This window comes from Bacteroides sp. OM05-10AA, assembly GCF_003439055.1.
GTDB lineage: Bacteria > Bacteroidota > Bacteroidia > Bacteroidales > Bacteroidaceae > Bacteroides > Bacteroides intestinigallinarum.
In genome coordinates this window covers 128493-173241 of sequence record NZ_QSUR01000013.1, presented here as the reverse complement: position 1 = coordinate 173241, position 44749 = coordinate 128493, and the positions used below count along the sequence as shown (strand labels likewise).

At 41.6% G+C, this 44749-nt stretch carries 34 protein-coding genes and 1 pseudogene (1 of these 35 running past the window's edge); 20 read left to right on the top strand and 15 right to left on the bottom strand.

Annotated features, from left to right (window positions below):
- The first annotated feature begins 193 nt into the window (after positions 1–193).
- The 7 genes from DXB58_RS12525 to DXB58_RS12495 all read left to right on the top strand — a co-directional run bounded on the left by DXB58_RS12525 (position 194) and on the right by DXB58_RS12495 (position 6587).
- Positions 194–4132, top strand: a complete 3939-nt coding sequence (locus DXB58_RS12525) for a hypothetical protein (RefSeq protein ID WP_122136934.1) — start codon at positions 194–196, stop codon at positions 4130–4132.
- A gap of 5 nt (positions 4133–4137) precedes the next feature.
- Complete coding sequence (locus DXB58_RS12520; RefSeq protein ID WP_117611185.1) at positions 4138–4461, top strand: hypothetical protein; 324 nt, start codon at positions 4138–4140, stop codon at positions 4459–4461.
- The gene (locus DXB58_RS12515) at positions 4458–4724 is read left to right on the top strand and encodes a hypothetical protein (RefSeq protein WP_122136933.1); all 267 of its coding nucleotides are present in this window, start codon (positions 4458–4460) and stop codon (positions 4722–4724) included. The genes DXB58_RS12520 and DXB58_RS12515 overlap by 4 nt, the downstream gene beginning before the upstream one ends.
- A gap of 20 nt (positions 4725–4744) precedes the next feature.
- Positions 4745–5209, top strand: coding sequence for a phage holin family protein (locus DXB58_RS12510; protein ID WP_122136932.1), 465 nt, complete (start codon positions 4745–4747; stop codon positions 5207–5209).
- Positions 5206–5700 carry an N-acetylmuramoyl-L-alanine amidase gene (locus DXB58_RS12505; protein WP_122136931.1) on the top strand — a complete coding sequence of 165 codons (495 nt, stop codon included), beginning with the start codon at positions 5206–5208 and terminating at the stop codon, positions 5698–5700. Before DXB58_RS12510 ends, DXB58_RS12505 begins: the two co-directional genes overlap by 4 nt.
- On the top strand, positions 5697–6212 hold the full coding sequence (locus DXB58_RS12500; protein ID WP_147338727.1) for a hypothetical protein: 516 nt from the start codon (positions 5697–5699) through the stop codon (positions 6210–6212). Before DXB58_RS12505 ends, DXB58_RS12500 begins: the two co-directional genes overlap by 4 nt.
- A gap of 189 nt (positions 6213–6401) precedes the next feature.
- Complete coding sequence (locus DXB58_RS12495; RefSeq protein WP_122136929.1) at positions 6402–6587, top strand: hypothetical protein; 186 nt, start codon at positions 6402–6404, stop codon at positions 6585–6587.
- Positions 6588–6887: 300 nt separating this feature from the next.
- Here DXB58_RS12495 and DXB58_RS12490 read toward each other — a convergent pair whose 3' ends face one another.
- The 4 genes and pseudogenes from DXB58_RS12490 to DXB58_RS12475 all read right to left on the bottom strand — a co-directional run bounded on the left by DXB58_RS12490 (position 6888) and on the right by DXB58_RS12475 (position 12752).
- A complete protein-coding gene (locus tag DXB58_RS12490; RefSeq protein ID WP_122136938.1) occupies positions 6888–7745 on the bottom strand; it encodes a Bro-N domain-containing protein in 858 nt (285 codons plus the stop codon).
- Between the two features lie 502 nt (positions 7746–8247).
- Positions 8248–11103: pseudogene (locus DXB58_RS12485) on the bottom strand (bifunctional fucokinase/fucose-1-phosphate guanylyltransferase); the annotation flags it as partial.
- A gap of 119 nt (positions 11104–11222) precedes the next feature.
- Complete coding sequence (locus DXB58_RS12480; RefSeq protein ID WP_004312359.1) at positions 11223–11906, bottom strand: HAD family hydrolase; 684 nt, start codon at positions 11904–11906, stop codon at positions 11223–11225.
- Between the two features lie 36 nt (positions 11907–11942).
- On the bottom strand, positions 11943–12752 hold the full coding sequence (locus DXB58_RS12475; protein ID WP_122136928.1) for a hypothetical protein: 810 nt from the start codon (positions 12750–12752) through the stop codon (positions 11943–11945).
- Positions 12753–12942: 190 nt separating this feature from the next.
- Between DXB58_RS12475 and DXB58_RS12470 the strand changes: the two genes are divergently transcribed.
- Complete coding sequence (locus tag DXB58_RS12470) at positions 12943–13449, top strand: DUF5035 domain-containing protein (RefSeq protein ID WP_008998889.1); 507 nt, start codon at positions 12943–12945, stop codon at positions 13447–13449.
- Positions 13450–13548: 99 nt separating this feature from the next.
- Here the strand turns inward: DXB58_RS12470 and DXB58_RS12465 are convergent, their stop codons facing one another.
- From DXB58_RS12465 to lysS, 3 genes are read right to left on the bottom strand one after another with little or no spacing between them, the layout of a single operon-like run.
- On the bottom strand, positions 13549–14886 hold the full coding sequence (locus DXB58_RS12465) for a glucose-6-phosphate isomerase (protein ID WP_117934223.1): 1338 nt from the start codon (positions 14884–14886) through the stop codon (positions 13549–13551).
- Between the two features lie 18 nt (positions 14887–14904).
- Positions 14905–15900 (bottom strand): NAD(P)H-dependent glycerol-3-phosphate dehydrogenase, encoded by a 996-nt coding sequence (locus DXB58_RS12460; protein WP_004299378.1) that lies wholly within the window; start codon positions 15898–15900, stop codon positions 14905–14907.
- 26 nt (positions 15901–15926) lie between these two features.
- The gene (lysS, locus tag DXB58_RS12455) at positions 15927–17654 is read right to left on the bottom strand and encodes a lysine--tRNA ligase (RefSeq protein ID WP_004306657.1); all 1728 of its coding nucleotides are present in this window, start codon (positions 17652–17654) and stop codon (positions 15927–15929) included.
- Between the two features lie 105 nt (positions 17655–17759).
- Here lysS and DXB58_RS12450 point away from each other — a divergent pair, with 105 nt between their 5' ends.
- Complete coding sequence (locus DXB58_RS12450) at positions 17760–19112, top strand: MATE family efflux transporter (protein WP_122136927.1); 1353 nt, start codon at positions 17760–17762, stop codon at positions 19110–19112.
- Between the two features lie 171 nt (positions 19113–19283).
- On the opposite strand, the gene DXB58_RS12445 is transcribed toward DXB58_RS12450, so the two are convergent.
- Together DXB58_RS12445 and DXB58_RS12440 are read right to left on the bottom strand one after the other, a co-directional pair.
- Positions 19284–19718, bottom strand: coding sequence for a DUF6078 family protein (locus tag DXB58_RS12445; protein WP_122136926.1), 435 nt, complete (start codon positions 19716–19718; stop codon positions 19284–19286).
- Between the two features lie 150 nt (positions 19719–19868).
- The gene (locus DXB58_RS12440; RefSeq protein WP_122136925.1) at positions 19869–20822 is read right to left on the bottom strand and encodes an LD-carboxypeptidase; all 954 of its coding nucleotides are present in this window, start codon (positions 20820–20822) and stop codon (positions 19869–19871) included.
- A 437-nt stretch (positions 20823–21259) separates the two neighbouring features.
- Between DXB58_RS12440 and DXB58_RS12435 the strand changes: the two genes are divergently transcribed.
- Positions 21260–21685 carry a DUF3836 domain-containing protein gene (locus DXB58_RS12435; RefSeq protein WP_122136924.1) on the top strand — a complete coding sequence of 142 codons (426 nt, stop codon included), beginning with the start codon at positions 21260–21262 and terminating at the stop codon, positions 21683–21685.
- 398 nt (positions 21686–22083) lie between these two features.
- Positions 22084–22902: a hypothetical protein gene (locus DXB58_RS12425; RefSeq protein WP_233527286.1), complete on the top strand. Its 819-nt coding sequence runs from the start codon at positions 22084–22086 to the stop codon at positions 22900–22902.
- A 118-nt stretch (positions 22903–23020) separates the two neighbouring features.
- Here DXB58_RS12425 and DXB58_RS12420 read toward each other — a convergent pair whose 3' ends face one another.
- On the bottom strand, positions 23021–23749 hold the full coding sequence (locus tag DXB58_RS12420; RefSeq protein ID WP_008998882.1) for a GntR family transcriptional regulator: 729 nt from the start codon (positions 23747–23749) through the stop codon (positions 23021–23023).
- Between the two features lie 141 nt (positions 23750–23890).
- On the opposite strand from DXB58_RS12420, the gene DXB58_RS12415 reads away from it, so the two are divergent.
- The 9 genes from DXB58_RS12415 (at position 23891) to DXB58_RS12375 (ending at position 38695) form a co-directional block, all read left to right on the top strand.
- Positions 23891–25621: a class I mannose-6-phosphate isomerase gene (locus tag DXB58_RS12415; protein ID WP_122136923.1), complete on the top strand. Its 1731-nt coding sequence runs from the start codon at positions 23891–23893 to the stop codon at positions 25619–25621.
- 37 nt (positions 25622–25658) lie between these two features.
- Positions 25659–26759 carry an ROK family protein gene (locus tag DXB58_RS12410; protein ID WP_122136922.1) on the top strand — a complete coding sequence of 367 codons (1101 nt, stop codon included), beginning with the start codon at positions 25659–25661 and terminating at the stop codon, positions 26757–26759.
- A 41-nt stretch (positions 26760–26800) separates the two neighbouring features.
- Positions 26801–29848: a TonB-dependent receptor gene (locus DXB58_RS12405; RefSeq protein WP_122136921.1), complete on the top strand. Its 3048-nt coding sequence runs from the start codon at positions 26801–26803 to the stop codon at positions 29846–29848.
- A gap of 11 nt (positions 29849–29859) precedes the next feature.
- Positions 29860–31464, top strand: coding sequence for a RagB/SusD family nutrient uptake outer membrane protein (locus DXB58_RS12400; protein ID WP_122136920.1), 1605 nt, complete (start codon positions 29860–29862; stop codon positions 31462–31464).
- A 29-nt stretch (positions 31465–31493) separates the two neighbouring features.
- The gene (locus DXB58_RS12395) at positions 31494–32633 is read left to right on the top strand and encodes a SusE domain-containing protein (protein WP_122136919.1); all 1140 of its coding nucleotides are present in this window, start codon (positions 31494–31496) and stop codon (positions 32631–32633) included.
- A gap of 12 nt (positions 32634–32645) precedes the next feature.
- Positions 32646–33872: a glycoside hydrolase family 76 protein gene (locus DXB58_RS12390; protein ID WP_122136918.1), complete on the top strand. Its 1227-nt coding sequence runs from the start codon at positions 32646–32648 to the stop codon at positions 33870–33872.
- A 3-nt stretch (positions 33873–33875) separates the two neighbouring features.
- Positions 33876–35075, top strand: a complete 1200-nt coding sequence (locus DXB58_RS12385; protein ID WP_122136917.1) for a glycoside hydrolase family 76 protein — start codon at positions 33876–33878, stop codon at positions 35073–35075.
- Positions 35072–37447, top strand: coding sequence for a GH92 family glycosyl hydrolase (locus tag DXB58_RS12380; RefSeq protein WP_122136916.1), 2376 nt, complete (start codon positions 35072–35074; stop codon positions 37445–37447). Before DXB58_RS12385 ends, DXB58_RS12380 begins: the two co-directional genes overlap by 4 nt.
- Before the next feature lie 78 nt (positions 37448–37525).
- The gene (locus DXB58_RS12375; protein WP_122136915.1) at positions 37526–38695 is read left to right on the top strand and encodes a sugar MFS transporter; all 1170 of its coding nucleotides are present in this window, start codon (positions 37526–37528) and stop codon (positions 38693–38695) included.
- Between the two features lie 2 nt (positions 38696–38697).
- On the opposite strand, the gene DXB58_RS12370 is transcribed toward DXB58_RS12375, so the two are convergent.
- From DXB58_RS12370 to DXB58_RS12350, 5 genes are all read right to left on the bottom strand, one after another.
- Entirely contained in the window at positions 38698–39276 is a 579-nt protein-coding gene (locus DXB58_RS12370; RefSeq protein ID WP_007766934.1) for a Crp/Fnr family transcriptional regulator, read from the bottom strand.
- 13 nt (positions 39277–39289) lie between these two features.
- Entirely contained in the window at positions 39290–40645 is a 1356-nt protein-coding gene (locus tag DXB58_RS12365; RefSeq protein WP_122136914.1) for an MATE family efflux transporter, read from the bottom strand.
- Positions 40646–40773: 128 nt separating this feature from the next.
- The gene (locus tag DXB58_RS12360; protein ID WP_122136913.1) at positions 40774–42486 is read right to left on the bottom strand and encodes a PKD-like domain-containing protein; all 1713 of its coding nucleotides are present in this window, start codon (positions 42484–42486) and stop codon (positions 40774–40776) included.
- Positions 42486–44105, bottom strand: coding sequence for a PL29 family lyase N-terminal domain-containing protein (locus DXB58_RS12355; RefSeq protein ID WP_122136912.1), 1620 nt, complete (start codon positions 44103–44105; stop codon positions 42486–42488). Before DXB58_RS12355 ends, DXB58_RS12360 begins: the two co-directional genes overlap by 1 nt.
- Before the next feature lie 34 nt (positions 44106–44139).
- Positions 44140–44749, bottom strand: the 3' portion of a protein-coding gene (locus DXB58_RS12350; protein WP_004312388.1) for a DUF5074 domain-containing protein. Its footprint extends 548 nt past the window's final position; 610 of the gene's 1158 nt are visible here — the last part of the coding sequence; its start codon lies off the right edge, out of view; the stop codon is at positions 44140–44142.

Genomic DNA, 44749 nt, shown 5'->3' with positions numbered 1-44749 from the left:
CCGAGAGAACTTAGGTATAAAAACAGGCTTTGAATAGGGTGGGAGGAGGCTATTTAAACTTTATTTGGTTACTGACTTATATTGTTCTTATTCTTTATTTTCTATTTTTTTATCCTTGTATGTGTGTTTAATAAACGCTTATTTGTTATCTTTGAGCCGAACATATTTCATTGATTGATAGCTTATAATAGATATGATTACTTTATATAATGGTTCAGAAGAAATAAAGCTCGAAGTAAAAGATGAAAGCTACTCTTATGAAGCGATCATGGAGGAGTGCTCATTAACTTTATATTTCGATTATCCCGGATATCTTGAAATACCGGTTGGCTCTTGGTGTGACTTCTATGGAAAGCGTTATTCTTTGAAGAAGGATAGCAATTTCAAGAAAAACGGTGAACGTAACTTCGAATATACACTGATTCTTGAAACGGGCAAGGCTGATACGATGTTGTGGAAAGTACGCCATACCGTTGACAGAAGTATTAAATTCTCATATACAGCTAAACCCAATGAGCACCTTCGGTTATTAGTTGAGAATCTAAATCGTCGTGGTATTGGATGGAAAGTTGGTGATTGCATCGAAGGTACAGAAAAAGTTATCAATTATAGTCATACGTACATTCGTGATGCTTTGAATCAGCTTGCGGATATGTACGAAACAGAGTGGGAAATAACCGAGGAAAATAATATAAAGACCGTTCATCTTCGTAAAGTAGAATATAATAAAGATAATCCTTTAAAGCTCTCGTACGGCAAGGGATATGGGTTCAAAGTTGGGGTAGGACGACAGTTTGGGGAGATACCGCCTGAAATAATTCTGGTCGACACGACAGATCGGAATATTGACTATTCTACGTACGGAGCAAAGAATCTATTGCTGCCAAAAGCTAAGACCCTTGTTTATGAAGGTAGAACTTATAAAACAGATGTGGATGGGACTTGTGTCATGCGTGCTGACAAAGAGCTTACAACAGCAAAGGAAGATAGTCTGGATTGCACGGCTATTTATCCTTCCCGTGTCGGTACTGTCAGTGCTGTTATTGAGGTGAACAAGGAGAATAACTTCTTTGACTTTGTAGATAAAGACATCCCGGAAGAGTTGAATTTTGAGGATTGTTTGATTGCAGGAGAAACAATGACGGTTATTTTCCAGACTGGTATGCTTACAGGCAAGGAGTTCGAAGTAAAGTATATCCATGAAGCGAAAGACAAGAAAGAGGCACGTCGATTTGAAATTGTTCCGCAGGAAATTGATGGTATTACTATGCCGGAGCCGGAAGTCTGGCGACCGAAGGTTGGTGATACATACGCAGTGTTCGGAATGCAATTGCCGAAGGCTTATATCTGTAACGATAGCACACAAACGGGTGCGAGCTGGGAAGCTTTCAAGGAAGCAGCCAAGTACCTGTACGAGCATGAAGATAAGAAGTTCACATTTACCGGCACGCTCGATGGAATTTGGGCTAAAAAACGCTGGTTGGAGATAGGCGGAAAGATTGTGCTAGGTGGATATGTGAACTTCTCTGACACACAGTTTCATCCAGAAGGTTCTCTTATCCGGATGATCGGAATCAAACACTATGTTAATAATCCATATTCTCCGGAAATAGAGTTGTCTAACGAACCGATAGGTACGTCTGTTTCAAGTGATCTGAACAAGATTGAAACTAACGAGGTGACAGTTATTGAGAAGCATAAGGACGCTTTACAATTCACTAAACGTCGTTTCCGTGACGCAAAGGAAACGATGTCTATGCTTGAAGATGCACTGTTGAATTTCTCCGGCTCTGTCAATCCGATAACCGTTTCAACCATGCAACTGCTTGTAGGTGATGAAAGTTTGCAATTCCGTTTTGTCAATTCAAAAACGAATCCGGTTCAATTAGCTCATAATATCACCTATAATGCCAATACTAAAATACTGAACGCTCCGGCAGGAATCATTCAGCATTTGACACTAGGCATTAGCTCTCTTTCTTCTTCCCACAAGGCAGATGAATACAAGTACTGGGATATGGCTGAATACAATTCTCCGGTGCTTATTGATCCGGTAAAGAAATATTATCTGTATGCCAAAGTTAGCAAGGAGAATCAAACAGGGACATTCCTCTTGAGTGAAACGGCTATTAAAATGGAACAGATAACCGGATATTATCATTTACTCACTGGAGTGCTTAATAGTGAGTATGACGGTAGTAGAAGTTTTGTCGAATTATACGGATTCACAGAGATTCTCCCGGGACGTGTAACAACAGAACGGATTATTTCGCCGGACGGAAAGACGTACTTCGATTTGGTAAAAGGGGAAATAGGCGGAAATATTCAAATTAAAGCCGGTTCCTCCGGATTAGAAAATCTATCTGAATGGGAAGATGCTCATCAGGAAATAAAGGATGCAGCTAAAGCGGCCAAGGATGCTGCTGATTCAGTGGAAGGACTTCATAACTATATAGATGGAGCCTTCGCTGACGGAATTATAGACGAAGCAGAAGCAAAAGCTATTGAAAAGTATATCAATACTGTCAACAATACCAAACAGGCTATCGAAGCAACTTACAATAAACTCTACACGAATGTTTATTTATCCGGCTCTGCAAAGATTAGTTTGCTCAATGCTAAGGTTACATTGATGGGAAGTATTGAGAACCTTATAAATGCTATCAATACGGTCATCGCTGACGGACAGGCCACTGTAGAGGAAAAAAGAGAGGTAGATAATAAGTTTACTCTGTTTAATTCAGCCTTAGCGACTTTCAACACAGCTGTTGAGGAAGCTAATAAGGCAATACAGGATAAACTAAAGGAATATTCCGACGAGGCACTGAAACAAGCGATACAAGCTTTAGAGGACGCTGCGAACGCAGCCAAGGCTGCACAAGATGCAGCCGATTCAGTCGATGGCTTACATGACTACGTAGATGGAGCTTTTGCTGATGGCATTATTGACGGGGCGGAAGCGAAAGCAATAGAGAAGTATCTGAATACAGTTAAGAATACGAAATCTGCCGTTGAAGCTACATATAATAAACTATACGTGAATGCCTATCTGGAAGGCTCTGCTAAAACAGATCTACTTAATGCTAAGGTTTCTTTGTCAGGTGCAATTGATAATCTTATTGCTGCAATAAATACGGCTATTGCAGATGGACAAACGACTGTTGAGGAAAAAAAGAATGTAGATGATAAGTTCGCTTTATTCAACTCTGCTTTAGCCAGTTTCAATACAGCTGTTGAAGGAACAAACAAAGCTATTCAAGACAAATTGAAAAGCTATTCAGATGAATGTACTGCTGATCTGAAAGTGCTCAATACTCAAATCTCTGCACAAGTTACGCGCGTCGATAGTTTGACGCAGCGGATAGATACTGCTGGTTGGATTACTACTGCTGACGGCAATAAGATATACGCTTCTAAAGAGCTGGAAAACGGGGACACGCTTATATCTTATATTAACCAAGCAGCAGGAGAAACGACTATTCATTCTTCTAAAATAAATCTGCAAGGCGCGGTAACCATCACAGCACTTCACAGTGATTTGCAAACAATGATTAATGCGAAGGTTGACCGCTCCGGGCTTGGTGGACTAGCTTTTAAAGATGCTGTTGAAGCTGCTCAACTCGGTAGTACAATTATTATAGGTGGGTATTTGAATACTGATCTAATTAAAGTACGCCGTATTGATGCTAATTCCGGCTTCATTGGCGGCTTCTCTATTAATGATGGGCGTTTAGTTTGGAAAGCAGGTGATTATTTTGGGGGTATTTCTCGTACTCTAAAATTAGGTTATAGTAATATGACCAAAGAGGGGGTTGTACATGTTACTTTCAACCCTGCTACTGATGGTAATTTCGGTGTTGCTGCTATTGGAGCGGGATTTGGGGGAAGTGCTGCTATTTATGGGTCTTCTAATCTTGGCAATCCTCGTTATCCAGATAATTATATTTATGCTGGTTTCTTCGATGGCAACGTAAGGGTACTAGGAGATGTAACGGCAAATGGATTCTTTCCGAGTGATGGCAATGGGAGCTATTGGCCTGTTATTTCAGATAGCACAATTACACTTTTAGATCCTTCTACACGAGGAAAGACTTTGCATATAGTAAAAGGGTTAATCGTAGAAATAAGATAAAAATTATGAAAGTAAATTTAAACAGAAACTTACTTGACTTTAGAGGTCGGGAGTTTGTCGAATTGGTGAATGGTAAGGAAAGTAAGAAATCTCTTCGTGATTTGGTTGCAGAGGCATTATTTGCAGCAGGCTCTAATCCACAGAAGAATATGGAAACTTCCAAGAAATTACGAGCATATAAAATGCTACAACAGATTATTAACAATCGTGGAGTACTTGATATTGAAACTGAAGATGCTGCTCTATTAAAAGAAATTTGTGGAGAGTATCTTACTGCAGGTACATACGGACAAATTTATGATTTAATAGAAGGAGGAAACAAGGAATGAACATCACAACAACTAACAGTACTGCTTCAACTAAGGTTACAGACGTTATCAGAATTAAATACAGAATGTCAACCCGTGGCACCGAAGCGGTCAAAGATATTACTGCCGAGATTGTCAAAGATGAAACGACTGTCGGATTCTTCAATGCATCACGAAATGGAGTAACCGGTTTCTCGCTACATGAGGATCATGGGCTAACCTCTGGCGAAGTGAAACAAGTGTTTCAGACAGCCATTGACGATTGTAGCGAAGTCTTTAAATAAAGTATTAATATTTTAGATAAATGATTATGGAGTATTTTAAAAACTTACTTATTGGATTGGTTACCGGCATAGCTGCTTATCTTAATCCTATCTCTGGGGAAATCAAAAGTCTTATTGCTGTATTTGCCCTCAATTTCATTTGTGGACTGCTTACGGCACTCCTTATCAATCATGAGAGCTTTTCATTCAAAAAAGCTTGGAAATGTATTGTAGAAGCAACTATTTTCTTTGCCTTGGTTAGTTGCATCTACTTTATTGGTGAACACAAAGGCAATCCGGAAGGCGCGTTACAATGTGTTTCATTTATTACGTATAGCGTTTTCTATTTCTACGGGGTGAACATTCTAAGGAATATCAAAGAGATTCTCCCTAACTCTAGTAATGGTTACAAGGTAGTAGCTTTCCTGCATTATGTTCTAAGCGTTGAGTTTATAAAGAACATCCCCTATTTAACGAACTACTTACAAAAAGGAGACGTAAAATGAAAACTATTGATGCAATTATCATCCATTGCTCGGCAACAAAGGTCGGGCAGGATTTACGTGCAAAGGACATTGACCGTATGCATAAACAAAGAGGGTTTAACCAAATAGGTTATAACTTTGTCATTGACCTGAACGGAATGGTAGAGAACGGTCGCCCGCTTTCCATCGATGGGGCGCATTGCAATACGAAAGGTTTTAGCGAATCTTCGTATAACAGACATTCTATCGGCATTTGTTACATAGGTGGACTAGATGCATCCGGAAAACCTGCCGATACTCGTACTTCGGCTCAAAAGGCAGCATTATGTGAACTGGTAGCGAAGCTTTGTAAGGAATATCCTATAATTGAAGTACTCGGACACCGTGATACTTCTCCGGATCTGGACGGAAGCGGGGAAGTAGAACCTGCGGAATACATAAAGGCGTGTCCCTGCTTCGATGTAAGGAGTGAGTTTTCCAACTTCTTACGCAATACAGTTATCCGGCCATGAGTCGGTTAATCTACATTATCATATTGCTGACGTCAGCAATATGGTTCATATCCTGCGGCAGTCACCGTTCAAACATGAAGCTGAATACTTCAACAGAAGATGCGTCTAGCAGGCAACGTAAAGATACATCTTCGACAGATAAGAAGGTTCAAATAACGGAATCAGATAAAGCTACTGAAACGGCTGAATCCTATGAAGTGAATTATGATACCGACAAACCAGTTGACCCGGTCACTGGTAAGCCACCAATAAAATCGGAAAAGTGGACCGGAACTAATAAGGAGTTAGATCATAATCGGCAGGAGGATATTGAAAAGAAAGAAAATTTGGTTTCCACTGAATCAATGTTTACCAAGAAACAGGAAAACATTCATTTGGAAGGGGATAAACAAAAAGACGAGTCAACCATATTTAAACAGATCGGATGGGCCGGAGCAGGAATAGCTCTGCTTATTATATCTTGTATCATTGCCTGGTTAGTGTACAAGAGGAAAAAGAAGAAAGATAAATAACCAGACCTTCCGGGGGTGAAAGAAAAAGCCCCCAGCCGTTAGTAAATGCTCTAACCTACCTACTAACAACATGCGCCAGAACGCACAGCCGGGGGCTTAAAGTCCTCTGCTGCGTTCTGGCGCATTTGCGTTTTGTGTAGGAAGGTTAGAGACTACAAATATAGTTACTAACGGTAAACTTGCAAAATAATGAAGAGGAATAATGCCGACCAAGTATTAAATGAAAGACTTCGGGCAGGAGGAAAAGCATTAAAGTATGTACATAGTAAATTTGAAGAGACGCAGACCTTTATTGGTAACTATTTGAAGTTTCCTGAAATTCTGTCTCCTATGGATTTTATAGGTAAGACTTTAAAGAAAGATAATAATTTGTAGATTGTTGAGGTAATTTCTATCTTTGCACCAACACTGATGTCATAATCAGTGTTGCGTTAAATGAGCCGTCTGGAATGTGAATTTCGGACGGTTTTTCACTAAAGTTGCAAATGTTCTACTATTGTTCTACAAAAAGTGGTTTTTGCAAATGTTAATTGGTTGATATATAGGTTAATGATATAATTCTGTTGTCAGATTCCGGTACCTCAGATAAGGGTTCGATTCCCTTCGGGTGTACTTTAAGGCCGTACTTGCAGAGAGTATGGCTTTTTTATTATTGTATTCTACACTTTGGTGTGTTTACTTATCTTCTTTTTTGTTTTCTTCTTCAGGTTTATTATTAATCTGCAATATGTTTTTTGCGTTAAGTGGTGAGATGACAGAATGCCCGAGTTGGCTTTCTAGCTGCTCCCGTGCAACTTTTGCAACTTTTCCCCCTTCGTGTGCTACTTGTGCGTTTTCAACAAAGCCGGAAGGATTTTTCTCTTTTGACAAGTCGGTAGTGGCTGCCTCTGCGAGCATGTTGAGAATCAGTTCGGTATTTGTCATGTTATCGCGAAGATTTTCTTTTGTTAATCCCTTGAACTTCTTATATCCTTTCGTAGACTTTTCAGCCCATGTTTGGTATATGATGTCTGTTAGGGCTGCAAATTGAATACCTTCTTGCATTCCGTTTCTTTTCCATTCGTCAGTGAGCTCTTTTCGAACTTCTATGGATTTCAATCTTTGGTTTATCCAGTTGTCAGAATATCCTAGCGCTTTATACTCCATCATTGCCCTATCAATGGTTAATTCGGGATCCTGCATTTCGTCGAGGCGTTCTTTTGCAATCTGTGCCATCCACATTTTGAATGGTTCGGCTTTAGGCGATGGAATAGATTGAATGAGGCGGAATAACTGTTCTGTTGTGGCCACGTCAGTCAGACGCATTTTACCATCTGCAGCAGGCATTTTCAAAGCGTTACAATTTGTAACGGTTTGGTTTCCCTCGTCTAATAGTCTCTTTTTCAGTACACGCCAATATGTTTGAGGGTTGTTGCTTTCAGTCAACGCAGCTATGATATCTACGATAGAGAAATACCACTCTTCCTTCTTATCGTCCCATACAGCACGAATCTTTTTGTCTTCGAATATTTTTATGGCATCTTTTTTAGTCATAGCCTCCTGTGTTTTGATTCTTGCACAAATGTACAACTTTTGCATGATATAAAAGTCGTAATAGGTAAATTGTTGTGTTCCATATTATTGTGTGTAGTTGTATAATTTAGCCTAAATAGAATGAAAAAGTTGATTTAAATAAGAAAATTCTCGTGAGAAATGCTAACTTTGTAGATATGAAAAAGTAAAGAATGATATTCTGTAGTAGTATGTTCATAGCTTTCCAGATGTAGACATTTAACGATAAATTATATTAATCCCAATAAATATAAATAAGAATGGAAGAAGCTAGAAAAAAGAAATGGGCTAGTGTTGCGCTGGTTATCGGAGCTATTGGCTTTATCATTATTGTGATTTACTTTACAGTTATTTCAAGTCTCAACATGTAAAACAGATCATTATGGCATTGAAAAATTAAAGCTTGGACATTTCGTTTGAATCTGTCCAAGCTTGTTTTTTATGATTCCGGATGATTGACCGGCCTTATGGTAACACTTTCTCTTTAGCTTCTTGAAACCTGAAGTCCCTTATCAGAAAGAGTCATTTCTACAAAACGAGTACGAGGATTAGGAGCTTGTTCCGTCAGTATCCGTCGGATTTGTCCGGCTGCTTGCGGGTCTTTGGCTACCATATATAAATAACCGCCGCCACCTGCACCGGGGAGTTTGTATCCCAAGGTGTAATCCTTGATTTTCTCGATAATGGCTGCTACTGCCGGAGGATTGGTCCCGCAGTCTAATGCCTGGTTTTGTATCCAAGTTTTGCCGACTAAACGACCGAAACTTTCGAAATTACTCCGTAAAATAGCTTCACTCATATCCATTGCATGAGCTTTCATTTCGGCCAGCAAACTTAGGTGCGGACCGGAATTGAGGAACATGGAACTGACAATCTCTGCCAAAATACTTTTAGCAGTACGAGTAATTCCCGTATAATATAACAGATGACAGTCGCGGTAATCAGGATGAATAAAGAGCTGATCGGGTAACCAGCGTACTAACGGCTTCTGCTCGAAACCTGCTTCGGATTGAAGCAACTTAATACCGGAAAAGACACCGCCATATTGATCTTGCCAACCTCCTCCTGTGGTCAGGAGCTGCTCTAATACTAATGTGTAACTACATATATCATTTTTATCCCAAGCCAGTCCGCAGAAATCATTGATTGCTCCTAGCACGGTAGATGCCAGTATGGAACTGGTTCCCAAGCCAGAACCTGCAGGAATAGCAGCCAGCAGAGTAATTTCGATTCCTGAACCGAAATCTTCCAGCTGTTTAGCTAAAGAAGGATAAGATTCCGTAGAGAATGCCGGTGCAAAACCCGCCAATGTAAGGGCAGCTTTCGGGATAGAGAATGGAGAACCTACCTTTTTATAATCTTGCAGTTCCTCGTAATTCCTTATCACTTCCATTGCACCCATGTCGATAGAGCGAAGAGTGATGTGATATTCCTTGCAAGGTTTCACATATACTTGTAGCGGCGGTTGACCGTTCAGTTCGATAGCAAGATTTACAACACTTCCTCCTGAATAAAGAGAGTAGGGAGGTGTGTCCGTCCATCCTCCGGCCACATCAATACGCACAGGACTGCGTCCCCATACGATTTGATCGGAATAAACATTGAGTATGGGATGGCTCTTTCGTTCGCTCATTACCCCCAATAAACCGTCGCGAAGCAGTTGAAAGGCTGCCTGTTCCTCTTTGGCACAATCCTTGTCTTCACGTAGTTTCATGATACGTGCACGAAGCATCCGGTTGTGTATCCGTAACATGGGGGCGGCATCTTCTTTCAAGACATCAGGCATGTCCAGATTGAAACGTACAAATTCATTTGCGGCATCCAGCAAATCGAGTTGATAGAACACACTCTTCTCATAATTGGCCGCCAATCCTTTCCAGTTTTCCTTGCGGAAAGCATTGCGCTGTTCGTAAAGACGCTTGAGGTTGGCGCTTGCGGATATTTCATCTGCAGAAACTTTCTCTGCTTTCAACCAACGTTTTTTCCCTTCTTCCAGTTGTGGTTCCGAGGTCATCCAGCGTACTAATATGCCTAAATCTTCCACAGAAGCCACTTTAGGGAAGATGGATGCCGATTGTAAATCATCTGTACGCCCTTTTATATCCTCCCAGGTAATTCCTCTATCTTCCATCCAACGGGTGAAAGGAACATTGAGATAAGTAGTCGTTATTTTGTCCAACGCTCCTTTGAATACATCATCCAATCCATACGGACGCGCAACAAACTCATTCTCACCGATAGGAATAATGTCGATGCAAACCCCATCCGGCAAATTGATGCTCCACTGGTTTTCAGGAACTCCTGTAATAATCTGGCGGGAACCTAATTTCCATTCTTTTCCCACATGGCTATTCTCAATCCATAAATTGGCGTTGTCGGCAGAAAGAGACACTTGTGTGATGGAATTCTGTATAAAGATAGCCGGATTCGGCTTTACTTTCCGGTGCATGATTCTTCTTTGGTCCCGTACCTTATCCTGTATGGCTAAAGTAGAAGAAATCAGTTCGTGACTTGTGCCGTAATGATAGAATTCTCCACCCGGCAACGGCAATATAGCTACGGACAACTGATTGATTTCTTCATCTTCCGTTTTAGGATGCTCTCCCAAAGCCAAACCGTAGTCCGAGTATAAGTCATAATAAGTAATATCCTTCGTACCTTCTTTCAATGACCGTTTCATCAATACTTCTATGGCGCGGTCACTCAAAATCCAGATGCCGATATCCATCAGGAAAAGATGAGTTTTCGACAATCCTTCCAACTCTTCCAGAGAAGGTTTCTGCAACATGAAGTCGAGCACCTCCGGTTTTTTCCGGTCGGAAACAAACACACCATGATGAGTTGCCAATGACGGATTCACCCACAGTCCGTAGCATACTACATCTGCGTTCGGAATATCCTGAAGCGGTTTTTCCGAACGGATATATACATCTCCGCTAGCAATCAGCGTATTCAGACCCGCCGGAGCCTGATTCATAATCCTTTCATAGAGCGGGAGCTGCAATGATAACAGATTCTGTCTCAGCTTTTGTCCTCTTTCCCAACTGAAGATCGGGATAGGAGTTAATATTTTGCCGGAAGGGCCGTAGCTGGGTAACCGACGGCTTTGTCCGCCTGCATGGAGCAATATTCTTTTTTCATGTCCTATCCAGTTGCTGAAAGACTCTTGTGGAGCAAATGCCTGATGACAAGCTTGTAATAACCACGTAGTTCCGCCGCCGGAGCCTAGTTTGCTCCCTATGGGGTCTGATGTACAAAACCAATCGGTATGGTTAACTTCTTCCAGTTCGTGGAAGCAATGGATCAAATTGGGTGGTAAAGATAATAACTTTTGCATAGTAGAATCTGCGTTGGCTTAGATAGAATCTAAGCGAATTAAACTCCCGTAAAAATACTATTTATATTCCTGCTTTTCAATATTTTTCTCCTGTTTTGAAGAATAAATTTTCTTTTCAGCTTTTAGATGTCATTTTCAGTCATCATGTCCCAGGTGTCATTAAGCGCCTGCATGGATGGAAATAATAAATCAGCCCCGGCATCCAGCAACACTTGTCCATTCAAAGGACCCGTATTGACTGCTATGGTGAAAATACCCGCGTTGTGTCCGGCTTCCACTCCTAACGGAGCGTTTTCTACTACAACCGCTTCATCCGCTTTGATCCCTCCTTTTTTCAAAGCCATCAAATACGGCTCAGGATTGGGTTTGCCATATTTTACATCGAACGCTGTAACCATCAGTTCTTTATGAAACATTCCCGGATAGTGGTGTTCCAACCGTTCGAGCAGGGATAACTGACCGGAACCGGTGACCACCATCGGAATCAGACCGTCCTTCTTCACTTTTTGCAGCAACTCCCATGCACCGGGCATAGGCTTTGCTTCAGGATATGAATTGAACAAAACACTTTTCTCCTGATAGATACTTTCTATTTCCTCCTGTGTGGCTTCTCTACCCAATTCACGTTGAAAAACAATATTGATTGTAGAGGCTCCTGTCCGTCCTTCATGCATATATGCTTCTTCGCGACTAAGAGTGAGCCCATGAGATTTCATTACTTTATGCCAGGCTTCCGAATGATAAGGCATAGAGTCAAAAAGTACGCCGTCCATGTCAAACAGGACGGCTTTCAGTTTCTTTTTCATACTTTGTACGTTGCGGAATCTTTTTAAGATAATATTTTATTTTTCTATAATCATTTTCTTTAGATCGGACCGGGGGATAATCACATCATATTGTTTCCCGGAATCCTTGCCGATATATCTGTAGGTAATATTTTTATTGTTCTCCACGCAGGTTTTTATGAATATCTGGGTGGCAGGATCGGTCTGACTTGCCAGCGTTGACACGATACCCTCTTTCACTTCGGCTGCGTTTTCTTCAATCTGGCTGATAGGACACAACTCCTCGTCCACACTGCATATATAAACAACCGATTCACCTATGCTTTCGATCTTTTCGACAACGACTTCTTCACTGGCCTGCATTGGAAATTGCAGATTCGCCATTTTCAGTTGTGCTTCAAGCTTTGTCTGTCCGCTTTGTGCCGGGTCGGCATTTGTATTGATAACCTCTTTCAATTCTTCGGCAGTAAGTTCGCAAACCGCTTGCTCGCCCGACTTATTCCCTACAAATATCATGTGTAATCCGGAATTACACTTAGCCATCAGCTTCAGCATTTCCTTTACATCAGCAGCCGGATTTTGAAACATCATTTTGATAGATGATTTCATGCTTTCCGGATTATCTTTCAAAATCTTAATATTGGTAATTTCCTCGTTCATGTTGAGAGTGTACACTACGTTATCCCCGTCGTAGATGATGCTGGTAATCTTGCCGACTTCTCCCATGTCCAGCGGACACTGTTTGTTGGCTATCCCGATTACAGTTTTGAGTTTGGCTTCCTGACAACCGGTCATGACTATTATTAGCAATGATACGCTACATAGTAGCATGAGTCCACTGGACTTCTTTAATAAATTTCCTGCCATTCTATTTGTTTTTTAAGTTTGATTCGCTTCATCTACAACTGTATACGAGGCAAAGATAACGATAAAAAATGAGAGATAAGTTAGAAAGGGAAGATAGTTGCAAATGATGCTCCCAAGCGATTAACTACATAATTATTTGCTGTTTAGAAGAATATGTGTATTTTTGTAACGTTATAAACTCGACGATAGCATGAAAAAGAGAGTATTATTGTTGCTACCATTGTTTTTAGGCGCCTGCTCTAATAGTGGGGAAAGTCCTGTTATCAAGATAGAAAAGCTTTATGCAAAGATCGAATCGGATGGTGAAAATACCAGTTCCGGTGAAAAAGACTATGCGAATCAGAGGGAGGAATTGCCGGCCTTGAAAGTGGGAGATGAAGTGAAAGCCTTTCTGCTTTTGGATGGAAATGGGGCAGAACTGAAAACCTTTAAACTTCAGAATGACGATGAAGTGGATACTAAACTCTTTTATGAGCAAACAGAAGTATCTACAGAGGGAAATCTGACAGATGTGGAGAAAGGACAGCTTCGTTTTAAGGATGGTGTGTCAAAGGCCAGAATTATGGTTATTGCGACCATTAAACAAGTAGATAAGAACGGTGATGTAAAATTAGAGTTCTATCTTTCTTCCAAAGCCGAATGTGAAGGAGCACAGGAAGAAATCGGCTTGAAGACGAAAGCCGAAGATGATAAATAAGAGTAATAATAAATAATGAACGGTGAACAAATCCATGCATATAGCATAGTTGTTCACCGTTCATTGTTTATAGTTTACCGTTTATAAAACGTTCTTGATTTATAGTTTTGCACGGATCGCTTTGGATTCCTCTTCATAACCTGGTTTGTCCAGCAAGGCAAACATATTCTTTTTGTATGCTTCCACACCCGGTTGGTTGAATGGGTTCACGCCCAGCAAATAACCGCTGATACCACAAGCCTTTTCGAAGAAATAGAGCAGACCACCGATGTTGTATTCGCTCAATTCAGGAAGTACGATGCGCATGTTAGGTACGCCACCGTCTACGTGAGCCAGCTGTGTTCCCAGTTCGGCCATCTTGTTCACTTCGTCCACACGCTTGCCGGCTAAGAAATTCAAGCCGTCCAGATTTGCTTCGTCAGAAGGAACTTCCAGTTTGTGGTTAACTTTCTCTACTGAAATCACAGTTTCGAAGATAGAACGTTCGCCTTCCTGAATCCATTGACCCATAGAATGAAGGTCTGTAGAGAAATCTACCGATGCGGGGAAAATACCCTTATTATCTTTTCCTTCCGATTCTCCGTAAAGCTGTTTCCACCATTCGCTTACATAGTGCAGTTTCGGACAGAAGTTAACGAGGATTTCGATCTTCTTGCCATTTCTGTACAACTCATTGCGGGTAGCAGCATAAATAGCAGCCGGGTTTTCAGCAAATGCAACGTCCGATCCGCATACTTTTTCCATATCGGCAGCACCGGCAACCAGTTTGTCGATATCAAATCCGGCTACTGCGATAGGCAGCAAACCAACCGGAGTCAGTACAGAGAAACGTCCGCCTACGTTGTCAGGGATGATAAATGTTTTATATCCTTCTTTGTCAGCTGTAACACGGGCAGCACCTTTTTTAGCGTCCGTCACAGCAACGATTACTTTCTTTGCAGTTTCTTTACCGCGCTGATCTTCACATTGCTTTTTCAGCAAACGGAAAGCAAGAGCAGTTTCGGTAGTAGTTCCTGATTTAGAAATATTGATGATACCGAATTTCTTATCTTTCAGATATTCAGTCAGTTCGTACAGATAATCTTCGCTGATATTGTGTCCTGCATAGATCATGACAGGAGCCGTTTTCTTTTCCTGCAGCCAAGTGAAACTGTTAGACAAAGCTTCGATTACGGCACGGGCACCCAGATAGCTGCCACCGATACCGGCAACGATTACTACTTCACAGTTATCTCTTAATACTTTTGCTGTAGCGTTCAGGTCGGCCAAGTGTTCTTTAGTGATAGAAGAAGGCAAATGCAACCATCCTAAAAAGTCATTACCTTTGCCTGTACCTTTTTCAAGCATTTCCTGTGCGGCTTTTACTTCAGCTTCGTAAGCAAAAACCTTTTCTTTGGAGATAAATCCAAATGTCTTTTCAATGTTTAAACTAATCATATCGTTCTTGTTTAAAGATTATCTAAAAGAGTCAGTCAGCAATTTAATCTCGATCATTGGTGAGATACGTTCGTACAGGATGTTGTACACAGCGTCCAGTATCGGCATATTGACATGATGATGCTTATTGATTTCTTTGATACATTTCGTACCATAGTAACCCTCTGCAATCATTTCCATTTCAATTTGCGCACTCTTCACGGAATACCCTTTACCTATCATCGTTCCGAAAGTACGGTTACGACTAAAGTTGGAGTAGCCGGTCACCAATAAATCCCCCAGATAAACAGATTCATCCACGTTTCTGTTCAACGGATGCACCGTGTTCAGGAAACGATTCATCTCCTGAATGGCGTTAGAGATTAATACAGCCTGGAAGTTGTCGCCATATTTCAGCCCGCTACAGATACCGGCAGCAATGGCATACACGTTTTTGAGTACCGAACTGTATTCGATACCCGCCACGTCATCACTGACAGATGTTTTGATAAAGCTGCTTCCCAGACGGCGTGCGAAGATACGTGCCTTGTCTTTGTCAGGGCAGGCGATAGTCAGGTAGGAGAGTCGCTCCAAAGCTACTTCTTCTGCGTGGCAGGGACCTGCAAGGACTGCTATGTTTTCTGGTGGCACACCATATTCTTTTGTGAAGTATTCCGATACAATAACGTTGTCATCGGGTACGATTCCTTTGATAGCGGTGATGATAAACTTATCTTTTATCTTGGTTTTCAACTTTTTCAGATGCGCCTTCAGATAAGGAGAGGGAGTAACGAAGATCAGCGTATCCGATTCTTTCACAACATCGTTGATGTTGGAACTGAAAGTGATGCGTCTCGTATCAAATTTCACTCCTGTCAGATAAGCCGGATTGTGCCCTAATCGTTTAAAATCGGCAATGCGGTCGTCTCGCCGCATGTACCAATTGATAGAGTCTTCCTGGGCCAGACACATCTTTGCGATGGCTGTAGCCCAACTTCCTCCGCCCATTATCGCTATCTTGCCGGGTAATTTCATTTGTATGGATTTGGATGAAGAACTTATTAAATTTTCTGTATCCACTCAGTTACGTCGTTTACCGACGGATTGGTCAGTTCTAATTTATATTTCTTGTTAATGCCGCAGATGTCCTGGTGCAGCTTCTGCGGATTGACATCTTTCATGTCGGCAACTGTGTTGTAACCGGCTTTTTGAATCACCGGAACCCAGTCTTCTGCAATTCCCAATTCCATGTATTTGGCAGCAGCGTCTTTTTTCACTACTTTTTCCGGGCGCATTTGCGGGAAGAACAATACTTCCTGAATGGTAGTCTGTCCGGTCATTAACATCACCAGACGGTCGATACCGATACCGATACCCGATGTAGGAGGCATACCATATTGTAAAGCGCGCAGGAAGTCCTGATCGATAATCATCGCTTCGTCGTCTCCCTTGTCGGCCAAACGCATTTGTTCTTTGAAACGTTCTTCCTGATCCAGCGGATCGTTCAATTCCGAGTAGGCATTAGCCAACTCTTTACCGTTCACCATCAGTTCGAAACGTTCGGTCAGTCCCGGTTTAGAGCGGTGCATCTTGGTCAGCGGAGACATTTCAACCGGATAATCGGTGATGAAAGTCGGCTGGATATATGTACCTTCGCAGAATTCTCCGAAGATTTCATCAATCAGCTTGCCTTTACCCATCGTCTCGTCGATTTCTTCCATCTTCAGTTCTTTGCAGACTTGGCGGATTTCCTCTTCGCTCTTGCCGTTCAGGTCATATCCTGTCTTCTCTTTGATAGCGTCCAGAATAGGCAGACGGCGGTAAGGAGCTTTGAAGTTGATGGTTTTTCCGTCAACCACTGTTTCTGTGCTACCGTTTACTGCGATACAAATACGTTCCAACAACTTTTCGGTGAAATTCATCATCCAGTTGTAATCCTTATATTGTACGTAGAGTTCCATACAAGTGAACTCCGGGTTATGGGTTTTGTCCATACCCTCGTTACGGAAGTTCTTACCTATTTCATATACACCTTCAAAACCACCTACGATCAGTCGCTTCAGATAAAGTTCTGTTGCGATACGCAGGTAAAGATCCATGTCCAGTGAGTTATGGTGAGTGATGAACGGGCGTGCGCTTGCTCCACCGGCAATAGATTGCAGGATGGGAGTTTCCACTTCCGTGTAACCGGCTTCGTCCAAAGCATTGCGCAATGTTTTTACAACAGTGGCACGTTTCAGGAATGTTTCTTTGATACCGTCGTTCACTACCAGGTCTACATAGCGTTGGCGATAACGGAGTTCGGGATCTTCAAAAGAGTCATAAGCTACCCCGTCTTTGTATTTAACGATAGGCAACGGTTTGATAGACTTTGCAAGTACAGTCAGTTTCTTAGCATGGATACTGATTTCACCCATTTGTGTGCGGAACACGAAACCTTCGATACCGATAAAGTCACCTAAGTCGAGCAGGCGTTTGAATACAGAGTTGTACAGTTCCTTGTCTTCTCCCGGGCAGATATCATCGCGGGTGATGTACACCTGGATGCGACCTTTAGAGTCTTGCAATTCAACGAAAGATGCTTTACCCATCACGCGGCGGCTCATGATACGGCCGGCTACGGAAACTTGGCGTGGCTCCTCGTCGTCTTTAAATTCAGCTTTAATATCTGTAGAGAAAGCATTGGTTACATACTCTGCTGCAGGGTACGGATCAATACCCATTGCACGAAGCTCATTCAGGCTGTTGCGTCGAATGATTTCCTGTTCACTTAGTTCTAATATATTCATTTCGTTACGTATTAACTCAATTTTGGAGGCAAAAATACGAAACTTTTCTCATATATCCTGTAATCCACCTCTTTTTTGTATCTTTGCCGCCTCAAACTAATAGGTATGACAGGACAAAAGACACCCACTGCGTTGGGTACGGAAAAGATTGGGAAGCTTTTAATGCAGTATGCCATTCCGGCAATTATCGCCATGACGGCGTCTTCTCTTTATAATATGGTAGATAGTATTTTCATCGGTCACGGGGTGGGTGCGATGGCTATTTCCGGGTTGGCACTGACTTTCCCGCTAATGAATCTTGCCGCGGCTTTCGGCTCGCTGGTCGGTGTCGGTGCGGCTACATTGATTTCGGTGAAGCTGGGACAGAAAGATTATGATACCGCACAGCGGGTTTTGGGAAATGTGTTTGTATTAAATCTTATTATAGGTATCTCTTTTACGGTAATTGTTCTTCCTTTTCTCGATCCGATACTTTACTTTTTCGGGGGAAGCGATGAAACGGTGAAATATGCCCGTGAATTTATGCAGGTTATCTTGCTCGGAAATGTGGTTACCCATTTATATTTGGGGCTGAATGCAGTGCTCCGTGCTTCGGGTCATCCGCAGAAAGCGATGATGGCAACAATAACGACAGTGATAATCAATGTATTGCTTGCTCCATTGTTTATTTTTGTATTCGACTGGGGAATCCGTGGGGCAGCTACGGCTACGGTTTGTGCACAGTTGATCGCATTGGTTTGGCAGCTTCATTTGTTCTGTCGTAAAGATGAACTGATACGGTTGAAAAAGGGTATTTTCCGTTTGAAACGGAAAATCGTGCTGGATTCATTGGCTATCGGTATGTCTCCCTTCCTGATGAATATGGCTTCTTGCTTTATTGTGATTCTGATTAATCAGGGATTGAAGGAATATGGAGGTGATTTGGCAATCGGTGCATTCGGTATTGTCAATCGCATCGTCTTTGTCTTTATTATGATTGTGTTGGGATTGAACCAGGGAATGCAACCTGTTGCGGGATATAATTTTGGTGCGAAGCTCTATCCTCGTGTGACGAAAGTACTGAAAGCAACCATTTGCTGTGCTACTGTAGTGACGACGATTGGTTTCCTGATAGGTATGTTCATTCCGGAAATCGTATCTTCCATCTTTACTTCGGACGAAGAATTAATCAGCATTGCTTCTAAAGGTTTTCGTATTGTGGTATTTTTCTTCCCGATTGTTGGGTTTCAGATGGTAGCTTCCAACTTCTTCCAGAGTATCGGAATGGCAAGTAAAGCCATTTTCTTGTCGCTGACGCGGCAGATGTTATTTCTGGTTCCCTGCCTGTTGATTCTACCTCACTATTATGGACAAATGGGCGTTTGGGCCAGTATGCCTGTGGCAGATTTGGCGGCTAGTCTTATATCCGGTGCAATGTTGTGGTGGCAGTTCCGGCAATTTAAGAAAGCTGTTGCCTAAGCAGTAAACTGGTTGATGCTTTTTCTCAAACATTCTCATGCTTATGAGAAAAAATTCTCATAGGCATGAGAATAATTTCTCATAGGTATGAGAATTTTTTCTCACTACGGTGAGAATACTTCTTTGTCTGAATGGTCTGGAATGCCGCTTTATGGTTCTCCGATAGGCAATTTACCAATCGTATTTATCAATGTATTTATCGAATTCAGGTTTCGGCTTGATACCATGCTTCAAGAAGATTGCAGCAATTTGCTCTTGTTCGTCGGGATGTAGCAACCGTTCTTGATTGCGGATGCGGTAATACATGTTACGTCCCATTAAAGAATATAGCTCTTTGCGTATCGTGATGGCTAAAGAATGCGGAATATTGTCCAGCAGATGATCTATTCCGGAAGCAAAGTGTGAGGTCTGATATGGTTTGAAGTAATGGCAATTCTTTTCATTTCCGGCTATATGGAATGGATTGACGGTGGAGTAGTAGGGCACTTGGGCTGGAATACAGAGCATAGCCTGATATCGGAGGCATTTATTGTGACGAGGGCATTGCTTGTAGCTACAATACAGGAATGCTTTAGGAATATCGTCGTAATTAATCTTTTCGTCCATAGTTTTTTATTGTGTTTATGGTTTTTGTTTGTAGAATGAAATACAAAGGTACTTGTTTTGTTCTACATACGTCATGATACCGTCTTTTTTTATCAACCTATCATAAAGTAAATGATAATTGCTGTTTTCATATATGATAGGTGCTGTTTGTCATCTATTCAAATTGAACTTTAATTTCACCTCCTTTTCCCCGACGGTAAATTCCACTCTCGCTCCATTGATGAGCGGCAGGTTATGAGTCACGTGTCCTACCGGAAAATTGAAACAGACCGGATAATTATACTCTTTCGCCAGATCGGCCAGCGCAGCATATAAATCTTTGCCTAGCGAACCATCTTCTTCGTATTTGGTGAATTGTCCGACGATTAGTCCTGATAATTTTTCCAGCACTCCACCCAGTTTCAAATTATACATCATCCGTTCGATAGCTTGAGGCTCTTCGTTGACATCTTCGATGAATAATACTGTGCCCTCTGCCGCAATATCATACGGAGTGCCACGTAAACCGCAGATAACCGACATGTTTCCACCCCGCAAAACGCCTTGTGTGTGACCTTGTTTGTTCAATTCGTGTTTTTCGCAAGTATAAGTAGGAGGATTTCCCGATAGAATATCCTTTAAATACATAATACAGGGATCGTCTTCAGACTCCATTGTAAGATGATATGCCATCGGTGAATGTAGCGAAGCGTATCCATTTTTCTGGAAAAGATTATGTAGTGTCGTCACATCACTGTATCCGATCAGCCATTTCGGATGTTTACGGAAAGCTGTAAAATCGAGCTTGTCTATTAAGTGAACGGCTCCATATCCTCCTCGGCTGCAAAAGATGGCTTTTACTTCCGGATGATCCATTGCTCTTTGCAAATCTTTTAAACGATGTTTGATTGTTCCTGCATATAGTCCGGACGAATCGCAGACGTGTTTTCCGGTAATGACTTTCAGCCCCCATGATTCTAATCGTTGCTTTGCACCTTCTACAAGCTGTGTGTCTATCTTGCCGGATGGCGATACGATAGCTACTTTATCCCCTGCTTGCAGAAAAGGAGGGAATTGAAAGGTTGAATTGGAGGTGTTTTTCTGCTTACATCTTTCTTCCAGCATCAAAGATCGGTTGGATGCCGTTTGTGTCGTTTTGCAGGAAACGAGTATCCCGCAAAAGAGTAATAGAATGATGGTGAATTGATTCTTGATTATCTTCATGTTGTTTTGTTACTTGAGTGATTCTTCTGCAAAAATACACGAAAAAAATGATGCCGGATATGTTTCCTCATTAAAACTGGATTGCATAAACTTTAAAACGACTCAAATCAATGGTCGTTGGACTGATTTATACATAGAAAAAGTAACAATCGGGCTGTTATTGTCCGCTTCTGTGCGGACAGTTGTCCGATAATGAACATCGTGTAAATTTGAATATCTGTTGATTATCAGATATTTATTGTTTTGGCACGCCGATTGACTATATATAAGCGAAAGCGGTTGTGAAACAGCAACCACTATAAACGAAGAAGAATAATAACAATAAAAAAATAACGATTATGAAAACAAATTTATTCTCAAAAGCAGTTGTGATGGTAGCAGTAGTAATGGCAAGTGTAATGAACTTCTCTGCAAGTGCAATGAACCCTACAGAATTTGTAACCAATAATGAAATGACTGGTGAAGTAATAACCGCTAAGAATATTTATCGTAATGAAGACGGTCACTTGTATCGCCACCTTCGCTATACTTATACTTACGATAACGAAAATCGTGTGATAAGCAAAGAAGCCGCCAAGTGGGATAGTGTAAAGGAAGTTTGGACTCCTTACTTCAAAATGAATGTGGAATACAGTGCCAATGAAGTGACTGTGGACTATGCCCGTCGGAATGATAGAAGCAAGACGTATAACAGTAATGTAGAAAAGGCGGTTTATGCGCTGAATGACAACAATGCAACTCTGTTGCTGGCAAGCACAAAATAAAACAGAATAATAGGTAATAGTGAAAGCCGGTTATTGACACTGATTCAATAACCGGCTTTTTTAAACACAATATTCTGTCTTTGATTTTCACTAAACATTTGCGGCTCTCTTTTGTTGTTTTCCGAAAAGTATTTGTACCTTTGTCATTGGAACGTAGCATACCTTTGTGGTGTGCGATTGTGCGTTTCCTCGGTGAACAGGAAATCGTAGCGGATTTTTTTTTACTTACGCCGGGAGACGCCTGTACTTCTATGACTTCTCATAGAGTACGGGCTGTCTGCCCGTGTAAGTAAGGTAGCCGCTACTACCTCCTGTTTGCGGGATTGTGACAGCTCCGTACTCTTTTATAATAAAAGGTACGGAACTAGTTAATATTATTAATCTAGTTCCGTTTTTTTATGGCAAATTGGCTCACAACAAAACAGATATCCGAAAGACACGACATTCAAGAAGCTATTTTAAAGAATTGGGCAAATCTTGGATACATTACGAGTTCCCGAATCAACGATCAGTTGTTTTTGGATGATGAGAGTTTGGATGCTTATCTGGAAGCTCACAAAAGACTTGGTTTAGAAACAGATTACCTTTCTAAAATCGTAGAAGAAAAGAAATTGGAACGTGACTTTATCATTTCCAGATACGATGATCTACTATATGTGTTGAGAACACAGAAGACTTGTAAACCTCTATATCAAATAATCATTCGTGAACTGGCAGCATTGATTCTTCACCCTGTTGCCCGCAATGTTTTCTATTCTATTTCTACAGGAGAATCAGTAGAGAAAGTGGCTGGTAGGCATCGAATTACCTATGAAAAGACATTGCAAATTTATAACTCTATACTTAAAGGATTAAAACTGAAGAAAGATATATTGGCTACTTATCGAAAACGTGCTATCAATGCTCGTTTTTTATCTTTGGCAGATAATAATAAGAATATAAATATTGAGCAGGAGGAGTGGATACTTCAATTACCCGTTTGTAAAGTAGCTGATACTCGGCTGGCTAATGTCTTGTATAATCAAGATGTGCGAACGGTGAAAGATTTGTTGGAAATAGTATCGGGAAGAGGATGGAAAAGTATGTTGAGAATAGAAGGAGTAGGAAAAATCTCCTATTATCATTTATTGTCCAAGCTTCAGATGATAGGTGTTGTGGATGAAAGTCTGGATCGGATTCTTGCCGGATACTCTGTTGGTCGGTTTGAGAAGAGATGATAAATAATGGATAAAGCATAATGCAAAGAAATGGAATGTAAAAAGACTATTTTAAAGGAGATAAGAATTTCGGCCTTTAAAATAGTCTTTTTATATCGTGTATGTATGAACATACTCTTTATCTTTCCGCCTCTATTGTATAAGTAAAACTGTCTGCCCGGTAGTATCCGATGTTGTATTCAATCGGCACTCCGTTCACATCATAAACAAATCTTTTCCTTATTAATATAGGATCGCTGGATTTTATTTCCAGTTTTTCTGCGATAAATTCCCCTGCAAGTCTCGCTGAAATCTCCTCCTTGCTGGTTTTTACCACTATGTTATATTGAGTTTCCAGCATTTCATATAATGGGCGTGTGTAGTCTTCTTCTCCAGTCAATGGAATGTTCGGGTTGAAATAAGAGATAAAGTAGACAAACGGGTATTCCTTTTTTCCTCTGACGCGCTCCATTACTACGCAGCGGGCATCAGGGTTAGAACCTAAATTAAAGAATGTGCCGATTTCTTCAGTCGGACGTTTCAAACTGATATGTAGTTCGAAATTACGAATTTCGATACCTAACATCTTCATTTCCTGCGAGAAACTAAGCCAGTTCTTTACTCCGCCTACGATACCTTTCTTTACCACCTTCGTTCCGTATCCTTTCTTTCGTACCAGAAGTCCCTCAAATACGAGTTTGTTGATAGCTTGTCTTAATGTGTTCCTTGAAATGTGTAATTGTTCAGACAATTCGACTTCATTGGGAAATAGCTTCCCGTTTTTGTACTCTTCAGATTCTATGAGTCTTCTAAGTATCTCTTCTGCCTGAATATGAAGAGGTTTATCACTGCTATGGTCTATTTTCATATCTATCCTGATTGGTTTATTTTCAGCAAATATAAGATTTATCAAAAAATAATCCAAGTTTTGTTTGGAATAAAAATAAAATCTATATATTTGCACAATATAAAGTATGTATGAACATATAAAATTAAAAACAACTATAATATGAGAAAAGCTAATTATGATAAATTTCCTTCTACGAAGTTGACGGGGATGCTTGTTCAGGGTTGGGATGCTATCATTTCTGTGTTAAAAAAGCAAATGGATGCAAGAAAAGTGCTGGCAGTGGATTTATATACTGGAGTATATGAAGAAGAAGTGCTGGATGCTTTTTCAAAAGAATTCTCCGGAAAGGTGATGAATGTACGTGATTTGATGAAACCGGAACAAGAGATCCAAACTTTGACGGAACGCTTCATGACGGAAGATGTGTTGTTTGGCTATGTGACCAATTTGAAGCTGGAAGATTATTTTGATGCGGATAAATTGGCTGCTGCGCAAAAGCAAATTAGTGAAGCGGAGGATACTATTGTAATAATAGGTACGGGAGCTGCCATGGTGGCTCCGCAGGATGCGATGATTGTATATGCGGATATGGCACGTTGGGAAATTCAACAACGTTTCCGTCGGCATGAGGTAAAAGCTTTAGGGATAGACAATCGGAAAGATGCCGTTTCTTTGCAATACAAGAGAGGCTATTTCAATGATTGGAGAGTATGTGATAGGTATAAGGAAAGATTGTTTGACAGGGTAGAATTCTGGATTGACACCCATGTGGCCGGAACACCGAAGATGATTGATAAGGATACTTTCTTTAAAGGGGTAGAGGCAACGGTGAAAACACCGTTCCGGGTAGTTCCTTTCTTCGATCCGGCTCCCTGGGGTGGTCAATGGATGAAAGAAGTTTGCGACTTGGATCGTGAACGCGAAAATTTTGGCTGGTGCTTTGACTGTGTGCCCGAAGAAAACAGCCTCTATTTTGAGGTGAACGGAGTGCGCTTCGAACTTCCTTCGGTCGATTTGGTTTTGCTGAAAAGTAAAGAGTTGCTTGGCGAACCGGTGGAAGCACGCTTTGGAAAAGACTTCCCCATCCGTTTCGACTTTTTGGATACGATAGGTGGAGGTAATTTGAGTTTGCAGGTACATCCTACCACTCAATTTATCCGTGATAGTTTCGGCATGTACTATACACAGGATGAAAGCTACTACATGGTAGACGCGGAAGAAGATGCCGTAGTTTATCTGGGAGTGAAAACGGGTGTTGATAAAGAAGCAATGATCGACGATTTGCGTAAGGCACAAAAAGGTGAATTGGTGTTCGACGCAGAAAAGTATGTCAACAAGATTCCGACAAAGAAACACGATCACTTCCTGATTCCGGGAGGGACGATTCATTGTTCCGGTGCGAATAGCATGGTGCTTGAAATAAGTTCGACTCCGAACCTCTTTACTTTCAAACTATGGGACTGGCAACGTCTGGGACTGGACGGAAAACCACGCCCAATCAATGTGGAACGTGGTAAATGCGTAATCAACTGGAACCGGGATACGGAATATGTAAATGAACATCTTCGCAACCAGTTTAAAGAAGTGGCTTCCGGAGATGGGTGGATTGAGGAACGTACCGGATTGCATCCGAATGAATTTATCGAAACCCGCCGTCACCGTTTCTCGTCACCGGTGCTGCATCACACAAACGACAGTGTAAATGTGCTGAATCTGCTGGAGGGAGAAGAGGCCGTCGTTGAGAGTCCTACTCACGCCTTTGAACCTTTCGTGGTGCATTATGCGGAAACATTTATCATTCCTGCCGGAGTGAAAGAATATACCATTGCCCCGTATGGTAAATCGGCAGGAAAAGAATGCGTAACGATAAAAGCCTACGTACGCTTTTAATAATGAAATAATTCAATCATCTAATATCTTGAAACCTATGTACGAACATGATGAACGAATCGTAATGACGCTTGATGCGGGAGGCACTAATTTTGTGTTTTCAGCCATACAGGGCTGTCGCGAAATAGTGGAACCTATTTGCCTTCCGGCAGCGTCCGACGACTTAGAGCGTTGCTTGTCTGTTCTTGTAGAAGGCTTCCTGGAAGTTGAAAAACGATTGCCTAAACTTCCGGTAGCTATCAGTTTTGCTTTCCCCGGGCCTGCTGACTATGAGCATGGAATTATTGGTGATTTGCCTAACTTCCCGGCTTTTAGGGGAGGAGTGGCACTCGGACCTTATTTGAAAGAGCAATTTGGTATTCCGGTTTTTATTAATAATGACGGTAATTTGTTCGCCTATGGTGAAGCTTTGGCGGGCACTTTACCCGAAGTAAATAAGCGTCTGAAAGAAGCAGGCAGTAGTAAGGTATATAAAAATCTGCTCGGAATAACACTGGGTACGGGATTTGGTGCCGGAGTGGTGATTGACAACCGGTTACTGACCGGAGATAACGGTTGCGGCGGCGACGTCTGGATTATGCGGAACAAGAAATATCCCGAAATGATTGCGGAAGAAAGTGTCAGTATCAGGGCCGTCAGACGAGTATATCAGGAACTGACAGGAAAGGATGCTTCTGCTTTGACTCCCAAAGATATTTTTGATATTGCCGAAGGAACGGCAGAGGGAGACCGCCAGGCTGCTGTCCGGAGTTTCAATGAATTGGGAGAAATGGCGGGTGATGCCATTATCCGTGCATTGAATATTGTAGACGGTCTGGTGGTGATTGGCGGAGGAGTGGCCGGAGCGGCTAAATACATACTTCCGGGAATCATGAATGAAATGAACCGACAGATTGGCACTTTTGCAGGAACTTCTTTCCCTTGTTTGCAGATGGAGGTGTTCAATCTGGCTGAAAAAGAAGCATTGGATAAATTCTTGGAAGAAAAGGACAAGATGGTGAAAATCCCATTTTCGGAGAGGCAGGTGCATTATGCCTGTCACAAGAAAATAGGTATTGCCGTTTCTTCTTTGGGAGCAAGCAGGGCGGTCGCTTTGGGAGCTTATTCTTTTGCTTTGTCCCAACTTAATATCTTATAATACATGATAACTCTTCTATTAATTCAAATATAAAATATTTTATGAAACAATCTAATCTATTGAACGCGCAATTTGCCCGCCGGCTTTTTGGAACGGTATTTTCGAGTTGGCAATTATTGGCTGTTATGTTGATTGTTTGTATGAATGTGGCTGTTGGTTTCGAACTGCACGCGCAATCTAATACAATCACAGTGAAAGGTAAGGTAATGGCAGACGGAGAGCCCGTGATTGGGGCTACCGTACTGGTGAAAGGGGTATCTACGGGTACGGCTACGGATATGGACGGAAATTTTACACTGAATGTTGCTTCAAAAGCGGTATTGGTAGTTTCCTCAATTGGATATGAAACACAGGAAGTTCCGGTGAACGGTCGTACATTGATTAATGTGGTGCTGAAGTCGGACGTGGTTGCGTTGAAAGATGTGGTAGTAGTGGGCTACGGCGTACAGAAGAAAGTGAATCTGACAGGAGCTGTTTCTTCTCTTTCAACGGACGAATTGGAAGGAAAACCTATTGCCAACGTTCTGGAGGCTATGCAGGGAACTACTCCCGGTTTGGTTATCCAGCAGGGAACTTCTACACCGGGTAGTGTACCTTCTATAAACATCCGCGGATTGAATACGATGAATAATAATGATCCGTTGGTGATAATTGATGGAATTGAAGGATCGCTGGCTAATTTGAATCCGGCAGATATTGAACAAGTTTCTATTTTGAAAGATGCTTCTTCTACAGCGATTTACGGTTCACGCGCTTCCAATGGTGTAGTGCTTGTAACTACAAAGAAAGGAAAAGCCGGTAAGGTGGAAATTTCCTATGATTTTATGTATGGTGTTCAGCAACCTACCTCACTGCCTAAAATTGCGGATTCATGGGTATATGCGGAATTATATAATGAAGCGGCGGTTAATTCGGGAAGAGCGGCAAAATTCACTCCCGAACAGATTGCACAATATCGAAATGGCGGCCCGAATGTGAATTGGGTGAAAGAACTGTATAACCGCAATTCTCCTCAAAGTTCACACAGTGTTTCAATGACAGGAGGAAATGACCAGCTGTCTTATATGGCTTCTCTGGGATATTTAGATCAGAGCAGTATGTTCAAGGGACCGGACTATGGCTACAAACGCTACAATGCCCGTTTGAATGTAAGCCATAAGGTGACGAAGAATTTTACGTTGAATCTGACTTCACAGTTTGCCCGTAATGATATTAAAGAACATGCTTACTGGACAGAATGGATTATTGAGCAGGCAAACCGTATGCCGGCGATTTATCCGATCAAAAATGAGGATGGCAGTTATAATTATCCTGCCGGAAGTAACTCAAACGGTTTGCAACGTTTGGAAGAAGGTGGTTATCGCCAGAATGTGAATGATGAATTGTTGGGAACCATACGAGCTGAATGGGAAGTATATAAAGGATTGAAACTGATCGGAAGTGCCGGTGGACGCGTGTGGAATAATAAATTGCATGAAAACCGGAAAGCTTTTGAAGGTACGGGAGATTCGGAAAACAAGTTGACCGAACAATTCTACCGCTCTAAGAATATCACTACCAATCTGATGGTGACTTATAATACGAAGATAGGAAAGCACTCTATCGGTGGATTACTGGGTTATGCTTATGAAGGTTTCTCTGAAAAACAATTCTCTACCAGTCGCTTGACGGAAGATTCTAAATACGACATTTTTGTAGGTGATTTGAGTGGTGATAAGGTAAGTAATACAGGTTCGGGAAGTGATTGGGCTATCTATTCCGGTTTTGCAAGAGCCACTTACAATTATGATGAGAAATATTTACTGGAATTTAATATCCGTAATGACTACTCTTCTTATTTTGCTAAAGGAAACCGTTCGGGAGTCTTCCCTTCTTTCTCTGCAGGATGGCGTATTTCGGAAGAAAAATTCTGGTCTGTATTGAAACCGTATGTTCCTTCTCTGAAAATCAGAGGTTCTTGGGGATTGGTAGGTAATAACCGGATTGGTGCTTATCAATATATGCAAACGGTGTCTGTAACTAACGGTATCAGCTTCGGAGATAAACTGGCACAGACTGCTACATTTGCTTCTGCAAATCCCGATCTGAAGTGGGAAACTACCCGTATGGCTAATATCGGTTTTGAATTGGGATTATTGAATAATGACTTGAATATTACTTTTGACTGTTTTAATAACCGCACAAAAGATATTTTGGTGAATTTACCGGTTCCCGGACTGTTTGGTAATGGTGCGCCTATTCAGAATGCTGGTAAAGTAGAAACGAGGGGATGGGAGTTGTCAGTGAGCTATCGCTTGAAGACTGGCCCAGTAGTGCATAACTTCTCCGGAAATATTTCGGATAGCTTTAATGAAGTAATAGATACACGCGGTACGGAAATTATCGGTGGTTCGGATGTACAGACCATTATTAAGGAAGGTTATCCTTTGTATTCTTATTATGCATATCGTTCAGACGGATTTTTCCAGAATGAGGAAGAATGTCAGAAAGGACCGCACCTGGAAGGCATTACACCGAAACCGGGAGATATCCGCTATCTGGATAAAAATGGCGATGGTGTGATTAAACCGGATGATGACCGCTTTATCGTAGGTAATGATTTTCCGAGATATACTTTCGGCTTTACTTATGGGCTGGAATATAAAGGCTTTGATTTCTCGATGATGTGGCAAGGAGTGGGAAGACGTAACAAATGGATGCGTGGTGAATCTGTTGAGGCTTTCCATAATAATAATGAAGGTCCGGTAATGGATTTCCATCAGGATCGGTGGACTCCGAATAATCCGGATGCTACTTATCCCCGTCTGACAATGGGAGCAGAATCGGCTAATAATGCTGCAAAATCAGATTTCTGGATTCAGGACGCTAAATATTTGCGTCTGAAAAATGCGCAGATCGGATATACTTTCCCACAGCAATGGATGAAAAAACTCTATGTCAAGAATTTGAGAATTTTTGCCAGCGTGCAGAATCCGTTGACTTTCACGAAGATGAAAGGTGGATGGGACCCGGAATATACCGGAGACGGCAGTGGTCGTGCTTATCCTGTGGCAAGAGTATATTCATTTGGACTTAATGTTAAATTTTAAACTGTACCGTGATGAAAACAACTATAAAGAATTTGATTTTATCTGCTGTTTTGGTGGTGGGCGGTGCCTCTTGTGTTGACTTGGATACGGCACCGTATGACAGAGAAACGGACTTGACCTATTGGGAAGAAGATCCTGAAGCAGCTGTCAAGGCGTTGAATAATTGCTATACGTATTTGGGAAATATGGACGAACAGCTTTACAGTGAAGCTATGACGGACAATGCATACACCAAACAACCCAATGATTTTACACAGAACATTGGCAATGGTTCATATTCTACGGCGGATGCCTATGTGAAAAAGGTGTGGGACGGACGTTATACGGGTATCCGTATGTGCAACCAGTTGCTCGAAAATATTGACCGGGTTCCTGATTTAGATCCGGAATTGAAGAAACGTTATATCGGTGAGGCTAAAGTGCTTCGTGCTTATAATTATTATGAATTGTATACGAAGTTCGGAGATGTACCTTATACAACGAAAGTGCTTTCTATTAAGGAAAGTATGTCTATCGCACGTACTGACAGAGCTACTGTCATTGCTAATATGTTGGCGGATCTGGATGAAGTGATTAACGGTAATTACCTGCCGACTTCTTATGATGCGGATAATAAAGGAAGGATTACCCGTTGGGCAGCAATGGCTATCAAAGCTAAAATCTATCTGTTCGAAGGTAACTGGACGCAAGTGAAAAATATCACGTCTACTATTATGACGGAGGGAGGATTTACGCTCTTTGGCAGTTATGCAGGACTGTTTGAAATAGCTAATGAATATAATTCAGAAGTAATTCTGGATGCACAGTATCGTCCGACCAGTCGTGAACATCAGATGATGTATGCTTTCCTACCACCTTCATTGGGGGGATATTCCCAGCTTTCTCCTTTACAGGAATTGGTAGACAGCTATATTATGTTGGATGGAAAGACAATCAAAGAAACAGGAACCTCGTTTGATGAAAGTCATCCGTATGCTAATCGTGACCCGCGTTTGAAAGCAACAGTGATGTATACCGGGAACTCATATACGTTGATTGACGGAACAGAAGTCATTATCAACTGTGAGAAAGGAGAAGGTAAAGATGGATACGGTGTAGGCTCGGATTGTTCGGCTACCGGTTATTATATCAAGAAATACTGGGATAATACGTATCGTGCTACTCTTTATTCCGGTTTGAATCCGATTTTGATTCGTTATGCTGATATTCTATTGATGAATGCGGAAGCATTGGCAGAGTTAGGTGAACTGGATAAGACGGCTTGGGATGCAACTATTAAACCAATTCGTAATAGGGCCGGATTTACACTTGCTTCAGCATTGGAATTTCCGGAAGGAGCTTCTAAGGATAAACTGATTGAGATTGTACGGAATGAACGTCGTTCGGAACTGGCATTGGAAGGTCATCGTCATAAGGATATTATCCGTTGGAGAATTGCGGACGATGTATTGAACGGATGGTGCCACGGATTGAAAACGAATGAAGTGGTAGGTACAGATAACGGATACGTTCGGGTTGAAAACAGAACCTTTAATGCAAATAGACATTATTTGTGGCCTATACCACAGGCTGAACGTGACTTGAATGGTAATTTGGAACAGAATCCGAATTGGTAAATGGTTAAACGACTCAAAAAGGAACGATTATGAAAAAGATATTATTAATATGTTCAGTGTTTCTGGCAATGGTATCCTGTCAGGAAGATTATGAATTGAATGCGGATTTTGCAGTCCCTACGGAATTGAATTCCCCTGCCTCTATCCAGTTGGATGTGTCATCTTCAGTACCTGTTGTGCTGTCGTGGTCCGGAGGCGGTGCGGCAGACGGCGGAATTGTATTGTACGAGGTTTTGTTTGACAAAGCAGACGGAGACTTTTCAAAACCATTGGCTACAATGAAAAGTGATTTGGGAGCCAATCCAAGTTTGTCGATTACTCATGCGGCTATTAATACGATTGCCAGAAATGCAGGTATTTATCCTATGGGAACAGGGGATATTAAATGGACAGTGACTGCTTCGAAGGGAGGAGTGGTAAAGAAGTCCGATAAGGTGGCTAGTATCACTGTGACTCGTGGAGAGGGAATTGATAATATTCCGGCAGAATTGTATTTGTATGGTTCGGCTACGGAGAATAGTGGACAAGGCGGAATTCCGTTCCGTTGTGTAGAAGAGGGAGTTTTCCAGATTTATACAAAATTGTCTGCTGGAAATATCTCATTCAAGTCTGCTACGACAGGTGAAACATTCAGTTATTATATTGATGATAGTTCGAAGTTGAGAGAGGGTGATGGTGAAACGGCAGTAACTGCTTCCGAAGAGGTAACCCGTCTGACTGTAAACTTTAATACAATGGCTATGACAACAGAAAAAATAGGCTCTTCTGTTCGTTGTATTTGGGGAGCGACATTTGGTGATATAGCCGTATTGGAATATGCTGGTAACGGTAAATTTGTAGGAGAAGGTGATATTCGTTTCCTTGATCCTGCCAAGCCGGAAACTGGGGCTCCTGATTGGTTGACTTGGATAGAAGAACGTTACTACTTTTTAGCTCAAGTGAATGGTGGTGATATGTGTTGGGGTAGAGGTGATGGCGTGAGTGCCGAACGTCCGGTAGGTGGAGAACCCTCTTCTTTCTATGCTTTGTACGAGTTCCAATGGAGTCAATGGGAACACCTTTGGAAAATGAAAGGTAGTCTGGATTATACGCACGCGACTATTACTATCGATACAAATGCGGATGGATTAATGATACATACATTTACTAATGTGACTCCGATTAATTAATAAAACTAAGTTATGAAAAAGATAAAGACTATTTTAGCTATTCTTCCGGCACTATTATTCTCCTGTGCCGGAGATGACGTAGAGAAATATATTCCGCCTACACCGATTGCTCCGTCAGAACCCGGAGAGGAAGTCGTTTATCATAAACGCGCTAAAGAGCAGTTTGATTTGATTAATCAGTGTTATCGGATCAATAGCGGGGCGACAGAAGGATTGTATAATGAAAATTATCCCAAGAAAGATACTGATAATCCGGCTTCTTTCTTATGGCCGTATGACGGACTGGTATCAGGAGTCGCAGCTTTACATTCTTTGGGCTATGATGTGAATTATGCGACTATGGTTGACCGCTTTGAAGTTTATTATTCAACTCCCGCTGGAGCTGTGGGTGCTTATGGTTCTCAAACTAATGGTACTACCGGTAGTGGAACGCGTTTTTATGATGATAACTCTATTGTAGGGATTGAATTGGTAGAGGCTTTTAATTTGTTAAATAATCAAGACTATTTGACAAAGGCCAAAAGAATCGTAGCATTTTTGCAAGAAGGTGAAGATGATACATTTGGAGGAGGTCTTTGGTGGAATGAGGATCAGAAGGGACAGCAGGGAGTTGGTGATTCTAATAAGCCTACGTGTGCCAATGGATATGCAACACTATTCTTACTTGAATATTATTCAGTATGTCCCCAAGAGGAAAAAGCAGATGTTTTGGCTTTGGCAAAACGTTTATATGCTTGGACGTTGAATAATCTGCGTGATCCGGAAGATGGTTGCTACTGGAATGATAAACAAGCAGACGGATCTATTAATAAAACAAAATGGACTTACAATACTGGTGTAATGATTTCTAATGGAGTCCGTTTGTATAAGATAACGGGTGAACAGACCTATCTGGATAGTGCCATTGCTTCTTCTGATGGTGCATATAATTATTTTGTACGTCCGCTTAACGGACTGGCTCTGGCTTATCCCGATCATGACCCGTGGTTTACAACCAAATTAGTTCGTGCATTTATTGATATTGAACCTTATTACAAAAATGCAGGTAATTATATCAAAACATTCATCAACTTCCTGGATTATGCATACGAGAATGCTCGTTTGTCAAGCGGACTGTTTTATGAAGATTGGACTGGAACAGACCCGAAACGGGCTGAACAGTTGTTGATGCAGGATGCTGCACTAGAATCTCTGGGAATTATAGCTTTGTATAAAGGGGAAACTGTGACGGAAGAATAGTGTATGAATGGTAAAATTAGAAATATAGTTTTATTTGTATCAGCGGTATCCATGCTATTCTCTTGTGCAGGAGAGCCCCAAGTGACTCCGAACAAAGATAAGGCGGAAGAAATGTTTCAACGTGTCTGGGAACTCTATCGGGTTCCCAAATACGGTCTCTTCTCTGAATATTATCCCGGTAGTCATCGTCCTGATCTGACTTATTTTAATGATTCTACCCGACAGGCACAAGAGGTTTCTTACCTGTGGCCTATGAGTGGTGTCTTTTCTTCAGCAGTATTGATGGCTGCCATCGAACCGGAGAAATATACAGTTTATGTTGATTCGATGGTGATGGCGATGGAACATTATTATGATACAACACGCGTTCCTTTCGGTTATCAAGCTTACCCTGTTCAATTTGGGAAAGTAGACCGTTATTATGACGATAATGGTTTGGTAGGTATTGATTACATTGATTCTTATCTGGTAACTAAAAATCCTCATTATCTGGAGAAGGCGAAACAGGTATTGACCTTTATTTTAAGTGGTTGGGATGAGAACTTTGAAGGAGCTGTTTCCTGGCTGGAAGGAGTGAAGGATCAGAAACCAGCCTGCTCTAATGGAAAAGCGATGGTGTTGGCTTTAAAACTGTATGAAGCGACTAAAGACAATTACTATCTGGAGGTAGGAAAGAAATTCTATCATTGGATTGATAAATATCTGAAAGATCCTGAAAGGGGAGTGGTCTGGAACTCATGGCTTACGACGACTTCGGCTGTATGCCCGGATTTGTATACTTACAATACAGGTACTTTGCTACAAGCAGCTGTAGCTTTATATAATTATACAGGTGAACAGGCGTATCTGGATAATGCTAAATTTTTAGCGGAGGGAAGTTACAAAGTGTTCTTTAAATACACGGAAGAAGGTATTCCCTATATTGCCGATTTGCCTTGGTTTAATCTGGTCTTGTTCAGAGGATATCACGATCTGTACAATGTTACGGGAGATCCAAAATATGTGGATACAATGATAAAAGGGCTGGATTATGCTTGGGATCATGCACGCGATCAGGCCGGATTGATGTATCATGACTGGACAGGCCGGACTGATGAAAAACGCCGACCGAAATGGTTGTTGGATGCTTCGTGTGTACCTGAATATTATGCACGTGTGGCGATGATTAAAGGAGAAGTTAAAACAGAAAAAATAAATAAATGATGAAATTGAAATGGATAGGTAGCCTGTTGATTCTGGCAGGTATCGTAGGGTGCAAAACACCTGATCGTCCCAATCTGGTAGAGTATGTGAATCCGAATATTGGTACGGTTCATAGTCGGTGGTTTTTCTATACTCCGGCTGCCGAACCTTTCGGTTTAGCTAAGCTGGGTGCATCTACAAACGGCACGTACGGAAATAATCAAGGTTGGGAGGCTGTAGGTTATGAGGACGGTCATACTTCTATTGATGGTTTTCCCTGCCTGCACGAGTTTCAGATAGGAGGAATTTCACTGATGCCTGTTACGGGAGAAGTGAAAACGAACCCCGGAAAGCTGGAAGAACCGGATAAAGGTTTCCGTTCCCGCTTTGATAAGAAAGATGAAACTGCACGTCCGGGATATTATTCTGTGTTATTAAAGGATTATCAGGTAAAGGCTGAACTTACTGCTACGGCTCGTGTCGGATTCCAACGTTATACATTCCCGGAATCGGAGAGTGCTCATATATTGTTTAATATCGGCAATCGCCAGGGAGAAAGTGGAGCTGTGCGTGATGCGTACATCAAACAGGTAGACGGAAATACTATCGAAGGGTATGTAATTACAGAACCGGAATATGTGAAGAAGTATCAGGCGGGTGCTTCGGTTGCCATGTATTTTTATGCTAAATTGGACCGTGCGCCGGAATCTGTCGAAGTTTTCTATCAAGATAGTGCTTTGATGGCTCGTAATGAAATAAAAGGGCCAGGTGCTATCATGTGCCTGAATTATAAAACAAAGAAAGACGAGATAGTCAATGTAAAAATAGGTTTATCGTATACTTCCATAGAAAATGCGAAAGTGAATTTGGAATCGGAGGCGAAAGACTTGACTTTTGATGAGGCTATGAAAGCGACTACGGATAAATGGAATGAGTCTTTGAGCCGTATCTTGGTTTCCGGAGGTACGGAAGATAGTAAAATCAAATTCTATACCGGGTTGTATCATGCATTATTGGGTAGAGGGCTTGCCAGCGATGTCAACGGAGCTTATCCTAAAAATGACGGTACCATCGGTCAGATACCTTTGACTAAGGATGGTAAACCGGAATATAATCACTATAATACGGATGCGGTTTGGGGAGCTTATTGGAATCTGACTTCTCTTTGGGCATTGGCATATCCGGAATACTATAATGACTTTGTAAACAGTCAGTTGCTGGTGTATAAGGATGCCGGTTGGCTAGGGGATGGTATTGCTACCAGCAAGTATGTTTCCGGAGTGGGAACCAATATGGTGAGCATCACTTTAGCAGGTGCTTATAATAGTGGAATTCGTAATTTTGATGTGGAAACAGCTTATCAGGCAGCCTTGAAGAATGAATTAGGCTGGGAAAGCCGCATTGAAGGGGCAGGTAAGATGGATGTGAAACAGTTTGTAGAAAGAGGGTATGTGCCTTATGAGAACAGTGTTCATTTCGGTACACATCCGGAAGGTTCGAGCTTCTCCGTATCTCACACATTGGAATACAGTTTTAGTGCTTATGCAGTGGCTCAATGGGCCAAAGCTTTGGGGCGTACGGAAGATTATAAGCGTTTGATGGAGCTTTCTGCAGGTTGGGAAAAGTTGTTTGATGATTCGCTGAAGATGATTCGTCCGAGAGTACCCAATGGTGAGTTTATTGATAACTTTAATCCATTGGAATCATGGAGAGGTTTTCAGGAAGGAAATGCGATGCAATATACTTTCTTTGTACCGCAGAATCCGGCTCGTTTGATTGAAAAAGTCGGAAAAGATGAGTTTAACAACCGGTTGGATTCTATCTTCACAGAAGCCCGTAAGTCGATCTTTGGTGGTGGGAAAGTAGTAAATGCTTTCTCTGGTTTACAGAGTCCTTATAATCATGGAAACCAGCCCAGTCTTCATATTTCATGGTTGTTTAATTTCTCGGGTAAACCTTACTTGACGCAGAAATGGACGCGTTTGATCTGTGATGAGTTTTATGGAACAAATGGAGAACATGGTTATGGTTACGGTCAGGATGAAGACCAGGGGCAGTTAGGAGCCTGGTATGTGATGGCAGCAATGGGATTGTTCGATGTACAGGGTGGTTCTTGTGAACGGCCGACTTTCCAGATGGGTAGTCCATTGTTTGATAAGATTGAAATCAAACTGAGTCCGGTAAATGCAACAGGAAAAACGTTTGTAATTGAAACGACGGGTAATACACCGGACGCATATTATGTACAGTCGGCTACACTGAATGGTAAGCCATTGGAACAGTGTTGGTTGTACCGGGATGAACTCTATAAAGGTGGGACATTGAAACTCACAATGGGAAATCAGCCGAATGAGAAATGGGGAGTGGAAAATCCGCCTCATTGTTCTGAATAAACAGTTTATTTTCCTCGGTGTCGATGTTGCTTGGCAGGACACCGGGGATTTTATATTTTATAATATAGTGGGTTAAACATGAAAACACAAAATTCTATTTATGCCGCCCTTCCCGTTCTTTTCGGGTTCTTTGTAATGGGCTTCTGTGACATAGTCGGTATTTCGTCCGATTATGTTCAACGTACTTTCAACTGGTCTCCCGTGATGACGGGATTTGTTCCTTCATTGGTTTTTATCTGGTTCCTGTTTTTAGGTATTCCTGTTGGAAATCAGATGAACAAATGGGGACGTAAAAATACGGTCTTGCTTAGTATGGGAATAACGGTAGTGGGGATGCTGCTGCCATTAGTCGTTTATAACAGTGTGACTTGTATGATAGCTTATGCTCTTTTGGGAATTGGCAATGCTATTTTACAGGTTTCGCTGAATCCGTTATTGAGTAATGTGGTAACCAGCCAACGTTTGCTGACAAGTAGTTTGACGGCAGGACAAGTGATTAAAGCTGTGTCTTCTCTCGTCGGACCGGAGATTGTGTTGCTGGCTGTAGCACACTTTGGAGATGACAAATGGTATTATTGTTTTCCTATATTGGGCTTTATCACGTTATTATCTGCTATTTGGCTGATGGCTACGCCTGTTAAACGGGAAGATTTCAGTGCCGCAACCCAACAACTTTCTATCAGTGATACTTTTTCTTTGTTGAAGGATAAAACGATTCTGTTGTTGTTTCTGGGTATCTTTTTTATTGTGGGAGTAGATGTTGCTACCAACTTTATCAGCTCTAAACTGATGGCGGAACGATTTGACTGGACGGCAGAACAAGTGAAGTTTGCCCCACAGGTTTATTTTTTAAGCCGTACGGTAGGTGCTTTGCTGGGTGCTTTCTTGTTAGCCCGTATTGCTGAAATGAAATATTTCCGTGTGAATATTGTTGCCTGTATTTTCTCTTTGCTTATTCTGGCCTTTGTAAAAAATGATATGGTGAATCTGATTTGTATCGGTGCTGTCGGCTTCTTTGCCTCATCCGTATTTTCTATCATTTATTCGATGGCTTTACAGGCAAGGCCTGAAAAAGCAAATCAGATTTCCGGTTTGATGATTACTGCTGTTGCTGGTGGCGGAGTAGTTACTCCGGTGATTGGGTTTGCCATTGGAACAGTAGGTGTTATTGGAGGTGTTTTTGTTACTTTAGCTTGTGTGTGTTATTTGACTTATTGTGCTTTTGGGGTGAAGACCGCGAAAGCATAGTATTATTGCGGAGAAGATGCTATCTTCGCCCGAATTCTACTTAGTGACTGCGGAGTTATCCACAAGTAAGACGCAATATGTTTTAAAGGCACATATTGCAATAATTCCGGAGTCTCTTTGATAAGGTTGAGATAGCGTTCTTTAGCCCGTGGGCTTCCCGAACTGATAAGCCAGTTCTCCTGTTGAAGAAACTGATGATCCATGAGGCGGAGCCCCAAATTAGCGAGTCCGATGGATGAGGCGAATAGCTGATTCAGAGCTGTTCGGGAAATACAATAGGCCACACTGTCACACATGACCTCAATATTTATTAATGAGTAGGCATTATCTACATAACCCCAGACGGAGAAAGCAGCTTCTCCGTCTGAAGCAAACCAGATGGTAGTGTCCACTCCGTCTTTATGATAATAGGCTCGCCATATTCCTGTCTTGATAAAATAAAGATTACAGTTCTTTGTCCCCTCGCGTACTATTAAATCTCTCTTTTTGAAATGTACCTCTTCCATACAGTTCAGTAGAGACTGTACATCGGTTTCTGATACCTTGTATCTATCGCAAAGTTTTTCAATGAATGTTCTCATATTGCAAAGATACTTATCGTCGGCAGACAATGAAACGATCTTTCAAATAAATTCCGAAAATATAGAAAGTAGTTAATAACTCTGCCAATGGTACGGCTAGCCAGATACCCGGTGTACCCAATACCGGAGGGAGCGCAAAGAATCCGATCAACATAAACACTACTCCCCGGAGAAGGGTGATAATTGTTGCCCGCTGACCTCTTTCAACGCTTTGATAATAACCAATGCCAATCATGTTGACGGCAAAGAATATGAATCCTACTCCGAAATAAGGAAGCCCGTTTACTGCTATATCGAATGCAGCGTAGCTGCGGTCAATGAATAGCGAAACAATGTCTTGACAGCATAGTACGGTAAGAATGAAAAAGCTGATACCGCAGATTAAAGCAGTCCGAATGGCGAGATGCAGCGTCTTTCGTACACGTTCGGGTTGTCCGGCTCCGAAGTTGTAGCTGATAATCGGTTGTGCGGATTGTGCAATGGCATTATAGACCATGAAGATGATAGGGAAGAAGTAACAGGCAATACTAAATGCTGCCACTCCGTCTTCACCGAGATGGCGGATAAAAACGTAGTTTCCCAGAAACATCATACAGGCAATGGATGCTTCACTGATAAAAGCAGAACTTCCCAGTTTAATCATATAACCGATGTTGCGAAGAGTCAGTAACAGACTTTTGATACTTAACTTTATCCGGCATAGATGGAGGGTACGAGAGAAACGGAGGAGATAAATCAGTGTCATCAACCCTCCCACAACAGTCCCCAGACTGGTGGCAAAAGCTGCTCCCATCATTCCCCAACCGAATTCGAAGATGAATATATAATCCAGTATGATATTGAGTATGGCTGCAACCGCATTACACATCATGGCATAGGTGGGCGAACCATCCAGGCGGATGCAGAACATTCCTATATTTAATACTTCGTAGAATACGAGAAAAGGGATGTACCATGCCATATATTCTACGGCTAACGGCAACAATCGGTCCGAACTACCCAATAATTTGGCTAATGGCTCTATAAAATAAAGACACAGAGCAGACAGGATAAGTATGAGCAATGCGGAAAAAGCAATTGCCTGAGTGATATTAAGACTTGCCACTTTGCGTTTTCCCTGAGATAAATGAATGGAAGTCACCACCGAAGCTCCCACTCCGAACATCAGTCCGATACCCGCTGCAATCATAAAAAGCGGTGCAGTGATATTTACTGCTGCCAGTGCATCACTTCCAATTCCTTTTCCTACAAATATACCGTCCGTAATAACGAACAGCGCCGAGAATACCATCCCAAGTACCGTAGGAATTAGTAACTTACGGAACAACGTGGAGATGTTCATACTGCCGAAATCAATACTATCTTTCATAACTTTCTACCTTTGTCGTTGAAAATGGCGACAAAGGTAGGGTTATGAGAGGAGATAAAAATTACCAAATGGTAATTTTTATCTCTATATTTAATAGGGAAAAGAATCTCTTATGTATATTCTATCAATTATTTGAGCATGTTGAAATCCTTTATTCCAAAAACTTCAGTGGATATTTCACCCAGCCAACCGCTTTTACTATTAACACCCACTTGTACTTTGATAAAATCAACGTACTTCAGGTTTGCGTCCTTACCGTCGAAAGTTACAGCATGGGATATCTTGAAATGATTGTCAGACGGTCCGGCATTATAGTTGTCATCATCTGTCAGACGATCAATGGCGCTGAAATTATCAGCATATCCCCATTCATAACTATCATTTACCCAATAAGTACCATTACCGGATTGATCGTAATTACGCTCTTTCAGGCGAGTACCTCGCAAAGTATATTGTTTCTCCTTTACCCAGGCGGGATAATAATAATCTTGCCGGTGAAAAGCGCCCAGATAATCAATAGACCCACTTTGACCATGATTGTCTGTCCATGGGGTGGGAAGCTGAATACCGGTTGGTTTATGATAGGTGACGGCATAATCCTGCCAGGTTTCGGCTTTCCCATATTCGGATCCGCGCAATTCATACCAAGTGTCATTAGGTAACCCATCACCATTTTCGTCCTGCATTACCCATACAATTCCCGGTTCTGACGAACCATCAAAAGCATTTCCTGTAATAGCGATGTTGTAATCTCCATCATTCACGATGCTATGATCGAATCCAACGATGATGTATCCACCGAATCCGCCTAGGGAAACATAAGCCGTCTGATTGATTCGTTCTTCTGCATAGGTACAGGCTTCTGCCATAGTTGTTGTGGTATGGTTCTCATTGATGAATTGACCGGGAGCCGGTAAATATTCATATACTTTGTTCATTGATGCAGAACTTGTGGCGCTAATCTTGCGCTGGTATGTTCCTGCGGGAGGGCAAACATTGATTTTTAATGTTTGCGTAGCGAGTATATATGAGTTCCTCATTTCTACCTTTACCGTGTGTTCTCCCTGCTGCCCGGATGTAAACAGATAAGTCTCATTTTCTCCGGATTGCACTTGTTCATTGTCCACAGTCCATGTATAGACTGCATCCAGTGCATTATTCACGTCAACCGGTTTGATACGGATAGTTCTGCCGACTGACATGTTATATTCCGTTTGCAGGAATGTCCAGCTGAAATCTACTTGATCCGGTGAACAAACTTCTACTTTGAAAGTTACTTCGTCATCGCCATCTTCATTGTGAGTAGCAAAACGAACCTGATATTCGCCAAGTTCGGTTGTGGGGAGAGTACAGGTTAATTCGCTCGAAATATCTTCACCGTTTATTTGCCAGGAGTAACTGGTTTCCAGAAAAGAATCTACTATGGGTGTAATGGTTAGTTCAGAGCCTTGAAGCACTTTGAAACCTTTGTCGGCATCCGCAATAGAGATAGTCGGTACATCAAGTTGAAAGACATCGATACGTATCTCTTTTTCTGTTGTCCCTCCGGCATTGGTGGCAGAAATCAGAATGAAATACCTGCCTGCTTCATCGGCTGAAAATGTCAGGGTGGAAGCGGTACAGATACTCTTTCCATCTATTGTCCAGTTAAAGGTCGTTTCCGAATCGGTATTTTCATAAACAGGAGCGATGGTTATCTCTCGACCAATTTTTGTTTTATAGATGGGGGATTCTTCTTTCAGGGTAATGACAGGAGCGGAAAGAAGAGGAGAGTCCTCCTCTTCTTTCACGCATGATACTAATGCTAACAGAACAAATAAAAGAAGTATAATATGTTTCATTAGAATCTCACTGCTACGTCATCATAAGCAAAATAGGCGGGTTGGCTGAAACCATATCCGTTATCATTACTTCCAGTGACATTAAAGTCTATTTTGACCACTTTGCCTAATGCGGATAAATCCCATTTTGTCCATTCAAGTATATTACCTTCGGCTCCAACCAGATAAAATTCCGGACGCGCAGCTACTTCATTTCCATCTTCATCATAACCGATAGCAACCAGTTTCACCCAATCATCTTTGCCTGCGGGTGCGGTCAAACCGTTACCGTTGGCCACACAGTTGGCTAGGTAGGTCGTCATAGTCACATACATGTGGTCAACTACACGAGCAACTCCGTCTCCAAAGTAAATATAGGGTAATGGACCGTTAGCATATCCGGAATTGTCTGCATAGCCGTAATGTACGCAGAAGTTTTTGGAACCATTATGTCCTCCAAAACCTGTTTTTGCATCCTGATAATAAACCGCTAGTTGGTGCTGGAAGTCTCCATGAGTAAGGTCCATATCCAGATAATTGGAAATTGCGTGTCCGCCACCCCAGTATTGGTAATCACCCCATCCGTTAGGAAGTTCGGAAGCAAGAAAAGTATTGTTTGCATCACTCCAGTTATAGAGTTGGTTATTCTTAGGATAAAGTAGTGAGCCACCATATTGTTGGCTGTCAATTAATGATGACCAGTTTCTTTCTCCTACCATGTTAGCATCACCTTTATAATCAACATCCTCGAATGTCAAGAAGTGTGCTTCACGCACTGCTCTTAATTGCATTTTTATTACTTTACCGAAAGCTTTGGACGGAGTGACAAGTATTTTAAGTTCACCATCTTTGACATCATCACCTGAAACTGCCGGAGCTGTGATTCTTAAGTCTTTATCATTAAGAACCGCTGTCCATCCTTGCGGAATAGCAATTAATGTTGCGTCGTCTATATTGGCAGTTGTAAGAAGATACGTCCTTGTTTCATTAGACGAGAACAAGGTATAATCTCTATTGGCAATGTCAAATGTATATGCTTCCCCTTTGGGCAATGTGAACGACGTTCCATCTGCAAGAGTAACTAGTACATGATTGTCATTAACTGTAACAGATTTGAAGAAAGAGTCTCCGTCTTGTCCTTCCGCTTTCACAGGTTTGCCGTCTGTTCCGTTAATACGTTTGGCTCCTTCACCTGTATCAACGGTCCAGTATCCGTCACTGTCAACTCCCATAACTGGAGTTGTACCTGTCACTTTTAACTTGTTAGTTGCATCCGGCAGCCATTCTGTAGTACCGTTGGTAGTAATGGTCCAGTAATATATTCCGTCTTCGTCAGCTTTCACTCCAATCACAGGAGCATCTGTACCATTCTTTCCATTTTTTATAGATACGGTGCTTCCATCACTGAAAGTTAATGTGTAGCCATCAGATGTCTGTTCCGTGTTGGTGATTACTTTCCCTTGATTTAATGCGTCTACCAAACTCTGTAAAGTTGTAATTTCAGAGTTCATTTTCTTGACTGTTGTTTCTAGTGTTTCTACTCGTCCGTCGAGATCATTGACTTTATCCCAGAGATCATCGTCATTGTAGCAACTGCATACCGTAACGACAGTGAGCAGTAAAAATAGAATTTTCTTCATTGCTTTTGTTTTTAATTAGTAATAGTGATATGAATTATTGAATCTCTTTTAGTTTCTTATCTGTAAAGGCAATATGTGCCGGAATATCCCCCGTGATGACTGACCATTTCTTTTTTCCATCCCGGGAGAAACAATATAATGTGCCGGGAGTCACATAGTCTTTGGCATCGGTGACGAAGAATTCACCTGTTTCCGGATTGATTGCTATTCCATAAGGTATCTTGATAGATTTTTCCGTACCATCTGTAATAAAATTGCGGGTATCAGTTTTCTTTGTTTTTGTATTATAAATAGCGTAAGAGACTGTCCAACTGTTGGTGTAATAACTCCATTCTGTACTGTATACATACAGTGAATCTCTGCAAATGGCCATTTCTGTATTGGGAAGAAGCGGTAATTCTTCGATTACTTTATCGGTATTGGAATCTATTACAAATGTTTCGGAGTAAGTGTCATAATAATCTCCCCGGGATGAGACATAAATATTTCCGTATTGGTCTAATTCCATTCTATGCAAATTGATTCCCACATCAATGGTTTTGATAACTTTGAATGTGTTCAAGTCGATGACGGATACCGTACGGTCATAATTAGGTACGCGATATCCGCCGGAGTTGGCTACATAGAGTTTGTTGCCCACAATC

Coding starts and splice junctions, on each gene's coding strand:
- DXB58_RS12525 (WP_122136934.1), top strand. CDS start 194: ATGATTACTTTATATAATGGTTCAGAAGAAATAAAGCTCGAAGTAAAA.
- DXB58_RS12520 (WP_117611185.1), top strand. CDS start 4,138: ATGAAAGTAAATTTAAACAGAAACTTACTTGACTTTAGAGGTCGGGAG.
- DXB58_RS12515 (WP_122136933.1), top strand. CDS start 4,458: ATGAACATCACAACAACTAACAGTACTGCTTCAACTAAGGTTACAGAC.
- DXB58_RS12510 (WP_122136932.1), top strand. CDS start 4,745: ATGATTATGGAGTATTTTAAAAACTTACTTATTGGATTGGTTACCGGC.
- DXB58_RS12505 (WP_122136931.1), top strand. CDS start 5,206: ATGAAAACTATTGATGCAATTATCATCCATTGCTCGGCAACAAAGGTC.
- DXB58_RS12500 (WP_147338727.1), top strand. CDS start 5,697: ATGAGTCGGTTAATCTACATTATCATATTGCTGACGTCAGCAATATGG.
- DXB58_RS12495 (WP_122136929.1), top strand. CDS start 6,402: ATGAAGAGGAATAATGCCGACCAAGTATTAAATGAAAGACTTCGGGCA.
- DXB58_RS12490 (WP_122136938.1), bottom strand. CDS start 7,745: ATGACTAAAAAAGATGCCATAAAAATATTCGAAGACAAAAAGATTCGT.
- DXB58_RS12480 (WP_004312359.1), bottom strand. CDS start 11,906: ATGAAAAAGAAACTGAAAGCCGTCCTGTTTGACATGGACGGCGTACTT.
- DXB58_RS12475 (WP_122136928.1), bottom strand. CDS start 12,752: ATGGCAGGAAATTTATTAAAGAAGTCCAGTGGACTCATGCTACTATGT.
- DXB58_RS12470 (WP_008998889.1), top strand. CDS start 12,943: ATGAAAAAGAGAGTATTATTGTTGCTACCATTGTTTTTAGGCGCCTGC.
- DXB58_RS12465 (WP_117934223.1), bottom strand. CDS start 14,886: ATGATTAGTTTAAACATTGAAAAGACATTTGGATTTATCTCCAAAGAA.
- DXB58_RS12460 (WP_004299378.1), bottom strand. CDS start 15,900: ATGAAATTACCCGGCAAGATAGCGATAATGGGCGGAGGAAGTTGGGCT.
- lysS (WP_004306657.1), bottom strand. CDS start 17,654: ATGAATATATTAGAACTAAGTGAACAGGAAATCATTCGACGCAACAGC.
- DXB58_RS12450 (WP_122136927.1), top strand. CDS start 17,760: ATGACAGGACAAAAGACACCCACTGCGTTGGGTACGGAAAAGATTGGG.
- DXB58_RS12445 (WP_122136926.1), bottom strand. CDS start 19,718: ATGGACGAAAAGATTAATTACGACGATATTCCTAAAGCATTCCTGTAT.
- DXB58_RS12440 (WP_122136925.1), bottom strand. CDS start 20,822: ATGCTGGAAGAAAGATGTAAGCAGAAAAACACCTCCAATTCAACCTTT.
- DXB58_RS12435 (WP_122136924.1), top strand. CDS start 21,260: ATGAAAACAAATTTATTCTCAAAAGCAGTTGTGATGGTAGCAGTAGTA.
- DXB58_RS12425 (WP_233527286.1), top strand. CDS start 22,084: ATGGCAAATTGGCTCACAACAAAACAGATATCCGAAAGACACGACATT.
- DXB58_RS12420 (WP_008998882.1), bottom strand. CDS start 23,749: ATGAAAATAGACCATAGCAGTGATAAACCTCTTCATATTCAGGCAGAA.
- DXB58_RS12415 (WP_122136923.1), top strand. CDS start 23,891: ATGAGAAAAGCTAATTATGATAAATTTCCTTCTACGAAGTTGACGGGG.
- DXB58_RS12410 (WP_122136922.1), top strand. CDS start 25,659: ATGTACGAACATGATGAACGAATCGTAATGACGCTTGATGCGGGAGGC.
- DXB58_RS12405 (WP_122136921.1), top strand. CDS start 26,801: ATGAAACAATCTAATCTATTGAACGCGCAATTTGCCCGCCGGCTTTTT.
- DXB58_RS12400 (WP_122136920.1), top strand. CDS start 29,860: ATGAAAACAACTATAAAGAATTTGATTTTATCTGCTGTTTTGGTGGTG.
- DXB58_RS12395 (WP_122136919.1), top strand. CDS start 31,494: ATGAAAAAGATATTATTAATATGTTCAGTGTTTCTGGCAATGGTATCC.
- DXB58_RS12390 (WP_122136918.1), top strand. CDS start 32,646: ATGAAAAAGATAAAGACTATTTTAGCTATTCTTCCGGCACTATTATTC.
- DXB58_RS12385 (WP_122136917.1), top strand. CDS start 33,876: ATGAATGGTAAAATTAGAAATATAGTTTTATTTGTATCAGCGGTATCC.
- DXB58_RS12380 (WP_122136916.1), top strand. CDS start 35,072: ATGATGAAATTGAAATGGATAGGTAGCCTGTTGATTCTGGCAGGTATC.
- DXB58_RS12375 (WP_122136915.1), top strand. CDS start 37,526: ATGAAAACACAAAATTCTATTTATGCCGCCCTTCCCGTTCTTTTCGGG.
- DXB58_RS12370 (WP_007766934.1), bottom strand. CDS start 39,276: ATGAGAACATTCATTGAAAAACTTTGCGATAGATACAAGGTATCAGAA.
- DXB58_RS12365 (WP_122136914.1), bottom strand. CDS start 40,645: ATGAAAGATAGTATTGATTTCGGCAGTATGAACATCTCCACGTTGTTC.
- DXB58_RS12360 (WP_122136913.1), bottom strand. CDS start 42,486: ATGAAACATATTATACTTCTTTTATTTGTTCTGTTAGCATTAGTATCA.
- DXB58_RS12355 (WP_122136912.1), bottom strand. CDS start 44,105: ATGAAGAAAATTCTATTTTTACTGCTCACTGTCGTTACGGTATGCAGT.